Source organism: Paeniglutamicibacter sp. NPDC091659 (genome assembly GCF_044756805.1).
Classification (GTDB): Bacteria; Actinomycetota; Actinomycetes; order Actinomycetales; family Micrococcaceae; genus Paeniglutamicibacter.
The window spans coordinates 112,929-170,599 of the sequence record NZ_JBIVTO010000010.1 but is presented as its reverse complement, the minus strand read 5'-3'; the positions used below and the strand labels follow the sequence as shown (position 1 = coordinate 170,599).

Annotated in this window: 45 protein-coding genes and 2 tRNA genes (2 of these 47 cut by a window edge); 33 read left to right on the top strand and 14 right to left on the bottom strand. The window is 65.3% G+C overall.

The features are described 5' to 3' along the window. On the bottom strand, positions 1-806 hold the start of the coding sequence (locus ACIQLF_RS17415) for a glycoside hydrolase family 13 protein (protein WP_400301143.1). It extends 928 nt beyond the left edge of the window; 806 of the gene's 1,734 nt are visible here — the first part of the coding sequence; the start codon lies at positions 804-806; its stop codon lies beyond the left edge, outside the window. Positions 807-1,097: 291 nt separating this feature from the next. Here ACIQLF_RS17415 and ACIQLF_RS17410 point away from each other — a divergent pair, with 291 nt between their 5' ends. The 4 genes from ACIQLF_RS17410 to ACIQLF_RS17395 all read left to right on the top strand — a co-directional run bounded on the left by ACIQLF_RS17410 (position 1,098) and on the right by ACIQLF_RS17395 (position 7,025). After that, the gene (locus tag ACIQLF_RS17410; RefSeq protein WP_400301141.1) at positions 1,098-2,414 is read left to right on the top strand and encodes an extracellular solute-binding protein; all 1,317 of its coding nucleotides are present in this window, start codon (positions 1,098-1,100) and stop codon (positions 2,412-2,414) included. 122 nt (positions 2,415-2,536) lie between these two features. Then, positions 2,537-4,153 carry an ABC transporter permease subunit gene (locus ACIQLF_RS17405; RefSeq protein ID WP_400301138.1) on the top strand — a complete coding sequence of 539 codons (1,617 nt, stop codon included), beginning with the start codon at positions 2,537-2,539 and terminating at the stop codon, positions 4,151-4,153. Beyond that, positions 4,150-5,058, top strand: a complete 909-nt coding sequence (locus ACIQLF_RS17400; protein WP_400301135.1) for a sugar ABC transporter permease — start codon at positions 4,150-4,152, stop codon at positions 5,056-5,058. Before ACIQLF_RS17405 ends, ACIQLF_RS17400 begins: the two co-directional genes overlap by 4 nt. A 62-nt stretch (positions 5,059-5,120) precedes the next feature. Then, positions 5,121-7,025, top strand: a complete 1,905-nt coding sequence (locus tag ACIQLF_RS17395; RefSeq protein ID WP_400301133.1) for a glycoside hydrolase family 13 protein — start codon at positions 5,121-5,123, stop codon at positions 7,023-7,025. 25 nt (positions 7,026-7,050) lie between these two features. On the opposite strand, the gene ACIQLF_RS17390 is transcribed toward ACIQLF_RS17395, so the two are convergent. From ACIQLF_RS17390 to ACIQLF_RS17375, 4 genes are all read right to left on the bottom strand, one after another. Then, a complete protein-coding gene (locus ACIQLF_RS17390) occupies positions 7,051-8,385 on the bottom strand; it encodes a DUF4032 domain-containing protein (protein ID WP_400301131.1) in 1,335 nt (444 codons plus the stop codon). Positions 8,386-8,546: 161 nt separating this feature from the next. Beyond that, a complete protein-coding gene (locus ACIQLF_RS17385) occupies positions 8,547-9,674 on the bottom strand; it encodes an ABC transporter ATP-binding protein (RefSeq protein WP_387534038.1) in 1,128 nt (375 codons plus the stop codon). Positions 9,675-9,730: 56 nt separating this feature from the next. Continuing rightward, positions 9,731-10,513 carry a trehalose-phosphatase gene (otsB, locus tag ACIQLF_RS17380; RefSeq protein WP_400301127.1) on the bottom strand — a complete coding sequence of 261 codons (783 nt, stop codon included), beginning with the start codon at positions 10,511-10,513 and terminating at the stop codon, positions 9,731-9,733. Between the two features lie 83 nt (positions 10,514-10,596). Next, on the bottom strand, positions 10,597-12,072 hold the full coding sequence (locus tag ACIQLF_RS17375; RefSeq protein ID WP_400301124.1) for a trehalose-6-phosphate synthase: 1,476 nt from the start codon (positions 12,070-12,072) through the stop codon (positions 10,597-10,599). A 152-nt stretch (positions 12,073-12,224) separates the two neighbouring features. Here ACIQLF_RS17375 and ACIQLF_RS17370 point away from each other — a divergent pair, with 152 nt between their 5' ends. From ACIQLF_RS17370 to ACIQLF_RS17330, 9 genes are all read left to right on the top strand, one after another. Continuing rightward, entirely contained in the window at positions 12,225-13,094 is an 870-nt protein-coding gene (locus ACIQLF_RS17370; RefSeq protein ID WP_400301121.1) for a DsbA family protein, read from the top strand. 173 nt (positions 13,095-13,267) lie between these two features. Then, positions 13,268-13,344 (top strand) — tRNA-Thr (locus ACIQLF_RS17365). A gap of 551 nt (positions 13,345-13,895) precedes the next feature. Beyond that, complete coding sequence (locus ACIQLF_RS17360) at positions 13,896-15,047, top strand: substrate-binding domain-containing protein (RefSeq protein WP_400301189.1); 1,152 nt, start codon at positions 13,896-13,898, stop codon at positions 15,045-15,047. A gap of 288 nt (positions 15,048-15,335) precedes the next feature. Further along, entirely contained in the window at positions 15,336-16,649 is a 1,314-nt protein-coding gene (locus ACIQLF_RS17355; RefSeq protein WP_400301118.1) for an ABC transporter substrate-binding protein, read from the top strand. A 61-nt stretch (positions 16,650-16,710) separates the two neighbouring features. Beyond that, positions 16,711-17,643, top strand: coding sequence for a carbohydrate ABC transporter permease (locus ACIQLF_RS17350; RefSeq protein ID WP_400301116.1), 933 nt, complete (start codon positions 16,711-16,713; stop codon positions 17,641-17,643). Continuing rightward, entirely contained in the window at positions 17,640-18,563 is a 924-nt protein-coding gene (locus tag ACIQLF_RS17345; protein WP_400301113.1) for a carbohydrate ABC transporter permease, read from the top strand. Before ACIQLF_RS17350 ends, ACIQLF_RS17345 begins: the two co-directional genes overlap by 4 nt. Beyond that, positions 18,560-19,579, top strand: a complete 1,020-nt coding sequence (locus ACIQLF_RS17340; RefSeq protein WP_400301110.1) for a hydroxyacid dehydrogenase — start codon at positions 18,560-18,562, stop codon at positions 19,577-19,579. The genes ACIQLF_RS17345 and ACIQLF_RS17340 overlap by 4 nt, the downstream gene beginning before the upstream one ends. A gap of 150 nt (positions 19,580-19,729) precedes the next feature. Then, positions 19,730-21,757 (top strand): PQQ-binding-like beta-propeller repeat protein, encoded by a 2,028-nt coding sequence (locus tag ACIQLF_RS17335; RefSeq protein ID WP_400301108.1) that lies wholly within the window; start codon positions 19,730-19,732, stop codon positions 21,755-21,757. Positions 21,758-22,028: 271 nt separating this feature from the next. After that, positions 22,029-22,760 (top strand): sugar phosphate isomerase/epimerase family protein, encoded by a 732-nt coding sequence (locus tag ACIQLF_RS17330; RefSeq protein ID WP_400301105.1) that lies wholly within the window; start codon positions 22,029-22,031, stop codon positions 22,758-22,760. On the opposite strand, the gene ACIQLF_RS17325 is transcribed toward ACIQLF_RS17330, so the two are convergent. Then, positions 22,757-23,815 carry a LacI family DNA-binding transcriptional regulator gene (locus ACIQLF_RS17325; RefSeq protein WP_400301103.1) on the bottom strand — a complete coding sequence of 353 codons (1,059 nt, stop codon included), beginning with the start codon at positions 23,813-23,815 and terminating at the stop codon, positions 22,757-22,759. The two genes, ACIQLF_RS17330 and ACIQLF_RS17325, sit on opposite strands and share 4 nt — an antisense overlap. A gap of 164 nt (positions 23,816-23,979) precedes the next feature. On the opposite strand from ACIQLF_RS17325, the gene ACIQLF_RS17320 reads away from it, so the two are divergent. Genes ACIQLF_RS17320 through ACIQLF_RS17305 form a run of 4 tightly spaced genes read left to right on the top strand, consistent with a single transcriptional unit; the run spans position 23,980 to position 28,409 of the window. Beyond that, a complete protein-coding gene (locus tag ACIQLF_RS17320) occupies positions 23,980-25,149 on the top strand; it encodes a Gfo/Idh/MocA family protein (RefSeq protein WP_400301100.1) in 1,170 nt (389 codons plus the stop codon). After that, the gene (locus ACIQLF_RS17315; RefSeq protein WP_400301097.1) at positions 25,149-26,363 is read left to right on the top strand and encodes a dihydrodipicolinate synthase family protein; all 1,215 of its coding nucleotides are present in this window, start codon (positions 25,149-25,151) and stop codon (positions 26,361-26,363) included. Before ACIQLF_RS17320 ends, ACIQLF_RS17315 begins: the two co-directional genes overlap by 1 nt. Next, positions 26,360-27,223, top strand: coding sequence for a sugar phosphate isomerase/epimerase family protein (locus ACIQLF_RS17310; RefSeq protein WP_400301094.1), 864 nt, complete (start codon positions 26,360-26,362; stop codon positions 27,221-27,223). Before ACIQLF_RS17315 ends, ACIQLF_RS17310 begins: the two co-directional genes overlap by 4 nt. A 22-nt stretch (positions 27,224-27,245) precedes the next feature. Continuing rightward, positions 27,246-28,409 carry a glycerate kinase gene (locus tag ACIQLF_RS17305; protein ID WP_400301186.1) on the top strand — a complete coding sequence of 388 codons (1,164 nt, stop codon included), beginning with the start codon at positions 27,246-27,248 and terminating at the stop codon, positions 28,407-28,409. Here ACIQLF_RS17305 and ACIQLF_RS17300 read toward each other — a convergent pair. Then, positions 28,406-29,482: a LacI family DNA-binding transcriptional regulator gene (locus ACIQLF_RS17300; RefSeq protein ID WP_400301091.1), complete on the bottom strand. Its 1,077-nt coding sequence runs from the start codon at positions 29,480-29,482 to the stop codon at positions 28,406-28,408. The two genes, ACIQLF_RS17305 and ACIQLF_RS17300, sit on opposite strands and share 4 nt — an antisense overlap. 93 nt (positions 29,483-29,575) lie before the next feature. Here ACIQLF_RS17300 and ACIQLF_RS17295 point away from each other — a divergent pair, with 93 nt between their 5' ends. The 4 genes from ACIQLF_RS17295 to ACIQLF_RS17280 all read left to right on the top strand — a co-directional run bounded on the left by ACIQLF_RS17295 (position 29,576) and on the right by ACIQLF_RS17280 (position 34,712). After that, positions 29,576-30,493, top strand: coding sequence for a carbohydrate ABC transporter permease (locus ACIQLF_RS17295; RefSeq protein ID WP_400301089.1), 918 nt, complete (start codon positions 29,576-29,578; stop codon positions 30,491-30,493). Between the two features lie 3 nt (positions 30,494-30,496). Beyond that, positions 30,497-31,435 carry a carbohydrate ABC transporter permease gene (locus ACIQLF_RS17290; RefSeq protein ID WP_400301086.1) on the top strand — a complete coding sequence of 313 codons (939 nt, stop codon included), beginning with the start codon at positions 30,497-30,499 and terminating at the stop codon, positions 31,433-31,435. Between the two features lie 83 nt (positions 31,436-31,518). Next, a complete protein-coding gene (locus ACIQLF_RS17285) occupies positions 31,519-32,871 on the top strand; it encodes an ABC transporter substrate-binding protein (RefSeq protein ID WP_400301084.1) in 1,353 nt (450 codons plus the stop codon). 68 nt (positions 32,872-32,939) lie between these two features. Beyond that, positions 32,940-34,712, top strand: a complete 1,773-nt coding sequence (locus ACIQLF_RS17280) for a beta-galactosidase family protein (protein ID WP_400301081.1) — start codon at positions 32,940-32,942, stop codon at positions 34,710-34,712. A gap of 427 nt (positions 34,713-35,139) precedes the next feature. Here ACIQLF_RS17280 and ACIQLF_RS17275 read toward each other — a convergent pair whose 3' ends face one another. From ACIQLF_RS17275 to ACIQLF_RS17265, 3 genes are all read right to left on the bottom strand, one after another. Then, on the bottom strand, positions 35,140-37,086 hold the full coding sequence (locus ACIQLF_RS17275; protein WP_400301078.1) for a DUF262 domain-containing protein: 1,947 nt from the start codon (positions 37,084-37,086) through the stop codon (positions 35,140-35,142). Then, positions 37,086-38,405 carry a DUF262 domain-containing protein gene (locus tag ACIQLF_RS17270; protein WP_400301076.1) on the bottom strand — a complete coding sequence of 440 codons (1,320 nt, stop codon included), beginning with the start codon at positions 38,403-38,405 and terminating at the stop codon, positions 37,086-37,088. Before ACIQLF_RS17270 ends, ACIQLF_RS17275 begins: the two co-directional genes overlap by 1 nt. A gap of 487 nt (positions 38,406-38,892) precedes the next feature. Further along, positions 38,893-39,936 (bottom strand): LacI family DNA-binding transcriptional regulator, encoded by a 1,044-nt coding sequence (locus ACIQLF_RS17265; RefSeq protein ID WP_400301073.1) that lies wholly within the window; start codon positions 39,934-39,936, stop codon positions 38,893-38,895. Between the two features lie 188 nt (positions 39,937-40,124). Between ACIQLF_RS17265 and ACIQLF_RS17260 the strand changes: the two genes are divergently transcribed. The 8 genes from ACIQLF_RS17260 to ACIQLF_RS17225 all read left to right on the top strand — a co-directional run bounded on the left by ACIQLF_RS17260 (position 40,125) and on the right by ACIQLF_RS17225 (position 51,044). Beyond that, positions 40,125-41,123, top strand: coding sequence for a nucleoside hydrolase (locus ACIQLF_RS17260; protein ID WP_400301070.1), 999 nt, complete (start codon positions 40,125-40,127; stop codon positions 41,121-41,123). Continuing rightward, positions 41,120-42,541 (top strand): MFS transporter, encoded by a 1,422-nt coding sequence (locus ACIQLF_RS17255; RefSeq protein ID WP_400301067.1) that lies wholly within the window; start codon positions 41,120-41,122, stop codon positions 42,539-42,541. Before ACIQLF_RS17260 ends, ACIQLF_RS17255 begins: the two co-directional genes overlap by 4 nt. Next, on the top strand, positions 42,542-43,519 hold the full coding sequence (locus tag ACIQLF_RS17250; protein ID WP_400301064.1) for a ribokinase: 978 nt from the start codon (positions 42,542-42,544) through the stop codon (positions 43,517-43,519). A 749-nt stretch (positions 43,520-44,268) separates the two neighbouring features. Further along, positions 44,269-44,409, top strand: coding sequence for a hypothetical protein (locus ACIQLF_RS17245; RefSeq protein ID WP_400301062.1), 141 nt, complete (start codon positions 44,269-44,271; stop codon positions 44,407-44,409). A 400-nt stretch (positions 44,410-44,809) separates the two neighbouring features. Then, complete coding sequence (locus tag ACIQLF_RS17240) at positions 44,810-46,495, top strand: MFS transporter (protein ID WP_400301060.1); 1,686 nt, start codon at positions 44,810-44,812, stop codon at positions 46,493-46,495. Continuing rightward, positions 46,492-48,000 carry a leucyl aminopeptidase gene (locus tag ACIQLF_RS17235; RefSeq protein WP_400301057.1) on the top strand — a complete coding sequence of 503 codons (1,509 nt, stop codon included), beginning with the start codon at positions 46,492-46,494 and terminating at the stop codon, positions 47,998-48,000. The genes ACIQLF_RS17240 and ACIQLF_RS17235 overlap by 4 nt, the downstream gene beginning before the upstream one ends. Before the next feature lie 246 nt (positions 48,001-48,246). Continuing rightward, entirely contained in the window at positions 48,247-49,077 is an 831-nt protein-coding gene (locus ACIQLF_RS17230; protein ID WP_400301055.1) for a type II CAAX prenyl endopeptidase Rce1 family protein, read from the top strand. Between the two features lie 440 nt (positions 49,078-49,517). Then, entirely contained in the window at positions 49,518-51,044 is a 1,527-nt protein-coding gene (locus ACIQLF_RS17225) for an acetyl-CoA hydrolase/transferase family protein (RefSeq protein ID WP_400301052.1), read from the top strand. 22 nt (positions 51,045-51,066) lie between these two features. Here the strand turns inward: ACIQLF_RS17225 and ACIQLF_RS17220 are convergent, their stop codons facing one another. Both ACIQLF_RS17220 and ACIQLF_RS17215 read right to left on the bottom strand, forming a co-directional pair. After that, positions 51,067-51,873 (bottom strand): VOC family protein, encoded by an 807-nt coding sequence (locus ACIQLF_RS17220; protein WP_400301049.1) that lies wholly within the window; start codon positions 51,871-51,873, stop codon positions 51,067-51,069. Between the two features lie 135 nt (positions 51,874-52,008). Continuing rightward, positions 52,009-52,581 (bottom strand): GNAT family N-acetyltransferase, encoded by a 573-nt coding sequence (locus ACIQLF_RS17215; protein WP_400301047.1) that lies wholly within the window; start codon positions 52,579-52,581, stop codon positions 52,009-52,011. A 505-nt stretch (positions 52,582-53,086) separates the two neighbouring features. Here ACIQLF_RS17215 and ACIQLF_RS17210 point away from each other — a divergent pair. Further along, positions 53,087-53,163: transfer RNA gene (locus tag ACIQLF_RS17210), tRNA-Val, on the top strand. 69 nt (positions 53,164-53,232) lie between these two features. Here ACIQLF_RS17210 and ACIQLF_RS17205 read toward each other — a convergent pair. Then, positions 53,233-54,288: an LLM class flavin-dependent oxidoreductase gene (locus tag ACIQLF_RS17205; protein ID WP_400301045.1), complete on the bottom strand. Its 1,056-nt coding sequence runs from the start codon at positions 54,286-54,288 to the stop codon at positions 53,233-53,235. 198 nt (positions 54,289-54,486) lie between these two features. Between ACIQLF_RS17205 and ACIQLF_RS17200 the strand changes: the two genes are divergently transcribed. Next, a complete protein-coding gene (locus ACIQLF_RS17200) occupies positions 54,487-56,229 on the top strand; it encodes a threonine/serine exporter family protein (protein ID WP_400301042.1) in 1,743 nt (580 codons plus the stop codon). On the opposite strand, the gene ACIQLF_RS17195 is transcribed toward ACIQLF_RS17200, so the two are convergent. Then, positions 56,226-56,999, bottom strand: a complete 774-nt coding sequence (locus ACIQLF_RS17195; RefSeq protein ID WP_400301039.1) for a uracil-DNA glycosylase — start codon at positions 56,997-56,999, stop codon at positions 56,226-56,228. The two genes, ACIQLF_RS17200 and ACIQLF_RS17195, sit on opposite strands and share 4 nt — an antisense overlap. 129 nt (positions 57,000-57,128) lie before the next feature. Here ACIQLF_RS17195 and ACIQLF_RS17190 point away from each other — a divergent pair, with 129 nt between their 5' ends. Together ACIQLF_RS17190 and ACIQLF_RS17185 are read left to right on the top strand one after the other, a co-directional pair. Continuing rightward, a complete protein-coding gene (locus tag ACIQLF_RS17190; protein ID WP_400301036.1) occupies positions 57,129-57,425 on the top strand; it encodes a DUF3263 domain-containing protein in 297 nt (98 codons plus the stop codon). A 94-nt stretch (positions 57,426-57,519) separates the two neighbouring features. Continuing rightward, positions 57,520-57,671: the 5' end (the start) of a LytR C-terminal domain-containing protein gene (locus ACIQLF_RS17185; RefSeq protein WP_400301034.1), read on the top strand. 496 nt of this gene lie beyond the right edge of the window; only the first 152 of its 648 coding nucleotides appear in the window; it begins with the start codon at positions 57,520-57,522; the stop codon falls past the right edge of the window.

Sequence of the window (57,671 nt, the reverse complement as noted above, 5' to 3'; positions counted from 1 at the left end):
CCGAACATGGGTGCGTCGGAGAAGGGGAACCCGGGGGAGGGGGAGCCGTCGGGGTTCCCGTCCCAGTCCGGCAGCGCCGGATCCTTGACCAGGGCGTGGGCCACGTCCACCCGGAAGCCGCCCGCGCCGCGGTCCAGCCAGAACCGCAGGATGCGCTCGAATTCGTCGCCCACGGCGGGGTTGTCCCAGTTGAAGTCGGGCTGGCTGGAGTCAAAGAGGTGCAGGTAGTACTGGCCGGGGCTTCCGTCGGCCTCGGTGACGCGCGTCCAGGCAGAGCCGCCGAAGTGCGACTGCCAGTTGTTTGGCGGCAGTTCCCCGCGCTCCCCGCGTCCGTCGCGGAAGACGAACATCTCCCGTGCGGCCGACCCGGGACCCTCTGCAAGTGCCCGGGCAAAGAGCAGGTGCTCGTTGGAGCAGTGGTTGGGTACGATGTCCACGAGGATCTTGACGCCGAGGCGGTTTGCCTCGGCGACGAGGTCGTCGAAGTCGCCGAGCGTCCCGAAGAGCGGGTCCACCGCGCAGTAGTCGGAGACGTCGTAGCCGGCGTCGCGTTGCGGGGACGCGAAGAAGGGCGAAAGCCACAGAGCATCGACGCCCAGCGAGGCGATCTTCGGCAGTTCCCGGGTGATGCCCGGCAGGTCGCCGATGCCATTGCCTGTGGTGTCCCGGAACGAGCGCGGATAGACCTGGTAAATCACCGATCGGCGCCACCAGTCAGCATGCGTCGAGGCATGGTGGACGGGGGAATCGAGCCGAAGGTTTTGTGCGGGCAGAGCGCTCTCGGCAAGCTCAGGAGTCTGTGGCATGCGCTCTATCATAGCGACGAAAACAGGAAAAGTGGAAGCGTTTACTTTCTTGTATCGCGATCGAAGAGAAACCGCGCATGCTTCGTCTTGGCTTTGAATACTCCGGATTTACAGGGAATTTGAATGCCGCACCTGGCGGGCTGAAGGGCCCGCGCGACACGCGACGAAACCTAGTTTTAACGTGATGTAGACGACATGAGTGGAAACGTTTACACTAAATTCACGATACAAGCGCCGACGGCCACAACGACCCCACGGGGCGGGGCGCGCGAGATTTGAAAGAGGAAGAACATGACGGGAACCACCAAACCCGGTGCACACTTCACGCGCCGCACATTCACCCTTGGAGCAGTAGGCGCGATTTCCGCGCTGGCCCTGACCGCCTGTGGCAGCGGCGGGGCTCCGGCAGCTAGTTCAAGCGCCGCCGCAACGAGCGCGGCCAGCAGCGCACCCGCGACGACCACCAGCCTCACCATGTGGGTCGATGCCGAACGCGCCCCGGCGCTGAAGGACATTGCCGCGAAGTTCAAGGCGGAGAAGGGCATCGACGTCAAGCTGGTAGTCAAGGACTTCGCCGCGGTCCGCGACGACTTCATCACCCAGGCGCCCACCGGCAAGGGGCCTGACGTGTTGGTCGGCCCTCATGACTGGCTGGGCAAGCTGGTCCAAAACGGCGTGGTTGCCCCCGTCCAGCTGGGCGACAAGACCAAGGACTTCGCCGAAAGCTCCATCAAGGCAGTGACCTACGACGGCCAGACCTACGCAGTGCCGTACTCGATCGAAAACGTTGCGCTGATCCGCAACACCGAACTCGCACCCACCGCCAAGAAGACCCTCGACGAAGTGCTCGCCGAAGGCAAGAAGGCTGTCGGCGCGGGCAAGGCCAAGTTCCCGTTCCTGGTGGGCCTGGACCCCAAGCAGGCCGACCCGTACCACCTCTACCCGTTCCAGACCTCGATGGGCGCCCCGGTGTTCGCGCAGAACGCCGATGGCAGCTATGACGCAAGCAAGCTCACCATGGGCAACGAAGGCGGCCAGAAGTTCGCGCAGCTGCTTGCGGACCTGGGCGACAAGGGCGAGAAGGTCCTGAACTCGAACATCACCGGAGACATCGCCAAGGAGAAGTTCATTGCGGGTGAATCCCCGTACTTCGTGACGGGTCCGTGGAACGTGCCCGACATCGAAAAGAAGGGCATCAAGTTCTCCATCGACGCGCTTCCCACCGCTGGTGAGGATCCGGCGCAGCCGTTCATCGGGGTCAACGGCTTCTTCATCTCCGCCAAGTCCACCAATGCGCTTGCGGCCAACGAATTCGTGGTCAACTACCTGTCCCAGGAGGCGGCCCAGGACGCGCTGTTCAGTGTCGGCGGCCGCCCGCCTGCGTTGACGGCCTCCTTCGACAAGGCAGCCAGCGACCCGGTGGTCAAGGCCTTCGGCGAGATCGGCGCCAACGGCGTGCCGATGCCGGCGGTTCCGGCCATGGACGCGGTCTGGGCCGACTGGGGAGCAACCCAGCTGAACCTGATCAAGGGCAAGGAATCCGATCCGGCAGCGGCCTGGACGAAGATGACGGCAAACATCGAGAAGAAGATCGCCGGCGGCAAGTAGTCCCGCCGCGCAAATCCACTACCGTCGGGGGTGATGGCGTGAACCCGCCGTCACCCCCGACGTGCACCCCCCCATCCGTCGCGCACCGGCGGGAAAGCATCAAAGGAAAGTTGTCGGATCCCATGGTCGAAATCGATGAACAGGTGAACGCGGCAAAGCCGCGGCGCCAGGCGCCACCGCCGAGGAAAAGGTCCCACGGGCCCGATTCCCTGGGTGGGACGCTGGCCAAGATCATCCTGCTGGGCATCACCGACGCGGTGGCCGCCTTTGTGCTTTTCCAACTGGCGCTCAGCGGGGAATGGCTGGTCTTCGGGATCTCGCTGCTCACCACGCTGGCCATCAACTGGATCTACCTGCGCCGCGGCGGCCTGCCCGCCAAGTACCTGGCGCCGGGCGTGGTCTTCCTGATGGTATTCCAGGTCTTCGTGATGATCTTCTCCACCTACATCGCGTTCACCAACTACGGCGACGGGCACAACTCCACCAAGGCCGATGCGATCGCCTCGATCCAGCTTTCGGCCTCGGAGCGCGTCCCCGACTCGCCGCAGTTCCCCACCTCGGTGCTGGAAAAGGACGGCTCCTACTTCCTGCTGGTCACGACCCCCGAGGGAGAGGCCAAGCTCGGCGGCACCGACCTGCCGCTGGAAACAGTCACCCCCAGCACCAGTTCCCCGACCGGGGCCGCAACCGGGGTCGAGGGGTACACGACCCTGGACTTCGCAACGCTGCTCCAGCACCAGGCCGAGATCACCGCCCTGAGCGTCCCGATCAGCGCGAATCCCGAGGACGGGGCGCTGAAGACCGCCGACGGCTCGACCTCCTACGTCTACACCCCCAAGCTGAAGTACGATGCCGCGGCGGACACCTTCACCGACACCCAGACCGGCGTCGTGTACTCGGACAACGGACGCGGCTCCTTCGTGGCGCCGGACGGAACCAGCCTGAACACCGGGTGGAAGGTGAACGTGGGCCTGGAGAACTTCCAGCGCGCCTTCACCGACCCCAACCTGCAGGGCCCCCTGGTCCAGGTCGTCCTCTGGACCTTCGCCTTCGCGATCCTGTCGGTGGCCACCACCTTCGCCCTCGGGCTCTTCCTGGCGATCACCTTCAACAAGGCGGACCTCAAGGGGAAGAAGATCTACCGGATCCTGATGATCCTGCCCTACGCCTTCCCCGCGTTCCTCTCCGGCCTGGTGTGGTCCGGGTTGCTGAACCCCGAATTCGGCTTCATCAACAACGCGATCCTGGGCGGGGCCGACATCCCGTGGCTGACCGATCCGGTGCTGGCCAAGGTCTCGGTGCTCGTGGTGAACCTCTGGCTGGGCTACCCCTACATGTTCCTGGTCTGCACCGGAGCCCTGCAGTCGCTGCCCGAGGAAGTCGACGAGGCCGCGCGGATGGACGGGGCAAGCCCCTGGCGCATCTTCACGGCCATCAAGCTGCCGCTGCTGCTGGTCTCGCTGGCCCCGCTGCTGATCTCGTCGTTCGCCTTCAACTTCAACAACTTCAACGTCATCTACATGCTCACCGGTGGCGGGCCGCGCTTCGCGGACACCACCTTCGACATCGGCTCCACCGACATCCTGATCACCATGGTCTACAAGATCGCCTTCGGCACCGGCACGGGGCGCGACTACGGCCTGGCCAGCGCGCTGGCCATCCTGATCTTCATCATCGTGGCGGCCGTCTCGGCCCTGAGCTTCAAGAAGACCAAGGCCCTCGAGGAGATCAACTCATGAGCACGGCATCCACGCACGCGGAGGCGCAAGCCCCGGCAGAAAACAAGCAGACCCCCGGGCACTGGTTCAAGACCAAGGGCTGGCGCCACCTGGTGGCCGTCGTCGCCTCCGCCTTCTCGATCTTCCCGCTGCTCTACGTGCTCTCCGCGGCGCTGAACCCCGCCGGCACCATGGCCGGGGCCAGCACGCTGTTCACCGAGATCGGCTTCGGCAACTTCGAGGCGCTCTTCGCCAACCAGGAACGGCCCTTCGGGCGCTGGTTCGTCAACACCCTGGTGATCGGCACCGTGACCTCGGTGGCCACCGTCTTCCTGGGGGCGCTGGCCGCGTACGCCTTCTCCCGCATGCGCTTCACCGGCCGCCGGGCGGGGCTGCTGACGCTCCTGCTGCTGCAGATGTTCCCGCAGCTGCTCACCGTCGTGGCGATCTTCCTGCTGCTGAACTTCATCGGGGACATCATCCCGGCGCTCGGGCTCGGCTCGCAGCTGGGCCTGATCATGGTGTACCTCGGCGGGGCGCTGGGCGTGAACACCTACCTGATGTACGGGTTCTTCAACACCGTGCCGATCTCGCTGGACGAGTCCGCGCGCATCGACGGCGCCAGCCACGTGCAGGTGTTCTTCAAGATCATCCTGCCGCTGGTCACCCCGATCCTCGCGGTCGTCGGCCTGCTGGCCTTCATCGGCATCTCCTCCGAGTTCGTGATCGCCTCCGTGGTGCTCACCGACCCCGAGTCCCAGACCCTGGCCGTGGGCCTGTACTCCTACGTGGCCCAGCAGCGCAGCGAGAACTGGGGCGTCTTCGCCGCCGGCGCGGTGCTTGCAGCGGTCCCCGTCATGACGCTCTTCCTCTTCCTGCAGCGCTACATCACCTCCGGCCTGACCGCCGGCGGCGTCAAGGGCTAGGCCCGCACCCGAGCGTCCGCAAGTCACACCCCCCCAAAAAGCATCCCCAGGAGAACCGCACCATGTTGGCAGCAGACTCGGCGTTGATCCATGCCCCGCACCACGACGGATCCGGGCTTTACGTCCGGGGTCCCGGCATCCCGCAACTCGGGGACGAACTGCGGGTGCGGCTGCGCGTTCCGGCCGAACCCGGCCGCACCGCCAGGGTCTGGCTGCGCAGCCTGCGCGACGGCGAACCGCACATCGAGCCGGCCGCCAGGTCCGCGGACGACGGCGCCGCCGTCTGGTTCGAGGCGCCGCTGGTGATGGCCAACCCCGTGCAGCGCTACAGGTGGTACCTTGCGTACACCGACGAGGCGGGGTTGACCGACCACCGCTGGTTCAACGCCACCGGGCTGCACCGCCGGGATGTGCCGGACGTGAACGACTTCAGGATCCACGCCGGCCGCGGCACTCCGGACTGGGTCAAGGAATCGGTCATGTACCAGGTGTTCCCCGACAGGTTCGCCAACTCGGGCGCCGAGAAGCCCGCGGCCGGATGGATGGTCGCCTGCGGCTGGGACGCCCCGGTGGAGGGCAGCGGCGAAAACACCGGCCGCCAGTTCTACGGCGGGGACCTGCCCGGCATCGAGGCGCGACTGGGCCACCTCGCGGAGCTGGGCGCCAACGTCCTGTACCTGACCCCGATCTTCCCCGCGGAGTCCAACCACCGCTACGACGCCTCGAGCTTCGACACCGTCGATCCGCTGCTCGGCGGGGACGCGGCCCTCGTCTCGCTGGTGTCCGCGGCGCACGGCCTGGGCCTGCGCGTGGTGGGGGACCTGACCACCAACCACACGGGCGCCGGGCACGAGTGGTTCCTCAAGTCCCACAGGAACCCCGGCGCAAGCGAGGGGGAGTACTACTACTTCACCGATGACCACAGCCGGTACGAGTCCTGGCTGGGCGTGCCCTCGCTGCCGAAGCTGAACTGGAACTCGGCGGCGCTGCGCGACCGCTTCATCCTGGACGAGGACTCGGTGGCCGTGCGCTGGCTGAAGGAGCCCTACAACCTCGACGGCTGGCGCATCGACGTCGGAAACATGACGGGCCGGCTGGGCGCCGACGACCTGAACCACGAGGTGGCCCGCATGCTGCGGGCCCGCCTGGAAGAGGTGAAGCCCGGTGCCATGCTGCTGGCCGAATCGACCTCGGACGCCGCCCCCGACGTGCCCGGGGACGGCTGGCAGGGAGCGGTCAGCTACACCAACTTCACCAGGCCGCTGTGGCAGTTCCTGGCCAAGGACCCGGACCCCGAGGCGCCCGGGTGGTTCTTCGGGCTGCCGCAGGCCGGGCCCGCGCGCATCGACGCCGCGGACTTCGTGACGACCCACCGCGAGTTCTCCGCCGGATACAGCTGGGAGGTGCGGCTGGCCAACGCCAACGCCCTGGACACCCATGACACGGCGCGGGCGGCCAGCCACATGATCGAGGGCGGCCAGCAGATCGCCGCGTGCGCGCAGTTCAGCTTCCCCGGGATCCCGCTGGTGTTTGCCGGGGACGAGTTCGGCCTCAAGGGGTTCAACGGCGAGGACTCGCGCACCCCCATGCCGTGGGACGCCCCGGAAAAGTGGGGTGCCGACCTGCGCGGGCTCTACGCCGCGCTTGCAGCCTTGCGCACCGAGCACCGCGCGCTGGTCGACGGGTCGCTGCGCTTCATCCACGCCCACGGTGACCTGCTGGTCTATGTGCGCGAACACGCGAGCGGATCCGTGCTGTGTCTGGTCAGCCGCGGGCCGGTGGCGGCCATCGCGGTGCCGGGCCTGCTGGCGGGATCGGAAACCGGCATCGTCATCGGCGCCCCTCTGCTGCACGTGGGCGACGCCCCGGAAGCGGCAGCGGGCGACGACGGACAGTCACTGGTCATAGCCGCCCCGGGTGCGGGCGCCGCGCTCTACGCGCTGCCAGCCCCGATCGGATGGAACTAGCCGACGGGCGCAGGCGCCACGGGGGTCACTCGCCGCCCGCGGTTTCCGGATCGAGCATCAGCCGGGCCTCGTCGCGACGGTGGCGCAGCACCGCGTCGACGTAGGACGCCACCGCCTCCTCCATGGGCACGTTGGAGCCGCGCGCCTCGGAGATGTACCAGCGGTGCTCCAGCACCTCGTGCACGATCTGCGCAGGCTCCAGCTTCCCGTGGAACTCGCGCGGGATGGCGCCGGTGATCCGGTCGAAGACGTTGGCCACCCAGTGCGCCGCCACCAGTTCCTCGTCGAGGTCCGGGTGCTTCTTGGCCCGGTAGGCGTCCATGTCGTTGAGCAGGCGCCGGGCCTGTCCCTCCTCCACATCCAGCCCGGTGAGCCGCAACAGGCGGCGGGTGTGGTGCCCGGCGTCGACCACCTTGGGCTGGATGACCAGCTGGCCGCCGTCGGGGGAGGTCTTGAGGCTGATCTCCTCCACGTCGAAGCCCAGGTCGTTGAGCCTGCGGATGCGCTCGTCGACCCGCCAGCGCTCGGACAGGTCGAAGGATTCCTTCTCGTTCAGCTCGGCCCACAGCCCGCGGTAGGCGTGCAGGATCTGTTCGCTGGTGGCGACGGGGTCGACCTTCTCCTCGATGAGCCCCGCCTCCATGAGGTCCATGAGCTCCCCGGCGATGTTCACCCGCGCGATCTCCAGGTCGTACTCGCGCTGCCCGGAGGACAGCTCCGGGTACAGCTCGCCGGTTTCCGCGTCCACCAGGTACGCGGCGAAGGACCCGGCGTCGCGCCGGAACAGGGTGTTGGACAGGGACACGTCGCCCCAGTAGAAGCCGATCAGGTGCAGGCGCACCAGCAGCAGCGCCTGGGCGTCGATGAGCCGGGTGAGGGTGTCGCGGCGCAGCTTCTGGGAGAACAGCGCGCGGTAGGGCATCGAATACTTCAGGTGCCGGGTGACAAGCACCGGCTCGAGGTCGTTGCCGTCGGTGTCCTTGCGCCCGGTGATCACCGCGACGGGTTCCACGCAGGGGGCCGCCAGCCGGCGCAGCTTGCGCAGCATGTGGTACTCGTGCCGGGCCACGTGTTCGCCGGTTTCCTTGATGGCGATCACGGACCCGCCCATCATGGCGAAGCGCACCACGTGCCGCGAGATGCCGCGCGGCAGCGGGGCCAGGGTGTCGGCCGGCCAGTCCTCAAGCCGGATCTGCCACGGCAGGTCCAGCAACGCGGGGTCGGCCGTGGCGGAGGTGATGGACAGCGAGCCTGCCACGGCGGGGCCGGCCGCGGCCGCGGCCGCGGCGTCGCGCGGAAGCTTTCCGGGCTGGACGTAGTTGGTGGGTTCGTCGTGCCATTGGGCGGTGTGGCGAATCATGGGGTGGAAACCGTCCCTTGTCGAAAGGCTCAAGTGCGCTGGATCAAGCGCGGTGGCGATGGCAAAAGAATGCCGGATGTGCAAAAGCGGCCGCATCCATGTGTGGTGAATGCGGCCGCCGTTGGCACTTGGTCCGAGCTTACCGCCCGTGGTGACCGGGCCTAGACCTCGCTGGGAACCGGTGCCGCGTGGGCGCCCGGTGCCTTGACGTCCGCCAGGCGCTCGCCGGATGCGGTGTCGAAGAGGTGGACGTGTCCGACCTTCGGCAGCACGTGCACGGTTTCGCCCTTGAACGGGGGCTTGCGGCCGTCGACGCGGACAACCATCTGGTATTCGGTGCCGCCGACGGTGGTGTGTCCGTAGACGTAGGCGTCGGCGCCGAGTTCCTCGACGACATCGACGTTCACTGCCAGGCCCTCGCCCGCGGAGACCAGGTCGAGGTCCTCCGGGCGGACACCCAGGGTCACCGAGTTGCCGGTTGCGGCCTCGAGGGTCGCGGAGGACACCGGGTAGATGGTGCCGCCGAAGGCGACGCCGCCGTTGACTGCCGGCAGTTCCAGCAGGTTCATGGCGGGGGAGCCGATGAAGCCTGCAACGAAGACGTTCTGCGGGCGGTCGTACAGTTCGCGCGGGGTGCCGACCTGCTGCAGCAAGCCGTCCTTGAGGACAGCGACGCGGTCGCCCATGGTCAGTGCCTCGACCTGGTCGTGGGTCACGTACACGGTGGTGACGCCGAGTCGGCGGGTCAGCGATGCGATCTGCGTGCGGGTCTGCACGCGAAGCTTGGCGTCGAGGTTGGACAGCGGCTCATCCATGAGGAAGACCTGTGGGCTACGTACGATTGCGCGGCCCATGGCAACACGCTGGCGCTGGCCGCCGGAGAGCGCCTTCGGCTTGCGGTCAAGGTAGTCCTCGAGGTCCAGCAGCTTTGCGGCTTCCTGGACGCGGCGTGCGCGTTCTTCCTTGTCAACGCCGGCGATCTTCAGGGCGAAGCCCATGTTGTCGCCCACGGTCATGTGCGGGTACAGCGCGTAGTTCTGGAAAACCATGGCGATGTCGCGGTCCTTGGGGGGAACGTTGGTGACATCGCGGTCGCCGATGAGGATGCGGCCGGAGTTGACGTCTTCCAGGCCTGCGAGCATGCGCAGGGAGGTGGACTTGCCACAGCCGGAAGGGCCGACCAAAACGAGGAATTCCCCGTCGGCGATTTCCAGCGAGAGCTTGTCGACGCTGGGCTTGGTGGCTCCGGGGTAGACGCGTGAAGCCTGGTCAAAAGTTACAGATGCCATGGGGCATTAATCCTTTCACGGGCAGGTACGTGCCCGACGGTCCGTTGTGAATGGAATCACAAGCTTCTCATATCGAGCACCGCTTCCAAAAGGGTTGACAATTCTCCGGGCCCATTAAGACGGAATTGTGCTCTTGTATTACCTGAACCTATTTTGACCCCGATGTCCCCGGGACGCAGGACCGCGAAGGCGTCTTCGTCCGTGACATCGTCCCCGGCGAAGAGCACGGTGGAGGCGTCTGCCACCTCGCGCAACCAGTCCAACCCCTCGCCCTTGGTTCCCGACAGCACGGTGGCTTCGAGGACTGCCTTGCCGTCCAGGGTCCAGAGGTCCTTGACGTCCTCCAGCTTTTCGTGGGCCACACGCAGCGCCCTGGAAGCGACCTCGGGGGATGTCTGGCGCACGTGCAACACCACGGAGGCCGGCTTGTATTCGAGGCTGGTTTCGGGGTTTGCGGCGACGACCATCTCCAGCACCTTGGTGGCCTTGTCCAGGGCCGCCGATTGTTTCTCATTGAGGTCGATGTGCGTGGCGTCGATGCCAAAGCTCTCCGGGGCCCAGCGTTCGGTGCCGTGGCTGCCCACCAGCAGGGTTTCCGTCGGCGGGTTTGCCACGGCGCGAAGGGATGCCAGATCGCGCCCCGAGATCAAGGCCGTGACGGTGTTTTCCGTGGACGCGAGCCTGGACAACAACTCGGCGGAGGCCGGCAGCGGCCGGGCATCGTCGGGGTGATCGACAAGCGGCGCCAAGGTTCCGTCGAAGTCGAGCGCGACAAGGAGTATCTGGGTTTCGGCCAGGGTTTCGATGGCGTCGGCGAGTTCTGGCGACAGAGGTCCCATGGGTTTGTGCCTGGGTCCTTTCAAGGTTGGAGCGGAAAACGCCCGGCTGGATGGCCAGCGAGGCGGCGTTGCCCAGTCCGTTGCTAGACGAGGGTGTCGACCGGCAGGGGCTGGGACAACGCGGTCAGGAACGTGTCGGACCATCGGGCCACGTCGTGTTCCTTGAGGTGCCGGCGCATCCTGCGCATGCGCCTGGAGGAGTCGAGCGGATCCATGTGCACGGCGCGCAGGATTCCGGTCTTCATGCCGTCGATGTCGTGCGGATTCACCAGCACCGATTGCGTGAGCTGGTCCGCGGCGCCGGCGAATTCCGAGAGCACCAGCATGCCGCTGTTGTCGGTGTGGGCGGCCACGAATTCCTTGGCGACCAGGTTCATGCCGTCGCGCAGGGCGGTGACCAGCATGATGTCGGCGGCCAGGTAGAGGGCAATCATTTCCCGCAACGGGTACGAATGGTGCAGGTAGCGCACTGCCGTGTGGCCCATGGTGTCGTGCTCGCCGTTGAGCGAACCGACCATGAGCTCAACCTGGTCACGCAACTGGGCGTAGCGTTCGACGTTTTCACGGCTGGGGCTGGCCACCTGGACCAGGCAGGTCTCGCCAACCACCAGGTCGCCGTCGGCCAACAATTCGCCGTAAGCCTTCAGCCGGTGCCTGAGTCCCTTGGTGTAGTCGAGCCGGTCGACACCCAGAAGCACCGTCTTGGGGTTGCCCAGTTCCTTGCGGATTTGCTTGGCCCGGGCAATGATCTCCGGATCATGGGCAAGCTCGGCAACCTGTGCCGTGTCGATGGAGATCGGATGGGCCTCGGCACGGCAGATGTTCCTGGTCGAGGCGCTGCCGTCCAGTTGAGCAGGCGGAATCGCCCACGAGCCCTTGACGGTGCGGTCCGTGTAGCGGCGCATGCTGCGCAGGAAATTGCTGGCGTCCGCCGTGCGCTGGAAGCCCACCAGGTCGGCCCCGGCCAGGCCCTCAAGGATCTGCCGCCGCCAGGGAAGCTGGGAAAAAATCTCGGGGGAAGGGAACGGGATGTGGTTGAAGAAACCGATGCGCAGGTCGGGGCGGAGCTCGCGCAGCAACTTGGGCACCAACTGCAATTGGTAGTCCTGCACCCACACGGTGGCGCCCTTGTTGGCGACGTTGGCGGTGGCCTCGGCGAATCGCTTGTTGACCTTCTTGTAGTTGTCCCACCACGTGCGGTGGAACTCCGGGGGGACAATGACGTCGTGGTACAGCGGCCAGAGCGTTGAGTTGGAGAATCCCTCGTAGTACAGCTCGAGGTCCTCCTCATCCAGGGGCACCGGAATCAGGTGGATGTTCTCGTTCTCGAAGGGTGCGAGTTCTTCGCCCGTGGCCCCGTGCCAACCGACCCAGGCGCCATCGGATTCCTGCATGACCGGTGCGATGGCGGTGACCAATCCACCCGGCGAACGACGCCACAGCAGTTCTCCGTCTTCTCCCTCAACCCGGTCCACCGGCAACCGGTTGGCAACCACAATAAAGTCGTAGCCCCGATGTTCGGGGGCAGGTGAGGGCTCGTGATCTTGATCGGCCATCATAGTGATCCTCCAGTTCGCGAACGCCTAATTGTCCTTGAGCCTAGGTTAGCTTCGACACGGACGCGACACTATGACGCCGAGGAACGCCGCGTCAGTGCCCTAAACTGGTGAAGTTGGGGGAGTACCAAACCTACGTAAGGGACGATTGACCTATGGCATCCGAAAGCCAGCGGCCGAACAAGGCCGACCGCACCGCGAGCGCGCGCGAGCAGGCGCAGAAAATGCGTGTTGCCCAGGAAGCCGCGGACAAACGCAAATCACTGTTCATCAAGCTCGGCGTTCTCGTTGCAGTCCTGGCGGTGGTCGCCCTTGTCGCCGCCATCATCCTGCAGAACAACTCGGGCAAGGTCGCCGACGCGGGCAACGCACCCAAGGGCGGCAATGCCGCCGGCGGCATCACGCTGACCTCGGACAAGACGCTGGCCGACACGTCCGGCATCACGGTTGATGCCACCAAGGCAGGCACTCCTCCGCAGGGCTCGACTCCGCCACCGGCGGCTCCACGCGACGCCAAGGCATCGGCCAAGGGCGAGCCGGTCAACCTGCTCATTTACGTGGACGTCAACTGCGTGCACTGCGCAGATTTCGAGACCCAGTACGCCGACCAGATCGCCAACTGGCTTGCCGCCGGCGACGTCAACGTGGAATACCGCAACGTTGCCTTCCTCGACCGTGGTTCACCGACAAATTACTCCTCGCGCGGTGCCAATGCACTGGCCTGCGTTGCGGACGCCGCACCGGCTTCCTACCTGCCGTTCTCCAAGGCATTGTTCGCCCACTACCCGCAGGGCGAGATGAACAACAAGGCCCTGGCCCAGTTGGCCAAGGACAACGGCGCGGATGTCGCCAGCTGCATCGACAAGGGGACCTTCCGCCCGTTCGTGAAGTTCACCGACACGGCGGCCCGCGTGGATGCCATTGCAGGCACCCCGAGCATCTTCGTTCAGGGCAAGGTTTGGGACCAGACCGCGAACCCGGACTTCGTTTCCTTCGTGAACGAACAGATCGCTGCCAACAAGTAAACAAAAGGCACCGCATCTTCACGATGGCCGGGTTCCGGACCGCTTCTGGCGGTCGGGAACCCGGCCATACGTTTCCCTGCGGTTCGAGCCGGGCCTCGTCGGTTTTATGCTGCGGGTAATTGTCGGCTACGCTTGATTCTGCACTCGCGTTGCAAACATGCGATGAGTTGCACGCCTCCTTAGCTCAGTTGGCCAGAGCACCTGTCTTGTAAACAGGGGGTCACCGGTTCGAATCCGGTAGGAGGCTCCACCGAAATCCCCGTGGTTTCGCGGCAGAAATGCCCGAAAATCACGGGGATTTTTCGTTTCCTGGCAGCGGTACAAACTTCCGTGTATTTCCGGAAGTTTCCGATCCTAACCAAGGACCGCCACCCCCAGCCCCCGTCTAAGCATCGAATGAGCCCCACCCGATCTGTAAGGAAAGGACATAGGTCTTTTTCGTGCGCCTCGGTAAGTGAACGCAGTCGCCACCCGCATCGAGCCGGTCCAAGAAGGAAAAACACCATCCCGTTCATACACACTGGCCGGAAGGCAAGTCCGGGAACCGCTCCAGGCATGCAGACGATGCCGAATTGGGCATTGAACATCTGCCTCACTCTTCGTGCTCGGGCGCAAGTTGGCGGCTCGGGGCGGCAACGTGCCGACGCACAATCGATCGAACCCGCAATTGCGTCGAAAATGCCTCTCGACTTGAGCTTTCGAGTAACAGTTGCGTTTAAAAGTCTTGACTGAACACATTGACTCCGAATTGGTTCATACTGAACGTAATGCACAATACTAAACAAATTGGAGGGCGTGTCGATGATGATTGAGGAACGACAGAATCGGATCCTTCGCGAACTGGCCCTTCGGGGATCGCTGAATGCCGCGGATTTCGCGCGCAGTTTGGGGATTTCTGGCATGACGGTCCGACGCGATCTCGCCCTCCTGGAAGAGCAGGGGGCGCTGCAGCGCGTTCACGGCGGGGCGATTGCCGTTGCGGAACGTTTCGGGGATTCCGGAGGCCGTGCCCAGCGAAACACCGGCAGGAGCGGCGGCAACCCGGGGTCCGTTTCCCCGGGCGGAAAGACCAACCCGCATGTCCCGGGGCAGCGACCGCTTGCCACCATCGGAATGGTCGTTCCTACGTCGAAGTACTACTTCCCAGGAGTCATCAGGGGGGCAGAAGCCGCGGCGTCAGAGCTCGGCGTCAGGCTGGTGCTCGGCGTCTCAAACTACTCGCCGGCCGAAGAACAGCGGCAAATACAACGTCTGCTCAAGAGCGGCGTCGATGGGTTATTGGTGACTCCCAGCGCAGAACGCCTGGCCGGAACGCCCACGCTGGATCTCCTGGCCTCGGCGGAAGTTCCGGTTGTCGTCGTTGAGCGGTCGATTGGCGATGTCCTGGACGCCGGCAGGCTCGAATCCGTCCAGAGCGACCACGTCCGCGGCGCAGAGATTGCTGTGACACACCTATTGTCGCTGGGCCATCGAAAAATCGCTTTGTGCACCCGCAAGGACAGCCCCACGGCGTCGCATATCGAGGAGGGCTATCGCCTGTCGACGCAAAATGCGGGGCTTGCGCCCGATGCCGACCTGACGGGCGTCACGTACGACACCAGCGACCCCGAAAAGCTCCGTGAGCAGATGAGCTGCATTGTCGACCGGTTCGTAGATGCCGGAGCCACCGCGGCCATCATCCACAACGACGAGGACGCGCTCACGTTTGCGGACCTGTGTGAAGCGCGAGCGCTCCGCATTCCAGAGGATTTCGCGGTGGTGGCATACGACGATGAAGTTGCGTCCTTGGGAGCAGTGCCGCTGAGTGCGGTGGCGCCGCCAAAGTTCGACGTCGGCTACCACGCCCTGCAAATGTGCTTGAACCGTCTGGGGCCCAAGCGCCGGTGGGAACTTGCCGTGCAGCGGGTCAGCCTGTCGCCGACGCTGGTCGTCAGGGAATCGACGGCCAAGTAGCCTGCTGGGCAGGGATGCCCCGGCGCTCGTGCGCTTCCCCCTGAACGGATTAGGTTGGGCCTGGCATCAGGGCCGGGCCCCCTACGAGGTGCCCGCATGGATGCTGACCGAATGAATGCCGAATGGGCTTGGCGCGCCGTGTGACCCACGAGCCGAGGGTAGCACTCGACTTGGAATGTTCACCTTTGTTCACTTTGTTTACTTCGTTCAGAACTGCGTGTTTTATGGATCTATCGCATCCGACGGTGATTACCGTCACCACCGCATCATGGATTTCAAGGGAGAACAATGAAGCGTCGCAAACTGCTCATCGGGGTAGCCGGTCTGGCCAGCAGCGTCATGTTGCTTGCCGCCTGTGGATCGGCTTCCGGTCCGTCCGCTGCCCCCGTTTCAACCGGCGATCCCGCGGGATCCATTACCTTCTGGTCGTCGCTGGCCGGCATGGATCAGGTCGCCGCCGCATTCAACAAGAGCCAAGACAAGATCACCGTCAATTTCGAAACCATTCCCCAAGGCGCCAGCGGTGGATACGCCAAGCTGTCCACCGCAATCACGGCCGGCAACGGCCCCGATGTCGCGACCATCGAGTATCCGCAGCTGCCGCTGTTCGTCAGCAACGGCCAGGTCCAGCCGTTGAACGGTCTGATCGACGAGGCCGAAACCGTTGACAAGTTGGCCACCGAAATTCGCGGCCAGATCGAATTCGGCGACAAGATCTACGGACTGCCCTACGATGCGGCCCCCATGGTCATGTACTACCGCCAGGACATGCTCAAAAAGGCCGGCGTCGAGGTTCCCAAGACCTGGGCGGAATTCGAGGAGGCCGGCAAGAAACTCAAGAAGGTCGCCCCCGATTCCTACCTGGCAAGCTTCAACCCGAACGAAGTTGCAGCGACCGCGGGCCTGGCTTGGCAGGCAGGCGGCAGCTGGTTCGATGTCGCAGACGACAGCTGGAAGATCGGCATCAACGATGCCGCCACCAAGAAGGTGGCAGACTTCTGGCAGAAGATGATCGACGCCGACCTCGTCAAGGTCTCGCAGGCCTACAGCGATGAATGGAGCCTCGACCTTTCCAACGGAACGGTGGCCAGCGTCGTTGGCGCCAACTGGAGCGCCACCGGCATCCAGAAGCGCACCGAGGCCAGCGGCCAAAAGGGCAAGTGGATTGCCGCGCAGCTGCCCAACTGGGATGCACCGGCCGGTGCCTTCTACGGCGGATCCAGCTTCAACATCACCAAGAGCAGCCAGAACCCTGCCGCCGCGGCCGAGTTCATCAAGTACCTGACCACCAACCCGGAAGCCATCAAGGCCCGCGGCAACACCGGATCTGCATTCCTGGCATTCCCCGGCCTGACCCCGGTGGCGCAAGAGGCCTTTGACGCCAGCTACTTCGGCAACGACATTTACGGGGTCTTCGAGTCCGCCTACAAGACGGTCTTGCCGGACTGGCAATGGGGCCCGAACTGGGATGTCACCAACACCGCAATGAAGGACGCCTACGGGAAGCTCAGCACCGGGGGAACCCTCGGCGAGGCAGTCGACACCGCGCAAACCGCGACGGTTGACGGGCTGAAGCAAAGCGGCCTGTCCATCGCAGAGTAGCACCACCCCCTTTCCGGGTTGCCGCCGCACGGCGGCAACCCGGCCCAGTTAGGAGATCCCCATGGCCCCCGAGGCCCCCACATCCGTTCGGCGCACGACGCGCTCCACGGTCACAGGCACAGGCGGCAGGACCGCTTCGCTGTTCCTGGTCCCGTTCTTCACCCTGTTCGCGGTCGCCATCATCGCGCCGGTCGTCTATTCGATAGTGCTCAGCTTCTACACCCAGCAGAAGTCGGGCCTGGGCTTCGGCGAGGCCAAGACGGTCTTTGTCGGGTTGGAAAACTATGCACAGGTTTTCGCCTCGGAGTCGTTCGTCGGCGGCATCCTCCGTCTGGGCCTCTACTGCCTGATCTACATCCCGCTCATGGTGGGCGGGGCCATCGTCTTCGCCCTCCTGCTTGACGCGACGGTGGCAAAGGCCCGCAAGCTCTTCCAGCTGCTGGTGTTCCTGCCGCACGCGGTACCCGGCGTCATCGCGGCCCTGATCTGGGCCTACCTCTACACCCCGGGCATCAGCCCGCTGGTCCAGGCGCTGGAAAGCGGCGGCATCCAGATCAACTTCCTGGATGCCAACATGGTGCTTCCCGCGATCGTGAACATCGGGGTCTGGGAGTGGACCGGCTACAACGTCATCATCATCTTCACCGCCCTGCAGGCGGTTCCACGCGAGATCCTGGAGGCCGCCCGGGTGGACGGCGCCGGGGACATCCGCATTGCCATGGGCATCAAGATGCCCATGATCCTGCCGGCACTGAGCGTGATCATGCTCTTCACGATCATCGGCACCCTGCAGCTGTTCACCGAACCGACCATCCTGGCCAAGGCCACGCCGTCCATCACCAGCAGCTGGGTCCCCAACATGTGGGCCTATGACGCCGCCTTCATCAGGCACGACCTGAACCAGGCCGCGGCCGCTTCGATCATCATTGCCGGGTTGGCAGCGTTGCTGTCGCTACTCGTCACCCGCTTGAGCTCCAGGATGAACAAATCATGAGCACAAATACTATGACCAAACCTGCCCCCGCACCCGCAAAACCTGCGCCCAAGGCGGCCAAGCCACCAAAGGCGCAAGCCCACCGCAACGGATTCATCAGCACCTTCACCGTCAACGGCCTGCTGATCCTGGGCTCCGCCTACATGGTCGTCCCCGTGCTGTGGCTGCTCTTCGCCTCCACCAAGAACACCACCGACCTATACGGAACCGGCGCATACTCCTTCGGCGATTTCTCGCTCTTCGAAAACATCGGCAACGTCCTTGCCCAGGACAACGGGGTGTTCCTGCGCTGGATGGGCAATTCGGTCCTCTATGCCGGCGTCGGGGCCGTGCTGGGCGGGCTCATCTCCGTCATGGCCGGCTACGCGTTCGACAAGTTCGAGTTCCGCGGCAAGAACTCCTTGTTCGGCCTCGTGCTGGTGGGAGTGCTGATCCCCAACACCGCCACGGTGCTGCCCATGTACCTGCTGGCCTCGCTGGTGGGAGTGACAAACACCGTCTGGGCCGTGCTCATCCCCGTGATGTGCAATCCCTTCGGCGTCTACCTGGCCCGCGTCTACTCGGCGTCGTACGTCCCGGCGGAAACGCTCGAGGCCGCCCGCATGGACGGCGCCGGACCCATCCGCTCGTTCTTCTCGCTGGCGCTGCCCATGATGATGCCCGGTTTCGTCACCATCGCCCTGTTCCAGTTCGTCGGGGTGTGGAACAACTTCATGCTTCCGCTGGTCATGCTCCAGGACCAGAAGCTGCTGCCGGTCAGCGTGGGCATCTCGATCTGGCAGGGCTTCGCGGTTCCGCAGCCCGACTTCGTGCCCATGGTGATCACCGGATCGCTGCTCTCGCTGGTTCCGCTGCTGCTGGCCTTCATCTTCCTGCAGCGCTTCTGGAAGTCCGGCATGAACGCGGGGAGCATCAAGTGAGCGCCCCGTCATCCCGACTCAACGTCGCCCTCGCGATGCCCCAGGACGTGGCCCGAAGGGTGTTCCCGGACCGGCTCCTGGAAAGGCTCAAACCCGAACTGAACCTGCTGAGCGCCGAGCCGCTCCAGGAATTCGACTCGCCGCGCTCCCGCTCGCTGCTGGCCCGCACCGACATCCTCATCACCGGGTGGGGCTGCCCGAAGCTGGACGAAACCGTGCTCGATGCCGCACCGAACCTGCGGTACATCCTGCATGCGGCCGGCAGCGCCAAGCACCACGTCGGCCAGGCCTGCTGGGACCGGGGCCTGCAGGTGAGCACCGCCGCCGACGCGAATGCCGTTCCAGTCGCCGAGTACACGGTGGCCATGATCCTGCTGGCGAACAAGAACGTCCTGCAGCTGGCGCGGATCGTGCACACCTTGCACTCGGCCGTGGAACCCGAGGACCACTTCCCGCAGCTGGGGAACTTCCGCAAGCGGGTCGGCATCATCGGTGCCTCGAAGATCGGCCGGCACGTGATCAGGCTGCTGCGCTCCTACGACCTGGAGGTCGTGGTCGCGGACCCGTACCTGGAGCCCTCGGCGGCGGCCGAACTCGGTGTCCAACTGGTGAGCCTCGACGAACTGGTGGCCAGCAGCGACGTCGTGTCACTGCACGCGCCCTCGCTTCCATCCACCCTGCATATGATCGATGCCCGGCAAATCGCCCGCTTCCGCACCGGGGCCACCTTCATCAACACCGCCCGCGGCGAACTGGTTGACCAGGACGCGCTGCTGCACCGTATCGAGCAGGGCGACCTGTATGCGGTGCTGGACGTGACCACGCCATGGTCGCTGCCGCCGGACTCGGGTTTCTACGTGAACCCGAACGTGCTGCTGACCCCGCACGTGGCGGGTTCCCTGGGCAGCGAACTCGAGCGCATGGCCGCCAGCACCGTTGAGGAAGCCCTCCGGCTCTCCCGCGGGGAACCGCTGCAGTTCCGGCTGCGCGCCGCGGACCTGGCCTTCACCGCCTAAGGAAGAGCCCGAACCGGCCGGCCGCGGCGCGCGAAGCTGCACCGTGGACCCGCCAACCAGCCTGCAAACCGAACGACCCGTCACCGATAGACCGACCAAATAAACAACCACAAATAGCCCAGCCACCGCATGCGCAGCAAAGGACGATCCATGACGAACCCACATCTCAGCAGACGAACCCTCCTGCAGGCCGGCGGCACCGTCGGACTGGCCGCGGCCCTGGGCCTCGCAGGGGCCGGGGCGGCACACGCATCCTGGCTGCCCGCTGGCCGCCCGGGGGACCCAGGCCCCGAGATCCTGGACCTGGGTCCCGCCGTGGTCCAGTTCGGGTTGATGAGCTCCATCCTGGTCGGGGACGTGGTCTACATCGGATCGCGCAACGTCGAGCCCGTGCGGGTCGTCGCCTACCACGTGCCCACCGGCAAGGTCGTGGGCCAGACCGAGCTGGCCACGGGGCACAGCATCCAGACGCTGGCAGCGGATGCCGCCGGCCGCTACCTTTACGCGGGTGTCCTGCAGAAGTCGACGGGCCCGCAGGCGAACCTCTACCGCTGGGACCTGGCCTCGCTGTCCGTGCCGGCGACGCCGATCGGCCGCATCGGCGACCGCGACGTCCGCGACCTCAGCGTCGCACCCGACGGACGGCTCTACGCGGTGGGCGGCGGCAGCCCAACGGCCCCGGCCCTGTGGGAGTACAACCCCGCCAGCGGCCTGATCGCAAACCTCGGCATCCCGGACGCCGGGGCCACCCTGGCGCGGGCCGTCGCCGCCACGGACGAGACCGTCTTCTTCGGGGCCGGCAGCACCCTGGGTGGCGGCGGCAGCGCCGGGCGCGCCTGCCTGCACGCCTACGACAGGGCGAGCCGTACCTTCAAGCCGGTCACGCCCGCCGAGATGCTGGCGGATCCCAGCATCCGGGACCTGGCCATCCTCGGGGGCAAGCTCCTGGTCAGCTCCGCGGCCTCGACCCAGCAGTCGAAGGTCGCCCTGATGGACCCGAAGGATCCTGCTTCCTACGCGCTGGCAACGTCGATCGGCAAGACGGCCAAGAACTTCGCCGCTATCGGCTCCGACGTGTACTTCGCCAACGAATCCGGCCTGTGCAGGTACTCCGTCGCATCGAACTCGATCTCGCAGGTGGAGGCCGGCGGACCGGCGCTGGGCGAAATCTGGGGAGTCGACGCCCGGGACGGCAAGGTCCTGGTGACCTCCGCCTACGGCTTCATCGCCGAGATCGACCCCGTCACGGGGGACTCGGCGGTCCGCGACCTCGGCGAGGCGGGCGCGGCCTCCACCGCGCAGACAGCCATGGGGCTGGCCGCCGGCGGCGGATACATCTACGTCGGCGGCAACGGCGTGATCGCCCGCCACTCCACGGCAACCGGGGAAGTGCTCAACCTGCAGGCGCAGGGCGAGGCCAAGGACGCCGTCGTCGTGGACGGGGTTTTGTACACGGGCCAGTACAGCTCGCAGGGAATCTGGACCTACGACCCGGCCGGCGGCAAGCCGATCCACCAGGCCGCGGACTTCCCGGGGGCCCAGAACCGTCCGCTGGACGTGTGCTGGGACGCGGAGAACAAGCTGGTGCTGGTCGCGGCACAGTCGGACACCGAGGGCGGCGGGTCGTTCTGGACCTACGACCCGGGCACCGGGGCCAAGCAGTGCTTCGTCAACCCGATCGACGACGTGCAGCTGCTGCGCGCGGTGGCCACCCGCGAGGGCGTCGCCTACCTGGGCGGCGGGCTTTCCTCGCTGGAGGGCGCGGGCACGGTGGTTGCCTTCGACCCGGTGGCGGGCAAGGAATTGTGGCGGATCGAACCGGGGATGGGTTCCGGGCTCGCGGCCCTGGCCGTGCAGGGCAAGTACCTTTACGGGCTCACGCGCAAGGGCAGGCTCTTCGTGATCGACGTGCCCAAGCGCCGCATCGTGCACCGCTCCGACATCAGCGCGGTGTCCAGGGGCTTCGGCGCGCTGGTGGCCAACCGCGGGGTCGTCTACGGCGTCTCCGACACCACGGTGTTCCGCTTCGACCCCAAGACGTTCGCTGTCACCACGGTGCTGGCCGACACCCGTGGCGGCTGGTACAGCGGATCCCACATCACCAACGACGAATCCGGCTACCTCTACACCATGCGCGGCCGCAACCTGGTGCGCATCGACGACCACCCGCGGCGCTAGCGCCCCGGGGCTGGAAAACGGCGTCCGGCGGCGGCACCTGGGTGGGTGCCGTCGCCGGGCGCCGCTCGTGCCGCCGGAGCGTGGTGCCGGATTGACCGGTCCGTTGAGCCGCCCGTTGGAACCAAGAACCAAGAACCCAGAGCCCTGAACCGGGATCCGCCGGATCCCCTTCCCGAATGCGAGCGTCCCGATGATTTCCGTTCCGTACACCCTGCCCGGCCGCCCGGCGGCCCCCCGGCCACCAGCCTTGTTGGGTGCGGGGCTCTGTTCGGTGACGCTGCGTAAGCTGGGCATCGAACAGGTGGTTGCCGCCGCGGCCGCGGCCGGGCTGTCCGGCATCGAGTGGGGGAGCGACGTCCACGTGGTCGATGCCGCATCCGCCGACCTGGCGCGCGAGGCCTGCGCCGCGGCCGGCTTGCGGGTTTTCTCGCTCGGGTCCTACTACCGGGCCGGCGGCTTCGGCGACTTTGACGTGGTGGCTGCGCTGGCAGCCCGCTTGGGGGCGCCACGCATACGCATTTGGGCCGGGGAGACCGAGCCCGCGGACGCCGACGAGGACACCTGGGAGGCGGTCGTTGGGGACACCCGGCGCATCGCGGGGATCGCCGCGGCGCAGGGGCTCGAGCTGGCCTTTGAGTTCCACGGCGGTTCGCTCACCAGCACCGTGGATTCGACCCTCGAGCTGCTGGCCCGCGTGGACCGCCCGAACGTCGGCACCTACTGGCAGCCTGCCCAGGGCCTCGGCGACCGGGAGGCCCTGGAATCGCTGCGCCGGGTGATCGGGCACGTCAGGGGAGTCCATTGCTTCTCCTGGTGGCCGGCAACCGAGCGACTTGCGCTGGAAGAACGGGCGCAACTGTGGCGCGACGTGGCCGCCGTCCTGCTGGAACACGGGCGCGGGATGGACCTGATGCTTGAGTTCGTCGCGGGAGACAGCGCTGATCAAGTGACCTCGGATGCCGCCTTCCTGCGCACGCTCACAGAGGGGCCGGCTCCGGCCTAATTGCCGCCCGTCCGGGAACCGGTCGAGGTGCTGTGGCGCAGCACCACGGTGCCCTCGACGGCGGAGGGGCCAGCGTCGACGTTGATGGCACCCAGGGTGGCAATCCTGCCGAGCTCCTCCAGCGGCAGGACCACGGTGGACAGCGCCGGCTGGAAGTCGCGCAGCCATTCGATGTCGTCGAACCCGGCCAGTGCGGCGTCCCGCGGAACCTCGAGCCCGTGTTCGCGCAGCGCGGCGGCCACGCCGATGGCCATCACGTCGTTGCAGGCGAAGATGCAGGGCCGCGGCGCCCCCTCTTCGGCGAGCTTCCGGGCGATCTCGTTGCCGGCGTCGAAGCCGCCGTTCCTGTTGAAACCGGTGCGCAGCACGTCCGCCGCCGGCCGTCCCGCATCGGCCAGTCCCCGCTGGAAACCGCGGATCCGTTCGTCCGAGGTGGCCAGGCCCTCCGGACCGCCCACGATCACGAACGGGCCCGCGTGGTCCCGGGCCAAGGCGAGTGCCAGCTCGTGCGCGAGGGCCTCGTGGGGAATCCCGACGGTGTGGACGGAGCCGGTTTCGGCGACCCCCGCGACCGGCTGGCCCAGCGTGCCGACGCGGCCCCCGTTGCGGCAATAGCGGTCGAGTTCGACCGCCAGTTCGGCATTGGCGTCCGCGTCCTCGGGGCGCGTGGAACGCGAGCCGGCCAGGATGATCGATTCCGCCCTCCGCCCGGCAAACGCCATGACAGCCTCTTTTTCGGACGCCGGGGTGCCGTCGGTGGTGGCCAGCAGCACCATGCGGTGTTCCTGCCGGGCTGCGGCCTGGACGCCCCGGGCGATGGCGGAGAAGTAGGGGTCGGCGATGTCGTGCACGATCAGCCCGATGAGGCCCGTGCTGGATTTGGCCAGGGCCTGGGCCTGGGCGTTTGCCACGTAGCCCAGGGACGCGGCGGCGTCGCGGACGCGCTCTGCGATGCCTTCGGCGGGCTTCCTCGCGGAGCCGTTGAGGACCCGGGAAGCGGTTGCCTGTGAGACTCCGGCCAACTTGGCCACTTCGGCCAACGTGCTTGCTGCCACGGGTTTTCCTTTCGAGGGGATTGCTGAAAACCACATTACGCGAGTCCGGGACGGATTTGGGAAAGCGCTTGCCCAAATGTCGCGGACGGTGCACACTGGACACGTCGGGAATGCGCTTTCCCGAATTCCAATCCGCACCGCACCACGATTTCCGGAGGACCCGCATGGGCATCGAAACCAAGACGATCCGCATCGCCATGAACGGCATCACCGGCCGCATGGGCTACCGCCAGCACCTGCTGCGCTCCATCCTTCCCATCCGCGACGCCGGGGGCTTCACCCTGGAGGACGGCACCAGGATCCAGGTCGAACCGATCCTGGTGGGCCGCAACGAGGCCAAGGTCCGCGAGCTGGCCGAAAAGCACAACGTCGCCGAGTGGTACACGGACCTGGATGCGGTGATCAACGACCCGAGCGTCGACGTCGTCTTCGACGCCTCGATGACCAGCCTGCGTGCCGCCACGCTGAAGAAGGCGATGCTGGCCGGCAAGCATGTGTTCACCGAGAAGCCCACCGCCGAAACCCTCGAGGAAGCCATCGAGCTGGCCCGCATCGGGAAGACCGCGGGAGTCACCGCCGGCGTGGTGCACGACAAGCTCTACCTGCCGGGCCTGGTCAAGCTGCGCCGCCTGGTGGACGATGGCTTCTTCGGCCGGGTCCTGTCCATCCGCGGCGAATTCGGCTACTGGGTCTTCGAGGGCGAGAACCAGGCGGCCCAGCGCCCGTCCTGGAACTACCGCAAGGAGGACGGCGGCGGGATGACCACCGACATGTTCTGCCACTGGAACTACGTGCTCGAGGGCATCATCGGCAAGGTCAAGAGCGTCAACGCCAAGACCGCCACGCACATCCCGGCCCGCTGGGACGAATCCGGCACCGAGTACAAGGCCACTGCCGACGACGCCTCCTACGGCATCTTCGAGCTCGAGACCCCGGCCGGGGACCAGGTCGTCGGCCAGGTCAACTCCTCCTGGGCCGTGCGCGTCTACCGCGACGAGCTGGTGGAGTTCCAGGTCGACGGCACCCACGGCTCGGCCGTCGCCGGCCTGAACAAGTGCGTCGCCCAGCAGCGCGCCCACACCCCCAAGCCCGTCTGGAACCCGGACCTGCCGGTCACCGAGTCGTTCCGCGACCAGTGGCAGGAAGTTCCGGCCAACGCGGAGCTGGACAACGGCTTCAAGCTGCAGTGGGAGGAATTCCTGCGCGACGTCGTCGCCGGACGCGAACACCGCTTCGGCCTGCTCTCCGCCGCCCGCGGCGTCCAGCTCGCCGAGCTGGGACTGCAGTCCAACGACGAACGCCGCACCATCGACATCCCGGAGATCGCGCTCTGATGGCCACCCTGATCCTGCCCGCCGCCGACGGCGGCACCCACGAGTACACCCTGCAGCCGGCCACCGCCTGGGCCAAGCCCGTCGCGCCGCTGACCGCGCGCCGCGCCTACGCCGCGGCCCACGTCATCCCGGAGACCACCGCGGAGAACGTCCCCGGGGCCCCGGCCCGCCTCGACTGGGAAGCCACCCTGGCCTACCGGCACGAACTGTGGTCCCACGGCCTGGGCGTCGCCGACGCCATGGACACCGCCCAGCGCGGCATGGGACTGGACTGGGCCGCGACCCAACAGCTGATCAAGCACACCGGCGTGGAGGCGGCCGCGGTCATCGCCTCGAACAATCCCGCCACCGCCGGCAAGAGCGTCGGGGACCTGGTGTCCTGCGGCGCCGGCACCGACCAGCTGGATATCGTCTCGCTGCCGTCGGGCAGGGCCGGGCTTGACGCGGTGCTTGAGGCCTACCGGGAACAGATCGCCGTGGTGACCGAGTCCGGGCCCAAGGTCATCCTGATGGCCTCCCGCGCGCTGGCGAAGGTCGCCGAATCCGCCGAGGACTACCTGCACGTCTACTCCACGGTGCTCACCGAGGTGGACCAGCCGGTGATCCTGCACTGGCTCGGCACCATGTTCGACCCGGCGCTCGCCGGCTACTGGGGATCCGACGACGTGGCCACGGCCACCGAAACCTTCCTCGACCTGGTCCGCGAGCACGCGGACAAGGTGGACGGCGTCAAGGTCTCGCTGCTGGACGCCACCCACGAGACCGCACTCCGGGCCGCCCTGCCGGAGGGCGTGCGACTGTACACCGGGGACGACTTCAACTACCCGGAACTCATCGACGGCGACGGAACCCGCCACTCCGATGCCCTGCTGGGCATCTTTGCGGCCATCTACCCTGCCGCCTCCGCGGCGCTGCAGAGCTACGACGCGGGCGACCCGACCGGGGCGCGCGCCATCCTGGACTCCACCCGCGAGCTGGGCAAGCACATCTTCAGCGCCCCCACGTTCTACTACAAGACGGGCATCGCGTTCATGTCCTGGCTCAACGGGCAGCAGGCGGGCTTCCAGATGGTCGGCGGCCTGCACTCGGGCCGCTCCGTGCTGCACCTGTCCCGCACCCTCGAACTGGCCGACCAAGCCGGGCTGCTCAGGGACCCGGAACTTGCAGCCTTCCGCATGGCCGGATTCCTGCGGACCAACGGGGTGGGCGCATGAGCGGCCACCAAGGGGATTGCCAAGCTGATTACTCCAGGCTCTCGCTGAACAGCGCGACCGCCAAGAAGCTGACCCTGCCGCAGGTCATCGACGCCTGCGTGGCCGCCGGGATCCCGGCCATCGGCCCGTGGCGCGACCGCGTGGCGGAGGTCGGCGTGGAAAACGCCGCCAGGCTCATCAAGGAGGCGGGCCTGCGCGTGTCCTCGCTGTGCCGCGGCGGCTTCCTGACCGCGCCCGACGAGGCAGGGCAGGCCGCCGCGCTGGCGGACAACCGCGCCGCCATCCTGGAGGCCGTGGCCCTGGAAACCACCGAGCTCTTCCTGGTGGTCGGCGGGCTGGCCCCGGGGGAGAAGGACGTCATCGCCGCCCGCAACCGGGTCGCCGAACGGCTCGCGGACCTGGTGCCGTTCGCCGTCGAACACGGCATCCGCCTGGTGCTCGAACCCCTGCACCCGATGTACGCGGCGGACCGCGCGCTGATCTCCACCCTGGGCCAGGCGCTTGACCTCGCGGCCCCCTACGACGCCTCGGCCGTCGGCGTCGCGGTGGACACCTTCCACGTCTGGTGGGACCCGGACTTGAAGTCCCAGATTGAGCGCGCCGGCCGGGAGGACCGGATCGCCTCCTACCAGGTGTGCGACTTCAACCTGCCGATCGCCGCCGACGCCCTGCTCTCGCGCGGCATGATGGGCGACGGGGTCATCGACTTCGCGACCATCGGCGGCTGGGTGCGCGACGCCGGCTACACCGGCGACATCGAGGTGGAGATCTTCAACCAGGAGATCTGGGACGCCGACGCGGACACCGTCCTGGCCACCCTGAAGGAACGCTATGCCGAGCTGGTGCTTCCGCATGCCTGAGGCCGGCGTGGGCGGGGCCCCGCTGCGCGTCCTGGTGGCGCCGGACAAGTTCAAGGGATCGCTGACCGCCACCGAGGCGGCCGCAGCCATGGCCGAGGGCGTGCTGCGCGTGTACCCGGAGGCCGTGGTGACACAATTTCCGATCGCCGACGGCGGCGAGGGGACCCTGGAGACGGCGGTGAACGCCGGCTACGAGCTGCGCTCGGCCACGGTCACGGGCCCGCTGGGCCAGGAAATCATCGCACACTGGGCGCTGCTGGTCGCCGCCGACGGGTCGGTGCGCGCCGTCATCGAGACGGCCCAGGCCTCCGGCCTTGCCGCCTCGGCCCGGACCCCGGAGGGCGCGCTGTGCGCGCACAGCTACGGGTGCGGGGAACTGGTCCTCCGGGCGCTCGACGCCGGCGCCACCGAGATCGTCATCGGCCTGGGCGGATCCGCCATGACCGATGGAGGCAGCGGCGCCCTGCTGGCCCTGGGCCTTGGCCTTTTCGACGCCCACGGCGATCCGGTCGGGCTTGGCGGCGGGCAGCTTGCCGACGTCGTGTCGGTGGATGCCTCCGGGCTCGATCCCCGTCTGGAGAAGGTGCGGATCCGCCTGGCCGTCGACGTCGGCAACCCGCTCTCGGGGCCCGACGGGAGCGCCGCCGTCTTCGCCCCGCAGAAGGGCGCCGACGCTTCGGCGGTGGCCGTGCTCGAGGCGGGCCTGCGCCATTGGTCGGGGGTGCTGCGCCGGGCGACGGGCCGGGACGTCAACGTTCCCGGCGCCGGGGCCGCCGGGGGCTTCCCCGCGGCGTTCCTGGCCTTCACCCCGGCGGTCCTGGAGCCGGGCTTCCGGCGGGTGGCGGAGCTCAGCGGGCTGGCCGCGCAGCTGGATGCGGTCGACCTGGTGATCACCGGCGAGGGCTCGCTGGACGCCCAGTCGTTCGAGGGGAAGGCGCCCATCGCGCTGGCCGAGGTGGCCCGGGTACGGAACCTGCCCGTCCTGGTGGTCGCCGGCCGCGTTGCGGCCACGCCGGAGGAGCTGGAACGCTACGGCATCACCGGCGCGGCCCAGCTGCTGGACTTCGCGCGGGGGCCCTCCGGCACTCCGGATCCCGCGGATGCCATGGCCAACGCGGCGCTCTACCTCCGCAGCGCCACGGCCCAGGTGCTTGCCGGTGCGCTGAAACCGACCGTCCGCGTTTAGGCGCCGGCGCCCCGTGGCGGCGCGGTGCTTTTGCGGACCATCAGGCGCGTGGGCACGCTGACATCGTGCGCCGGGGTGTCGCCCGCGATCTGCTGGAGCAGGTTCTCGATGCTCAGGCGCCCCACCGCGTGGAAGTCCTGGCGGATCGTGGTCAGCGGCGGCCAGAAGGAGGCCGCCTCCTCGAGGTCGTCGAACCCCACGATGCTGACGTCCCCGGGGATGGCCCGGCCCAGCTCGTGCATGGCCCGCATGGCGCCGAGCGCCATTTGGTCGTTCGCGGCGAAGATGGCGTTCACCACGGGGTCCTTGCCCAGCTCGAGCCCGATCCGGTAGCCCGATTCCGCCGACCAGTCGCCGTGGAGCACCTCGGGCGCTTGGATCCCGGCTTCCTCGAGTGTCCGCTTCCACGACTCCTCCCGGTGCAACGCGGAAAAGGACGAGGCGGGGCCGCCGATGTGCCAGACCTGGCGGTGGCCGAGCCCCAGCAGGTGCTCGGTGGCCAGCCGGGCGCCCTGGTGCTGGTCGGTGTCCACCACCGAATAGCCCGACCCGGCGTTCGAGTCGATCACGACCGCGGGCAGGTCCTCGGGAAGGGTGATATCCGCATGGTCGAGCAGGTGGGCCTCGAAAATGATGACCACGCCGTCCACCTGCTGCTCGCGCAACTGGTGGTAGGCGCCGGAGACCTTGCCCGTGGTGGGGTCCGTCAACGGGATGAGCGTGACGGAGTAGCCGGCGCGGGACGCTGCCGTGGCGATCGCGTCGAGGGTTCGCATGTTGCCGAAGGTCGAAAGCGTGAACATGATGACGCCGATGGACTTGAAGCGGCCGCTCTTCAGGGCCCGGGCGGCCCTGTTCGGCCGGTAGCCAAGTTTCTGCATGGCATCCAGGACCCGCTTCTTCGTCGTTTCCTCGACATTGCTGAGCCCGTTTGCAACGCGCGACACCGTCTGGGAGGACACGCCGGCCTCCCTGGCGACGTCCGCCATTGAGGGGCCGCGCGTGGTGCGGGCGTGGTGCGAAGCTGCGTTTCCATCCCCGAGGTCGGGGAGGCTGGAATCTGAAAGTGTCATTTTTCCCTTTTCCTCTTGCATGTTTACCTAAACATGCTACTTTTGTTTCCACAATGTTTGCGTAAACATAACAGGATGAGACTAAGGATACTTATGACAACGACGTCGAGCGCGACGGTTGCCACCCGGTCCCTTCGGCCACGGCGACGCAGCGGCAGATGGACGGGGTGGGCGTTTGTCGGCCCCTTCATGCTGGTCTTTGCACTGGTATTCCTTGCCCCGGTCGTTTACGCCGTCTACCTGAGCCTGTTCCAGAACCAGATGGTGGGCGGCAACAAGTTCGTCGGCGGAGCCAACTACATCCAGGCGTTGACCGACCCGCAGTTCTGGGACGCGGTGCGCCGGGTGGGGTTGTTCCTGGTCGTGCAGGTTCCCATCATGCTGTGCGTGGCGCTGGCCGCGGCGCTGGCCATCGACAGTTCCCGCCTGCGGTTCTCGTCGTTCTTCCGCATCTCGATCTTCCTGCCGTACGCGGTCCCCGCGGTCGTGGCGACCCTGATGTGGGGGTTCATCTACGGCCCGCGCTTCGGCCTGGTGGGAAACCTCAACGAGTTTCTGGGCTGGTCGATCCCGGATCCGCTGTCCAGCAGCTGGATCCTTGTCGCGATCGGCAACATCACGACGTGGGAATTCACCGGGTACAACATGCTGATCTTCTACGCGGCGCTCAAGACCATTCCCTCGGACTTGTACGAGGCGGCAAGCCTGGATGGGGCCGGCGCGCTGAGCGTCATCCGGAACATCAAGATCCCATCCATCCGCGGGGCCATCGGCATCGCCACCATCTTCTCGGTCATCGGCAGCTTCCAGCTCTTCAACGAGCCGAACATCCTCAAGGCGCTGGCCCCGAACTCCATCAGCTCCTACTTCACCCCCAACATGTACGCCTACAACCTGTCCTTCGCCGGCCAGCAGTTCAACTACGCGGCGGCGATAGCCATGATCATGGGCCTGTTGACGATGATCGTGGCCTACATCGTCCAGCTCTCAGGTTCTCGAAAGGATGCCTAGCCCATGTCGCTGCAACTGAGTCCTCCCGAGACCCTGACCGCCCCGCCCGCGAAAAGCCGCACGGCCCCGCGGTTCAGCTCCGGCCCGCGCCGCGGCGTGACGCACAAGCGCAAGTCGATCCTCCTGACCATCGTCATGGGACTGATGGCCGTCTACGCCCTGCTCCCGCTCTTCTGGCTGTTCGTGAACTCCACCAAGACCCAACCGGCGCTTTTCAGCTCCTTCGGCCTGTGGTTCTCCGGGGACTTCGCGCTGTGGGACAACATCAGCCAAACCCTGACGTACAACGACGGGGAATTCCTGCGCTGGCTGGCCAACACCGTGCTCTACGTGGTGGTGGGCGCGGGCGGAGCCACCTTCCTGGCAACCCTGGCCGGCTACGGACTGGCGAAGTTCGATTTCCCCGGGAAGCGCGCGGTTTTCGCCGTGGTCCTGGGCGCGGTCGCCATTCCCGGCACCGCCCTGGCCGTGCCGACCTTCCTGATGTTCAGCGAGCTCGGCCTGACCAACACGCCGTGGTCTGTCATCATCCCGTCCCTGATCAGCCCGTTCGGCCTCTACCTCGTCTGGATCTACGCGCTCGAATCGGTGCCCACCGAAGTGCTCGAAGCGGCCCGCATGGACGGCGCAGGGGAGTTCCGGACCTTCTTCACCATCTCCCTGCGGATGCTTGCACCCGGTTTCGTCACCGTCCTGTTGTTCACCGTCGTGGCGACCTGGAACAACTACTTCCTCCCACTGATCATGCTGAGTGAATCCACCTGGTACCCGCTGACGGTGGGGCTCAACAACTGGAACGCGCAGGCCACCACCGCCGGCGGAGACGCCATCTACAACCTTGTCATCACCGGATCCCTGCTCACCATCGTGCCCATCGTCGTCGCATTCCTCTTCCTGCAGCGCTACTGGCAGTCCGGCTTGGCGGCCGGGAGCGTCAAGTAACCACGGCCCCGCAAGGGGACCCTGAACCACCTCCAACCAGTTCCACTCGTCTCATAAGCAATGAAGTGAAAGGCATCAAACCCATGAAAATCAGTCATCGTTTACGCCGCGCGGCAATTGTCGTCACGGCGGGCCTTCTGGTCAGCACCCTTGCAGCCTGCGGTGGTTCCACAGCCAAGGGCAACGCCGGCACCGAAGGGGTAAGCGCCGAAGAAATCGCAACCGCCCTGCAGACCGAGACGACCCTCACCGTCTGGGGGTGGGCCCCGCAGCTCGAGCCGATCGTGGGAGCCTTCGAGGCGAAGTATCCCAAGGTCAAGGTCAACCTGGAAAACGTGGGCACCGGCAACGACCACTACACAAAGATCCAGAACGCGGTCAAGGCCGGAAGCGGCGCCCCGGACGTGGCCCAGATCGAGTACGCGGCACTGCCTCAGTTCGCGCTCTCCGATGCGCTGGTTGACCTCAAGGGATACGGTGCGGGGGAGCTGCAGGCAAACTACACCCCGTCGACGTGGGGTTCGGTGAACCTCAACGGCGGCATCTACGCACTCCCGCAGGACTCGGGGCCCATGGCCATGTTCTACCGGGCGGACGTCTTTGAAAAACACGGCATCGAGGTGCCAGCCACCTGGGACGAGTACATCGAGGCGGGTAAGAAGCTTCACGCCGCCGATCCCAAGGCCTACATCACCAACGACATCGGCGATGCGGGCTTCACCACCAGCATGATCTGGCAGGCCGGAGGCCAGCCCTACAAGGTCGACGGTCCCACGACCGTGCAGATCAACCTCCAGGACGAGGGCTCCAAGACCTGGACGCAAAACTGGAACCAGCTGGTCCAGGGCAAGCTGGTCGCACCCGTCGCCTCATGGAGCGACGAATGGTACAAAGGCCTTTCCGACGGGAGCATTGCCACCCTCATCACCGGAGCCTGGATGCCCGCCAACCTGGAGTCGGGTGCCGCCGAGGGCAACGGCAAATGGCGCGTGGCCGCCATGCCGACCTATGAAAAGGGCAAGTCGGCATCCGCGGAAAACGGCGGCGGCGGCGACGCCGTGCTCAAGCAGAGCAAGAACAAGGCTGCGGCCTACGGCTTCCTCCAGTTCAGCAACGGCCCCGAGGGTTCCAAGATCCACGCAGCAAACGGGGGGTTCCCCTCCACCACCGCGGACCTGCAGGACCCGGCATTCCTCGGAGCCGAGAGCAAGTACTTCGGCGGCCAGAAGATCAACGAGGTCCTCGTCCAGGCCTCGAAAGACGTCGTCCCGGGATGGTCCTACCTGCCGTTCCAGACCTACGCCAACAGCATCTTCAGCGACACCGTCGGCCAGGCCTACGGCTCCAACAGCGACCTGAACGCCGGGCTGGTCGCCTGGCAGGACGCGAGCGTCAAGTACGGAAACCAGCAGGGATTCACCGTTTCCGCCAAGTAGGACACCTCGACGGGCCGCAGGCCGCGGCCTGCGGCCCGTCATCCATGTGAGAAAAGGATCTCTTTGCCATGCCCACTTTGACCATCGGCGAGCACGACTTTCTGCTCGACGGCCGCCCCCACCGCATCCTCTCCGGAGCACTCCACTACTTCCGGGTCCATCCCGATCTGTGGGCGGACCGGATCCGCAAGGCACGGCAAATGGGACTGAACACCATCGAAACCTACGTCGCCTGGAACGCCCATGCCCCGGTCCAAGGCACCTTCAACACCGAGGGCAACCTTGACCTGGGCCGCTTCCTTGACCTGGTCGCCGCCGAGGGCATGCACGCGATCGTGCGCCCCGGCCCTTACATCTGCGCAGAATGGGACAACGGCGGGCTGCCCGCATGGCTCTTCGGCATTGGCGCGGACACGATCCGTTCCGACGACCCCGTCTACATGGCCGCGGTGGCGGAATACTTCGAACAACTTGCGCCCATCCTGGTCCCGCGCCAGGCACACCTTGGGGGACCGATCGTCTTGGTCCAGATCGAAAACGAGTACGGCGCCTACGGGGCCGACGCTTCCTACCTTGAGAAGCTCGTCAAGATCAACCGGGAAATCGGGCTCACGGTGCCATTCACCACCGTCGACCAGCCTCAGGGAGACATGCTCGCCAACGGCAGCCTGCCCGGGCTGCACAAGACCGGGTCGTTCGGATCCCGGTCCGCCGAGCGCCTCGACACGCTTCGCCTCCACCAGCCCACCGGACCGCTCATGTGCTCGGAATTTTGGGTGGGATGGTTCGACCACTGGGGCGCCCACCACCACACCGCGAGCGTGGAGCAATCCGCGGGGGAACTCGAGACCATGCTTGCCCACGGCGCGTCGGTGAACATCTACATGTTCCATGGCGGCACCAACTTCGGCTTCGGAAACGGGGCCAACGACAAGGGCGTCTACCAGCCCATCGTGACCAGCTACGACTATGACGCGCCCCTGGACGAGGCCGGCAACCCGACGCCGAAGTACTGGGCCTTCCGCGAGGTGCTTGCGTGGTACGCGGACCTGGCCGGGCACGACGTCCCCGCCCCGGCTGCCCCGGCGCCCGAACTGAAAGTGCCACTGACCGGCACCCTTCCGCTGTGGGACGTCGTCGACGCTTCGGGCCGCTGGACCTCCTCCGGGAACGGGCCGCTGCCCACCGACGACATCGGCCACTACTCGGGGTTCAGCGTCTACCGGACCCGGATCGAGGTCGCCGGCCCCGCCGTCCTGTCCCTCGGCGAGGTCCGGGACAGGGCGCAGGTGTTCCTCAACAGGCGGGGAATCGGAACGCTTTCGCGCGACAACCACGACCGCACGCTGGTGTTGCCAGACGGCGCCAGCGGGACACTGGAGATCCTCGTCGAGGACCAGGGGCGCGTGGACTACGGACCCAGGCTCGGCGAACCCAAGGGACTGATCGGAGAGGCCGGGGTCAACGGGGAGCCGATCCGCGATTGGGATCTGCTCCCGCTGGATCTCAAGGACATGGGCCCCGTCGCCGAACGTTTCTCAAGGTCCGCGCCGAGCCCCATCACCCTGTTGGCGGGGCCGTCCTTCGCGCACGCGAACTTTGACCTTCCCGAGGTCGCCGACCTGTTTCTGGACACCAGCGGTTGGGGCAAGGGCGTGGTCTGGGTCAACGGCTTCTGCCTCGGCCGGTACTGGTCACGCGGGCCGCAACGCACGCTCTACATCCCGGGACCCCTGCTGCGTTCCCGTTCCAACGAGGTCATCGTGCTTGAACTCCAGGCGGCCGCCACCCCGGTGGTTTCATTCGTTTCCGCCCCGGACCTCGGCCACACCGATTTCTGATCCCGCGGCAAGGCGGTGCGAGCACCAACGCGCGGGAAATTGACGGTACTTGAACCCGTGCGGCTGGCGGTGCCTGCACTGCCATTGCCCTTGGGTTGCCTCATATGCGGTTATTGAACCGCATATGAGGACCAAGTGCCGAGTTCCTACGCAGCTTCGCGATTGGGGCGGTGGGTCGAATCCTGTCGGAGGTTCCGCCGACATCCCGTGGTTCCTGGACAGAATCACCAGGAACCATGGGAAGTATTGCTTCACGGGAACGGTGCACCTCCGTGTAATTCCAGGTAGTTGATCGCCATGGAACTGCCCCTCAACGGCATACTCTTTGCGGTTGAAGCTACCCACTGTGTTGCTTTCTCGGTGTGCTTTTCCGGATTTCCTCACTACAAATTGGCTCCAGAGCTCAATGGTTCGTGCGTGGCACAGGTTATCGACACCCTGCAGAGTCGCGCTCCATGAGATCAGATCGAAGGAGATCCACCATTTCGTGATGATGCGATTCGATCTCTGCGTCACCCCATTGGCCAAGAACGCGGGTTCGCTCTGCCATGAGGCTCAGCTTCGGACTCTGTGCCTCGATGGTCTTCTTGAAGTTGCCTGCTTTCGCGAGGGGAAGGCTGTTGCTGAACTTCGAGTTCGCGCCGACGCTCACAAGCGCCAGGTTGCCCAATGCATGCAAGTTCTTGGAACTGACCGATTCGCCCGATTGTTGTTCGTCAGGGTGTTGCGGATAAAAATGTTCGATTGAAGTGCGGAAAGAGAACAAGTAATCACGAGCATTGCCTCCAACGCGTCTCTCGGATAGCAGTAAATAGTCGAGGTAAGTGAAAACAATTCGGGGAACGTTGAACCCGGTCGGCTCCTCTGCAACCAGGAATGCGGCATGTATGTGTTTACGCACGTGAGCCCTGAGTAACTCAATTAGATCGGGTTCGTTCACAGTGCCTGGGTCAGGTGAATGGAGCACATGATGCAGGACGAGAGTGATCCAGTGCATCGTTCGAGGAGAGGTGTAAGTGACGCGGAGCATTGACTGGAGCAACAGAAGCTCCCTCGTAAGGCGGTCAATTGTGTCGTCGTCACCAGCCTCGACCGAGAACGTATTTCGGTAGCCGATGGTTGTCGAGGATTTGGCTCTGTTTTTCACGACCTTTCGGAGCGACCATTCACCTTCGTCAGAATAGGCGGCGAGGAACTCACGCTTGAGGATGAACGAATCGAAGGCGACGCGTGTTCGCAGGAGCAGAGCTACGAAGTCGCGCACGCGATCAGGGCGATCCCCGGAGAACTGCTCGCTGAAAAGCTCGATCAAGCGTTTGTCGTCAAGGCCGCCTTCTTCCGTGACCTGATCTTGACTGCTGAACAATTTCAAAGCGTGAAGGAGCAACGACGTAAACGGAATTGTTGAGCTAAACCGCTCCGACTCCGAGAGATCAGCTGGCTCAGAACCACGCAAATTGGCGTAGTGGATCAGTGCTTCATCAAGGCTGAACGACGACGTCATACCGTGCCCCTGTGCATCGGAGCCTGGCTCGGTGGCTGCATGTTCAGCGAAAGCACTGCGCAGGTCGTCAAAGCTGCTCACTCGAAGCCAAGACCACTCAGTATCGAACAGCCGGTCGCGCAATTTTGAGTTGCCGCGTGCGAGTGGTCCCTGAACGTAGGTATCCATTTCGGCGCATGCTTCCCAGACTCGGGCAAAGCAGTTGCGGTCTATTTCCGAGGAAAGGCAACTCATCAATCTGGCTTTGACGATGTCGACAGGCTGAAGTTGCTGGCCACGCGTGTTCATGATCTCGAAGTACCGATTGAAGTCGGTGCTCTCTGGCAACGAAGCTCGGACAAGGTGTACACGGTGAAGTAGAAACTCGGTGAAACGAGGACGGTCGTCACTTGCGACGCGCTGATCCATGTATTGCTGGATGATGTTGTATCCCTGCTGGATCCCCGTGTCCTCCATGCTCCCCGAAATGGTGGCTGCCGGCCCCCCGTCGATACGTCTGAGTGCTTCGCTTGAGCGCGGGCGAGATTCATACCGGAGACGCGAAATGTGGTTACGAAAGTGACGTTCGGAGCTAGGGCCAACGTGTGAGAGAAACGAGAGCAGCAGGTACAACGTGGTTAGCCGTTGTTGTCCGTCGATTACCTCGTACTCAACGAGTTCTTTAGTGCGTGTGGTTACTACGAGGTTGCCGAGAAAGTAGCTGTCGGCATTCTGTGCCACAGCATCACATACGTCGCTGATGAGCTGTTCGATCTGCTCGGCTCGCCACGCATAGCTACGTTGATAAACGGGCACGCTGTATGCTGATCCGCTCTCGTCAAACAATTGAGCGACGGTGCAGAGCTCAGGTGTAAGTGCTTCGTAAGGCATCAGATGGTGATCCCGTTCAATAGTGCGAAGAGTTCTAATTCATGAGTCTCACTATGCTGGTTGCCTGTCGCACCAAAGCGTTGGACGACGCGCCAGTCAAGGGAGTTGTGGAAGACGGGGAACGGCGAAGCTACGTCGCCCTTCCCATACCCAGCGTTATTGATTGATTCCCGGACAACTCGAAGGCGGCTGACTCGTATATCAAATGCCCAAGCGAAGAGGCGCTGGTCCGCGACCTCGAGGTCATCCTCGGAAAACCTATTAATGTAATACAACATTGCCGCAAGATGCAGTTCAGTGACCTTGCGATATCGGCTCTTTTCGAGCACGTTTCCAAACGTAAGCGGATCGTTCTCACTCTTATATAAGGATTGGATCGGGAACGGTCTGTTTTTCAGCCGCTGCAACTCGTGAACCATGAAGGCCACCATCTCAAAGAACGGACGGCCAGAAGCGATCGGAACATCAAGTTGGAATCGACTGTGTTTGGCATCGCGCTCGTCCTTGTCGCTGAGAGTGTGCTGCCAACTGTTCAGAATAGGAATGACACTCTGAGCCGCGAGATGGTACTTGGCGGCAGGTGGGAGCGAAGCGGACCCGCTGAGGCCTTTAAACATGCTGATGTTATGGCTCGTGAATTCAGGTGCGCTCTCTCCGAGTGACCACTTGCGGATGCGATACAAATACGAGGAGAAGAGTTCGTTCAATGCCTTATCACCGGCAAATTCCCATTCTTCAACAATGGCCGATTTTGATGCGTCACTCTCTCCACGCATTTCGCGCAGATGATGCGCTTTCAGGAGGTCATGCGGAGCAAGCGGTTTGCCCCGGTAATTCTGCGAATCGAAGACCCTGAAAGCCTCGTCGACGTCATTTGTAACCACGCGAACTACCTGACAACTGTCACGAATAAACGAAGCAAGTGCCTGACGTTTCTCGGGGGTCAGTGGTTTCACAGCTTCTCGCAGATGCCGCCAAACCTCTGAGATCGGCGTCGAATTTCCGTCGAAAGACTCAATCAATTGTTGTTCTTCAAGGATACGGAGGAGCATCCGTAACGTTAGTAGGCGTTGCTGACCGTCAACGATGTTGAATTGTCGTTCCTCTTTATGCAGGATCACTGCTCCGAGGACATACGGAGGGGTCTTGTGTTCGGCGGTGAGTTGGCTACTCTGTTGCGCATCTTGGATATCAAAAAGGAGTTGCCGCGCGATGTCAGGAGTCCACGCATACGGACGCTGATAGTTCGGGACGCGGAGTGGCTCGTCCAGTAAATCGCCAATCGAAACGGCGGCCACATCTTGCTTACTGATTGCCACGTACAAACCTTCTTCATTGAATCGTTCGGGGAATCATGCCGCTGTTTTGTGAGCAGCGTCGGGTAAATTAGCCGAAGTTTTCATCATAATAGGTCTGCTCGTATTCCACTGGAACTGGTGATCCAGGGAGAACTCATGCGTTCGATGTTGCATCACTCGGACCAGTGAAAAGCGATGTCTAAAACATCGGCTTCGGGCCTCACAGGAGAGGTATGGAAAATGCATATACGTGGCCAACGTTTCATTCTCGAAATGGCATACAGCGTTCTCCGTCGTCGCGCGTTTGAAGACTTCTGCAGGAGTAGCTAGGCGACAATCCGCATGTGGTTTCTAGCATGAAAATGACATTCACCCAATCAGCCAGCAACCGGGCGCACCAGCGTAGAAAAACCACGAGTCCGCTGGCGAAAATATCCGAAGCAATCCATATACGGACGACGCCTTCTCCGTACGCGGCGCCCCGCCCCGAACAACAAAAACGTCCGGGCTACGCCAGAACCGTCGACCCGCGGACCATGAGCGAGCTGTCCAGTGTCAGCAGTGGCGTTTCGAGGTCTTCGCCGTTGATGAGCTTGAGCAATTGCTCGGCGGCGCGCCGGCCCAGCAGCTCCGCGGGCAGATTCACGCTGGTCAGTCCCGGGTTGCTGTTGGCGGAGTACGGCAGGTCGTCGAAGCCGGTGACAGCAAGCTCGCCGGGGATCGAGATCCCTGCCACGCGGGCCTCCTGCAGCACGCCGTAGGCGTGGGTGTCGGTGGCGCAGACCACCGCGGTGATTCCGGCCCGCTTCCATTCCGGCCAGGCCTTCGCGAAGGCGTCCGCTGCCAGGCCCACGTCGATCGTCGTGGCAGTCTGGGCGCCGTCGGGCACGATCATCCCCAGCGAGGCGGCCGCCTCGAGGAAGGCGATCCTGCGAAGCTCGAATGTCGTTGTCCCGGTGATGCCGTCCAGGTAGGCAACCTTGGTGTGGCCCGCCGCGGCGAGGTGGGCGGCCAGGTCGCGGGCGCCCTGGGCGACGTCGAGGTTCACGGCCGGGACATCTTCCCCGAAGCCGGGGGCATCGAGCAAAACCAGGGGGCCGGTGGCCGAAAGCTCTTCAAGGAACGACGGATCCGGGGCGTCGACCAGCAGGCCCGCGGGGCGGAGCCCCAGCAGTCGCCGGGTATCCGCCGCACTGGGCAGCTGGCCCGCGTCGGTGACCGAAAGCAGCAGCTGGTAATTCGATCCGAGCGCGCTGCGCACCCCCGCGATGACCTTGGCGAAGAACGGGTTGGAGATATCGGGTGCCACCATGATGATGGTGGTGCTGACGCCGCGGGAGAGCGAGCTGCCGATTTCGTCGATGACGTACCCGAGCTTGCGGATCGAATCCAGCACCTTGGCCTCGTTGGCCGCGGAGACCCGGCCCAGGGTCTTGCCGTTGGCCACCAGTGACACCGTGGCGGTGGAAACCCCCGCATGTTCGGCCACCATTGCGGCAGTGACACGCCGTCTCATGGGCGCAGTGGTGCGCGGCAAATCCGTGGAATCCATGGCCTTAATCCTAGTCGAGACGGTGCTTCTTTGTGTCGTAACGCGTTAAGCGTTTGACCTGATGATATGCGCGGGGCACGTTAAGCGTTTGACGCAAGTGCGGAAAAGGTGCCAGACTTCCATTGAAACCCCCGTTCCTGTTTCGTGTCCCAGGGCACAGCAGTTCCCCCAAAGATGTGGAGAAAACCATGGGCGAACCCTCAGTGGAAGCCGCGCCGCGCAAGATCATCCTTGACTGCGATCCCGGCCATGACGATGCAGTTGCCATCCTTCTGGCACACGGCAGTCCGGCCATCGAGCTGCTTGCCGTGACCACGGTCGTCGGCAACCAGACCCTGGAAAAGGTCACCAAGAACGCCCTCGCTGTGGGCACCATCGCGGGCATCACCGGCGTCCCGTTCGCCGCCGGTTGTGCACGGCCCCTGGTGCGCACCATTGAGAACGCCCCGGACATCCACGGCGAATCCGGCATGGACGGACCGGCGCAGCCCGAGTCCACCATCGAGTTGGACCCGCGCCACGCGGTGGACCTGATCATCGAGACCGTCATGGCCCACGAGCCGGGAACCGTCACCCTGGTGCCGACCGGCGGCCTGACCAACATTGCGCTGGCGGCCCGCAAGGAGCCCCGCATCGTTGAGCGCGTGAAGGAAGTCGTCCTCATGGGCGGCGGCTACCACGTGGGCAACTGGAGCGCCGTCGCCGAATTCAACATCATTATCGACCCCGAGGCCGCACACATCGTCTTCAACGAGAAGTGGCCGGTTGTCATGGTCGGGCTCGACCTGACCCACCAGGCGCTGGCGACCGACGAGGTCGTCGCGCAGATCGAGGCAGTGGGCACCGGCCCGGCCAAGTTCGTGCGCGAACTCATGGACTTCTTCAAGGCGACCTACAAGGACGCCCAGGGCTTCGACTTCCCGCCGGTGCACGATCCGTGCGCCGTCGCCTACGTGATCGACCCGAGCATCGTCTCCACCCGCAAGGTACCCGTCGACATCGAGTTGCAGGGCACACTGACCCTGGGCATGACGGTCGCGGACTTCCGCGCCCCGGCCCCGGCCGACTGCCACACCTCGGTGGCCGTGGACCTTGACCACAAGCGCTTCTGGGACCTGGTCACCGACGCACTCGTGCGCATCGGTGAGGTCGAGGTCAAGGCCGAAGTTGAGGTCGCGGTCGCATGAGCACCATGATCGACAAGGGCACCATGACCCGCGGCGGCACCGCCGCCCTCACCGCGGCCCTGCTGACGGCCTGCGTGGCCTTCCAGCTCAACGCCTCCATGCTCAGCCCCGCGCTGGTCACCATGGGCGAGGAACTGAACACCAACCAGGCCGCGATCGGCCTGTCGCAGACCTGGTTCTTCACCACCGCAGCACTCTTCTCCCTGTTCCTGCCGCGTCTTTCCGACGTCGTGGGCCGCAAGCGCATCCTGGTCATCATGATGCTCATGACCGCCGTCGGCTCCGTTGTCGCGGCGCTGGCCCCGAACATCGGCTGGCTGTTCGCCGGACGCATCATCCAGGGCATCTCCGGACCCACGGTCCCGTTGTGCCTGCTGATGCTGCGCAGCGCGGTTCCGAACCCGAAGCGCTACGGCGCGCTGATGGGCCTCATCCTGGCCGTCAACGGCGGCGTCGCCGGCGTTGACTCCTTCCTGGGTGGCTACCTCGCCGAGAACCACGGATTCCGTTCGATCTTCTGGTTCATGGTGGTCCTGGCCGTTCTTGCGGCCCTGGCCGTCGCACTGCTGACCCCCGAGTCCAAGCCGCAGGCCGGCACCTCGATGGACTGGCGCGGCGTCTTCTTCATTGTCGTCGCCGTCGGCGCACTGCTGACCGCGCTCAACGAAGCCTCCAAGCTTGTCAGCGGCATGTCCTCCCAAACATTGCTGCTGTCCTTGGTCCTGCTTGCAGTTGCCGCCGCGGCGTTCTACGGGTTCTGGACCACCGAGAAGCGCGTGGCCGAGCCGATGGTGCAGATCGAGCACCTGCGCCAGCGCGCCACCTGGGCGCCGCTGCTGACCACCACGCTGACCATGACCGGCATCTTCGCGGTCATCAACGGAATTGTCCCGGCCTACGTTCAGGCCGCGGCACCCGGATTCGGCGTCGGCCCGACGCAGACCGCACTGCTGATCCTCACCCCGTACGCGTTGCTGGGCTGGGTCTTCGGCCCGATCAGCGGCCGTCTGGCGCCGGTGTTCGGCTACAACAAGGTGCTCCGCGTCGGCATGCTCGGCAGCATTGCCGCCCTGCTGATCATCGTGTTCTTCGGCCTGGATTCCCTGCCGATGATGATCGCCGGAACGGCACTGCTGGGCATCATGTACGCCGGCACGGCCAACATCATGCTCAACGGCCTTGGCGTGGTCCTCTCGCCCAAGGGCAACCCCGGCTTCCTGCCGGGCATGAATGCGGGCGCCTTCAACCTCGGCGCCGGCCTGAGCTTCCTTGTGCTGCCTGCGGTGCTTGTGGGAACCTCTAACCTGGGCGAACGCACCTCCTACTTCACGGTGGTCATGGTCGGCCTTGTTATTACGGTCGCGGCGTTTGCCGCATCGCTCTTGATCCCGAAACCAGTTGACGCAGAGGTGCAGTAATTGAACCAGCAAACCCCCAGCAATGAAACAGGCCGGATCGTGGTGGTCGGCTCGCTCAATGCGGACCTGACCATCTACACCGAGCGGCTCCCGCAACCGGGGGAGACCCTGCATGGCGAGGGCTTCACCGTGAACCCGGGTGGAAAGAGCGCCAACCAGGCGGTCGCCGCGGGCCTTCTCGGCGGTGCTGTTTCGCTGGTGGGTGCCGTTGGCCAGGATTCCAACGGCGACATGCTGCTGGCTTCCTGCTCGGCGGCCGGCGTGGATGTCACGCAGGTGAACCGGGTTGCAGGTGTCGAGACCGGCGTCGCCGTGGTGACGGTCGACGCGCACGGCGAGAACAGCATCGTCATCTCCGCGGGAGCCAACGGAACGCTGCGCCCCTCCGACGTGGCCGCCGCACAGGCCGCCTTCGACGGACCCTCGGTGGTCTGCCTGTGCCTCGAGGTAGGGCTGGACACTGTCCAGGCTGCAGCGCAGGCCGGGCACGATGCCGGCGCAACCGTGCTGCTGAACCTTTCCCCGTACGCCCCGGTTGCGGCGGAGCTTGCGTCCCTTGCGGACGTGTTGCTGGTCAACGCGCACGAGGCCTCGCAGTTCCTGGGCGGGGAAGAAATTCCCGCGCCGGATGCGCCGACCTCCGACTGGGAGCCGGTGCTCGAGCACTTCGCGGCACGCGGGCTTGACCGCGCGGTCGTGACACTCGGGGCCAACGGCTCTGTCGTCCTTGACGGCATGGCCGGCTCCGAGGGCAGGGTTGTCCGCATCGCACCCACGAAGGTCGATGCGATCGACACGACCGGCGCCGGAGATGCCTTCACCGGCGCCCTGGCGGCACGCCTTGCCGCGGGCGACTCGCTGTACACCGCGGCAGCCTTCGCCTCGGTGAGCGCCGCGTTGGCTGCAACAAAGAAGGGCACGCAGGCCGCGTACCCCGATGAAGCCGGCGTGAACGCAGTGCTCGGCAACAGGCAGTAGTTTTCCCGGGGCCGCGGCCCCGAACCAAACGGTCGTCGCAACATCCGCATTCGCGGTGTTGCGACGGCCGTTTTCGTTTTCCCGGACACTGCCCGCTTGCCACATGCTGCCCGGCCCGCCGACGGGGTCGAAAATCTCCAATTCCGGGCCGCCTGACACCCGGCTACGACGAACTCTTCTTGATGTTGATTCGGTATTGCGATCGTCATCCGGATGCAAGGAAACTTCCGAGTCAGGCCGGAAATTGGGTTCCCCAGGATTGGAGCGAATCTGCATCGAGTTGCGAAATAGTACAAATCTGCGATAATTGAAGATCGACGAGTTGGTTTCTAGAAGAAAACAAGTGCCTTGGATTGTGTCCAAGTGCCACCAGATACCTAGTACAAACCGCTTGGCGTGATCAGCTGGCCCGGGATGCCTTTACTTGTGTCGATATCGACGGCGAGAAATCCTATGGCTACGTTGCCAGCTGAACGGAACTGCGCGGCATCAAGCCGGACCGAGGGGTCTGCGAAGATGCCTGGTGCAAGGTTCCGGATGTTCGAGGCGGCATTTTCGCCGTTTGCGGAGCTGTCATGGCTCCGGACGCGGCTCGCTTTAAACACCAGGCGAACCGCCCTCACGGGCTGGTTCGCACCGCAACACACGGGGACAGGTGTCCAAGAAATTTTATGGACACGCCCGATCGGCAGGTCTACGGGAACCCGACCCCGCAGGCTTCGCCGCATATTTGAGAGGACGATTCACAAATGACTCCAGGCCACGAAACATTGGTTATTACCGCCTTTTCGATGATCGCGATGCTCAGCGTCGTGACGTTCGCAATGGTTGCCCGCTACCGCAAGGCGCACTCGCTGGGCGAAGACGCCGGCCGGTCCGAGCAGGCATAACAAGTAGTAGTTTTACGGCAAGGCGTATGGGGCGGTCCGAAAGGGCCGCCCCTCGTTGTGTCTTCGGGGATATGGTCCATGCCGATGTTCGGTGCCAAAGGGTGTCGGCCGACCTGCGCCGGATCGCACTCGTTGCCTGGCGGGCCCGCCCTCCACCGGAATCACCGGTTGTCGCAGAGCCTCCTTCGGGGCAGGGAATAAGGCGGCGCACCGGAAAGCCCAAGAAGATTGTGAAAAACCGTGGCGCTCTGGAGGTGGCATCCGTTAGGGGATATGCTCCGATCACCACGAAAGCCTGCGACTACTGGGTATTCACTGCGAAGCGGGTCGTCGCGGACTGCTGGGGGTTCTGTGCAACAACTTTGTGACTCGAGCTTTCCCTTGAGAAGGAAATAGACCAATGTCAGCTAATCCCACGTCTTCACAGCAGCACAGCATCGCGGAGAAAGCCTCTTGGCTGCCGCTGATCGTTGTGGTGCTTACCCAGATCCAAGCCTCGTTCGCGGTGAACGCGCTGACCGTCTCCATGGCGGGCATCACCACCGACCTTGACACCCCGGCAACCTCCGTCGGTACGGCGATCACCGCCGGCACCTTCTCCATGGCCGCCTTCATCCTGCTGGGCGCAAAGATCGGAGCCCGCTTCGGAACCCGAAAGGTCTTCCAGATCGCGGTGGCGATCCACGCCGCGGCCATGGCCTGCGTGGCGCTGAGCCTTAGCCCTGCGATGCTCTTTATCGCACAGGCTTCTTCCGGTGCCGTGATTGCACTGATCGCACCGGCACTGACCGTCTTCATCGCCACCAACTACAAGGACGCCCAACAGGCCAAGGCCATCGGCTTGCTGGCCGCGGCGATCCCGGCGGCCGGCGTGCTGGCGTTGCTGCTCGCAGGCTGGTTTGCCACCACCATCGGCTGGCGCTACTCGTTCGGCCTCATGGTCGTCCTCGGCGCGATCAACTTGCTGCTGAGCTTCAAGCTCAAGACGATCCCGGCTCAGCCCGCACTGAAGATCGACTGGACCGGCGCCATCATCGCCGCCGTTTCCATCATCTTCCTCAGCTTCGGGTTCAGCGGACTGTCCGGCTGGGGTGTCTGGTTCGCCACCGAGCAAGCGCCGTTCAACATCATGGGTCTCTCGCCGGCCCCGCTGCTCATCCTGCTTGGCCTGATCGGCGGCCAGGTCTTCTTCTCCTGGATCCGCAAGCGCCAGGACGCCAAATTGCCGCGCATCTTCGATCTGCGGGTGCTGGCATCCAGCTCGGAACTGGCCATCACCGCCTGCATGTCCATCATGCTTTTCGTGGGAACGGCCGCAAACTTCCTGATCCCGCTGTACATGCAGATGGTGCAGGGGCGAAGCGGCATTGAAACCTCGTTCTCGCTGATTCCCTACACGTTGAGCATCTTCCTGGCCAGCACGTTCGTGGCGTTCCTCTACGACAAGTTCCCACCGAGCCTCATCGCGCGGACGGGGTTCGTGGTTGTCGCCGGGGCCCTGTGCCTGATCGCCTTCACCATCCGCAACGACTGGGGCCAGCTCTTCGTGGTCTTTGGCCTGGTCCTGCTGGGCCTGGGGCAGGGCGCCATCGTCGCGCTGGTCTTCAACACGCTGCTCAGCTCCGTGCCGAAGCCGCTGGCTGGCGACGTGGGCGCCTGGCGCGGCTTGGTGCACAACCTCTCGGGCTCCGTGGGCATCGCGGTTGCCAGCGCCTTCGCCGTGGGGATGCTCGCCTCGCTGATAGCCTCCGGAGCCGCAGCGCACCCGGAAGTGTCCGACCAATTGATCTCCAAGGTCAACATCAGCAACGCTGACTTCATGACCAACGCGCAGCTCGAGGCGGCCATCGGGGAACGCGCCGGCAGCCCCGAGGAGCTGGCCGCGGCCGTGGAGGTCAACGCCGACGCCCGACTCCGTTCCCTGCAGCTCTCGCTGCTGGGGCTCGCCGGGTTGGCCCTGCTGGCCATCGTCCCGGCCGGGCGCATGCCCAAGCGGCTGCAGGGCGAACTGCCCGAACAGATGGAACCAGACGACCCCGACGCGCTTGACCTCGACAGCCCGGTGGCACCAAAGGAGAACCAGTGAACTTCGACGCGTACAAACTGATCCCCGGCGACTTCTCGCCGGTGCCATCGCTGCACGCCGGCGACCCGGTCATCGACTGGGTGGACGCGTTTGCCGGGGTCGAGGCCGTGGCCGTGCTGGTGGGCAGCGACGGCGACGTCCCCGCCGAGCTGGGCCTGGACCGGGAGGCGCTCGCCCGGGCCGGGTTCACCGGTGCGGCCGGCGGCACGCTGCTTGTCCCGACCGGGGACGGGCCCCTGTTGGTTGCCGTGGGCGCGGGAGCGCTCGCCGAGCTTGACCAGCACGCACTGCGCGATGCCGCGGCCAACGCAACCCGTGCGACCAAGGGGAAGTCCCGGTTCGGGCTGCGCATCCCGGACACGGAACTGGACGCCGAAACCCTGGGCCGCGTCGTCGCCGAGGGCGTCCTGCTGGCCCGCTACGCCTTCACCCCGCTGAAAAACGGCGGGGCCTTCACGCCGCTGGAACTCGTGCAGGTGTGCGCGGAGGGAACGGACCCGGTCCAGGCCGCGGACGGCACCGGGATCGGGCGGATCAATGCCCGAGCCACAAACATCGCCCGAGACCTGTGCAACGCCCCGCCCAGCCACCTGACCGCCGTCGCCCTGGCGGAGGTGGCCAGGGAACTCGGGGAGCGCTTCGGGTTCGAGGTGCAGGAATTCGACCGCGAGGAACTCATCGCGATGCGCTGCGGCGGCCTCCTCGGGGTCAACGCGGGCAGCGCGCAGGAGCCGCGCATGATCAAGCTCCACTACGCGCCCCCGGCCAAGGCCACGGGCCACCTGGGGCTGGTCGGCAAGGGCATCATGTACGACTCGGGCGGGGTGAGCCTGAAGCCCAGCGACCCGATGCACCTGCTCATGAAGATGGACATGGGTGGGGCCGCCTCGGTGCTTGCCACGTTCACCGCGCTGCGCGACCTCGGCGCCGGCGCGGAGGTCACCGGCTTCCTGATGTGCACCGACAACATGCCCGACGGCTCCGCCTACAAGCTCGGGGACGTGCTGACCACCCGCAGCGGGCTGACCATCGAGGTCAAGAACACCGACGCCGAGGGCCGCCTGGTCATGTGCGACGGGTTGACCCTGGCCCTCGAGGACGAGGTGGACGTGGTGGTGGACATCGCCACGCTCACCGGTGCGGCGCTGATGGCCCTGGGCCAGCTCACCGCGGCCCTGCTGGGCAACAACCAGGCCCTCGTCGATGCCGTGCGCACCAGCGCCGCGAGCACCGACGAGCAGGTGTGGCAGTTGCCGCTGGAGCGCAAGTACCGCAAGCAGCTGGACTCGGACATCGCCGACATCTCCAACCTCGGCGGGAAGTACGCGGGGGCTACCACTGCCGCCCTGTTCCTGGAGGCGTTCGTGGGCGATACCCCGTGGGCACACCTGGACATCGCCGGCACCATGCAGTCGGACACCGACGACGTATGGCGCTCCAAGGGCGCGACGGGCTTCGGCACCAGGACGCTGATCGACCTGGCGCAGAACTTCTCGCGCCGCTGAGCCCGGGGGAGCGGCGCTTCCCCGGGACACGTGCCGGCCGGTGCGCCGTACCCGCAGGACGCGGGTACGGCGCACCTTCCATGGAACGGCCGGAGGACGAACTTCGATGCACGAAAACACGCACGGGTCCATGTCTGCAGGCAGTACCTGATGGAACTCCGCGGCGCTGGATAGGATTGACGTGGATGTGTAGCCAGACCGGGTCTGGCTTGAAGCGATGTGTTTTGCCCGACCGAAGGAATGATCATGTCCAACCACGCAGCGTCAACAGCATGGAAGCAGTTCTGGGAGCGGGGCGGCTGGTGGAAGGGCGTCGTTCTTGCGGCCGCCTATTACGGGCTGTACCAGCTCGGCGGGTTGGGAATCAGCGCGATCGCTGCCCCGATGCTGACCGATCCCAATAGCCCCGAATTCATTGTCTTTGCCTACGTGCTGCCGATCGCGTTCGGCGGGCTGCTGCTGGTGCTGTTCGCGCTCTCGCTGGGGTGGCTGAAGGAGCTCTTCGCCCGCCAGCCCATCCGCGGCGGCAAATGGATGTGGATAGCCGTCGTCCTCGTCCTGGGCTTCAACATCCTGCGGTTCGCCACCATCGACTACAGCGCCGCGGGTTTCGCCAAGGTCGCTGTCTGGCTGCTCGCAGGACTGCTCATCGGCTTCGCCGAGGAGACCCTGACGCGCGGCTTCGTGGTCAACCTGATGCGCAAGGCGGGGCACCCCGAGATCGCCGTGGCGGTCGTGTCGGCCGCCGTGTTCTCGGCGCTGCACGCAGGAAACCTGCTTAGCGGACAGGCCGTCTTCACCACGCTCGTGCAGCTCCTGTACACCTTCGGCTTCGGGATCTGCATGTACCTGGCACTGCGCGCAACTGGCAACCTGATCTGGCCGGTTCTCCTGCACGCCAGCACCGATCCCAGCATCTTCCTGCAAACGGCTCACCCCGCAGGAGGGGCCCTGACCGCGATCGCCAGCCTGGGAAACATGCCGGTCATCGCCTTCGGGCTCATCGCCATCATTTTCATCCGCGGACGCGTCGCCCAAAGCGACGGGCTCAAGATCGAGAACCCCGTTCTCGGCTAGTTCCCCGGCGGGAGTTGCACCGCGTGGCGAACGAGGACCTTGTATTAGGACCCGTCAGGAATCCAACAGGTAGCCCAGACCGCCCGAAAAATAGAACGCGAAGCCCAGGGCGACGAGCACGCTGATGCACAGCACGGTGATCCGGAGTTTCTTGGCTTCATCCATGCGCCCATGCTAGCTTCAATCCGGATTCCAGCAGGTCAACCGCGCTGCCCGAACGGCACCCGGGGCTTCGTCCGGGCTCGCGGCACCGGAATCCTGTGCCTCGAACCGCGGATGGGAACGCGAGCCAGTCACCGCAAATTCGGGCCTCCTCACCGAGCAACCCCGCCCGGGGCCGGTCCCGCGGCCGATTCTGGTCCGAATGTGACGCGACCACCGGATAAAGTGGCGCCGATGACACCTTGCAACATGTGTCAAACATCCTAGGAAGGGCAGCCGTGCACGATCGGATCCATCACTCCAAGTTCCTTGACCTCCTGATGTCGGCCGAGCAGGCCGCCGCCCTGGTGAAGCCGGGGATGACGGTGGCCATGAGCGGCTTCACCGGCGCCGGCTACCCCAAGGCCGTCCCCGGGGCGCTCGCCGGGCTCATGGAGGCCGAGCACGCCGCGGGCCGCGACTTCAAGATCAACGTGCTCACCGGCGCCTCCACGGCCCCGGAGCTGGACGGCGTGCTGGCCCGCGCCGGCGGCATGGAGCTGCGCCTGCCCTACATGTCGGATCCGGACCTGCGCCGCCGCATCAACGCCGGCGAGATGGAGTACATGGACATCCACCTGTCCCACGTCGCCCAGCACGCCTGGTTCGGCTTCTACGGCAAGATCGACCTGGCGATCATCGAGGTCGTGGGCGTGACCGAGGACGGCAGGCTGATCCCGTCCTCCTCCGTGGGCAACAACAAGACCTGGCTGGACATGGCCGACAAGGTCATCATCGAGGTCAACTCGGAGCAGTCCACAGCCATGGAGGGCATGCACGACATCTACTACGGCACCGCGCTGCCCCCGCACCGCAAGCCGATCGAGCTGACCACGGCCGACCAGCGCATCGGCGAGCCCTACCTGCGCGTGGACCCGGCCAAGATCGTCGGCGTCGTGGAAACCAGCGCACCGGACCGGCTGAGCCCGTTCGCCCCGGTCGACGAGACCTCCACGCAGATCGCGGACCACCTGCTCGACTTCCTGGACCACGAGATCCGCGCCGGGCGCCTCACCGACAAGCTGCTGCCGCTGCAGTCCGGCGTCGGCAACATCGCCAACGCCGTGCTGGCCGGCCTGGCCCGCGGCTGCTACAAGGGCCTGCAGGCCTACACCGAGGTCATCCAGGACGGCATGCTGTCCCTGCTCAAGGACGGCACGCTCGACTTCGCCTCTGCCACCTCCTTCTCGCTGTCTTCCGACGGCATCGACGAGTTCAACGCGCACGTCGACTTCTACCGCGAGCGCATCCTGCTGCGCACCCAGGAAATCTCCAACCACCCGGAGCTCGTGCGCCGGCTGGGCTGCATCGCACTGAACGGCATGATCGAGGCCGACATCTACGGCAACGTGAACTCCACCAACGTGGTCGGCTCGCACGTCATGAACGGCATCGGCGGCTCGGGCGACTTCGCCCGCAACGGCTACCTCTCGGTCTTCATGTCCCCGTCGACGGCCAAGGGCGGGAAGATCTCCGGCATTGTCCCGATGGCCAGCCACGTGGACCACACCGAGCACGACACCATGATCCTGATTACCGAGCAGGGACTGGCCGACCTGCGCGGTCTTTCCCCGAAGATGCGCGCCCAGGTGGTCATCGACAAGTGCGCCCACCCGGAGTACCGCCCGATGCTGCAGGACTACTTCGACCGTGCGCGAGTGGGCAGCTACGGCAAGCACACCCCGCACCTGCTGACCGAATCGCTCGGCTGGCACCAGCGCTACATCGACAGCGGCGACATGCGCCCGGGGTCCGCTTCGGCCTAGCCGACGGATCCGGGCAACGGAGCTAGGGCCGCGCGCCCACGCCCGTCACCGAGAACACTGCGCCTTGCGGGTCCGCGAGGACCAGGGTCATGCCCGGAGGGGTCTTGAACGCCGGAGTGAGGGCGCGCCCGCCGAGCCCGGCGGCGTGGTTCGCCGTGGCTTCGGCGTCGGCGACCCAGAAGTTCGGGGTCCACCGCGCCGGGCCGTCACCGGCGACCATGACGGCCACCACCTCGCGAGAGACCGGCTGCTCCGGCTCGCCGCCCACGTAGCCCGGGAGCCGGAAAAGCATGGCAGCCCCGGCCCCCGCGCCAAAGCTCTGGGTGGTCCAGCCGTAGACCGCCGCATAGAACGCCGCCGCGGAGATGGGGTCGGGGGTGGAAAGCTGGCTCATCGCCCAGGCCCCCGGCTCGTTGACCAGCCGGGCCCCGACGCGGTCGCCGGCCTCCCACAGCCCGTGGACGGCCCCGGAGGGATCCGCAACCACGGCCGCGCGGCCGGCCGGTGCGGCGTCGAAGGGGCCGGCGAGCACGGTGCCGCCCGCCCGCACGACGGCCTCGGCCGAGGCATCGGCATTGTCGACGGCGATCGAGGTCAGCCACGCAACGGGGACCTCCGGGGCGGGCTGCGAGGCGATGCCCGCCACATCGAGCCCCCGCATGCGGGCGACGTAGTAGCGTCCCTCTGAGCCTTCTCCGCCGAGCGGCCCGGGACCGGACGGCTGCCAGTCGAACAGGGAATCGTAGAAGGCCAGTGCGGCGTCCACGTCGGATTGATACGTTTCCACCCAGCACGGCACGCCGGCGGGATAGGAATTTCGTTGGCTCATGACGGCACCTCGGGTCGCGACGGTCGTAGTCGACAACCCTACGCCCGGCCCAAACCGCCGGGCAACGGGTGGAAGGGCCGGCTCCCTGTCGGGATCCGGCCCTTCCAAGGTTCCTGCCTCCAGACAGGTAGGGGCTTAGGCGGAAACGGCGTTGCCCTGGTCCGGGCCAAGGACCAGCGGCTGTGCGGTCGGCAGCACGACGTTCGGCTGCGCGGGAACCAACGGATCCATGCCCATGCGGGTGCGGTACCAGGAGGATTCGGTGGCAACCCAGATGGTCATCGGCAGGCCGGTGAACCACCCGGTGTACTCCTGCTCCGGGGTCCACTTTGCCGAGCGCTCGTAGTAGCTCCAGGAAGCCTCGTTGCGGTTGTCGATGACCGTAATGGGGGTTCCGCCCATGGAGAGGGCATAGGTGAGTCGGGAATCGGCCATGTGCTGGCGGATTCCCAGACGGCGGTAGGCGGGGTGGACGAACATTCCGCCGAGCTCCAGCGGGCGTTCGACCTGGGTGGGTGCCGTCACCGAGGTGTGCACGATTCCCACGCCCACGCGGGTGCCTTCGTGCAGGGCGGTGACGACGAATTCGGCATGGTCCATGCGCTCGTGCCAGCGGGCATCGGGCGTGTGGCAGAGTGCGGACAGGGCATCGCGCTCGGCGCCCATGGGCGGAGCGTAAGACAGGGAGTACTCAATGGTTGGAAGCACTGGGAGCGGTCCTCTAAGTGAAAAAGAGCGAACGAAAGAAGGGGTTCCCGGGATTACGCCGGGCCGGTTCTTTGGCCGGTAGGGGACCGATGCCGGCGGCTCCCGGCAGCTTCCTTGTAGGGCCCAGTTTTTGGGCGTCGTGGAAACGACAAAAGAAATTATTACCCGAGCGTAGGCCTCTTGTAAACACGGCTCGAAAGAGCCAAGCCGGTGGACAAATTCCAACGGCCTCGCACGACGTTTTGAAACCCCGAAAATCCCCGAATTCACGGGGTTTTTGGAGCCTGTGAAGATGTCGGGGTGCGGGCGGTGTTTTACGGAAAATTCATGCGCCGGTTTCCGGCGGTTTCCGGGCCCGCCGGGCCGGTTTTTGGGTGAGGCGGTTCAAGGTCGAAGTGCTTGGCCCGCGCGTTGAAGTCCGGGGTCGGATCGGCCCCGTCGATTTGGTGTGCACCTCACACCTCGGCTAACCTTGTGAGGTACGCCCCCGCGGGGCGGATCAATCGGTTCTTTAGCTCAGTTGGTTAGAGCGCTCGCCTCACACGCGAGAGGTCAGCAGTTCGAGTCTGCTAAGAACCACCAACACGGAAAACCCCCGGCTTTTGCCGGGGGTTTTCCGTTTGCCCATGGGGTGCTCGCGCCCCGACGGACCTAGTCGTCGAGCATGTCCAGGACCAGCGGCTTGACCTTGGTGCCCAGCAATTCGATGCTGCGCATCATGGTTTCGTGCGGCAGCGTCCCGTTCGAGTACTTGATGTCGACGCGTGAGAGGCCCAGCCCCTTGGCGAAGGCCGCGATCTTCTTGGCCACCGTTTCCGGGCCGCCGGCCAGGAGGGAGCCCTCCGGGGCCGCGGAAGCCTCGAAACGAATGCGGCTCGCCGGCGGCCACCCGCGCTCGGCACCCAAACGGTCCATGGTGCGCTTGTAGTGCGGCCACAGCAGATCCAGGGCCTCTTCGTCGGTGTCGGCGACCAGACCGTGGAAGTGCGCGCCGATCTTCTGCTCCGGGTGGCCGAATTCCTCGAGCGACCGCTTGTAGAGGCGGGTCAGCGGTTCAAAGGCCATGGGGGCGCCGCCGATGATGGCCAGGAAGAGCGGCAACCCGTGGCGTCCCGCCCGGACAACGGACTCGGGGCTTCCGCCCACGCCCACCCACGTGTCCAGCTTGCCGGATTCGATGGGAGGGTAAACGCTCTGGTTGCGCAATGCGGACCGGGTTTGTCCCTGCCAAGTCACGGGCTCGGACTTGCGGAGCTTGGCAAAGAGGGCGAGCTTCTCTTCAAAGAGGATCTCGTAGTCGGAGAGTTCATAGCCGAAAAGCGGGAACGACTCGATGAAGGAGCCGCGACCCAGAATAACCTCGGCGCGCCCGTTGGAGAGCGCGTCCACCGTGGCGAAACGCTCGTAGACGCGAACGGGATCGTCGGAGCTCAGGACAGTGACCGCGGAGCCCATACGGATGTTCTTGGTCACGCCGGCGATGGCGCCAAGGACGACCTCGGGTGCCGACACCGAGTAGTCGTCGCGATGGTGCTCCCCGACCCCGAAGAAGTCCAGCCCCGCGGCTTCCGCGGCCTTGGCTTCCTCGACAACGTTTCGAATGACCTCCGCCGGGTGCAACAGACGGCCTTCGGAATCCTCGGTGATGTCTCCGAATGTCTCAACGCCGATTTCAAGTTGCCGGCGCGGGGTGTGGTTTTCGCTCATGGTGCAGTGCTCGCCTTCCAAAGATTTGAATACATTTGCATCTATTTTTGCTCAACGCGGGTGGCGCGGGCGATATTCCCGGGACCCTCCCCGAAGGCCGGTGCGCGGGGCAAAATGTGAGCCAGGAAACCCGTTCGATAAATACCCAAGATACGGCTGTAAGGTGGGGGTGAAAAGGCGCAACCGACAGGAGTGAGCGTGTCTTCAGGCAAGGATCCGGACGGCGCTAAAACAGTGCCCTCCGGTGAAGACCCAAATCCACACGTCGCAAGCATCAGGCGGGTACATACGCGGGAAATGAAACTGGTGGACCCGACTGATTCAAACGTGCCCGAGGCGCCGAAACAGTCGCCTGCCCCCGGAAACCCTGCAGTGCCCGGCAGGCGCACGGCGGACCACGGGAAGCACTCGACGCCCCCGCGCCCGACGCCGAAGGCGCCCGAGCAGCCGGCAAAATTGCCTCCAGCGGTGCAAGACAAACTGAACGCCCAAACGGGTCAGGTCGGTGTGACCCCCAGCGGGGCCCCGGCCCTGCCGCCGAGGGCCAACCCCACAGCCAGACGCATGATTTCCCGCTGGCTTGCCTCGGATACGCCGCCGACCCAGGCGTTCAGCATCGTGGACAGGCTCAGGGGCACTCCCTATGCCAATCCGAAGGTCAACTCGGCGCAGGACGCCTCGGCACGCAAGACCCTGGAATTTGCGCTGGACCTGGCCGAAACGATGTTCCGCTACGGGGCCGGCGCCCTGGAGGTCGAGACAAGCGTCATCGCGGTGACTGCTGCCCTGGGCCTGCGGCACATCGACGTGGACATCACGAACCAGTCGATCAACCTGAACTTCTCCCCGCCCGAGGGCGAGGCGTACTCCATGCTGCGCGTCGTGCGCTCGTGGACCAACAACTTTGCCGGACTTACATACGTGCACCAACTGGTCTCCGACATTGTCGCCGGCGGTGTCACCCGGCAGCAGTCGGTGGACAGGCTTCGGGAAATCTCCCGGCAGCCCAAGCCCTTCCCGCGTTGGATGGTGTCCGGTGCTGCTGGCGGATTTGCCGCGGCGTTCGTTGTCTTCATTGGCGGATCCTTGGTGGGCGCCGCGATTGCATTCATCTCCTCGCTTTTGGTTGGACAGATCGCGAAGTACGCCTCACGTTGGCGCATCCCCGATTTCTTTTCCATTGCCGCATCCACCTTCGTTGTCACGGCCATCGCAGTGCTGTTCCATGCCCTGAATGCACCGATTGACCCGGCACTGGTGGTTTCCGGCGGAATCCTCCTGCTGTTGCCCTCGGCCAGGTTCGTTTCGGCGCTTCAGGATGCCATCAACGGGTTCCCCGTGACCGCGGCGGGCAGGTTCTTCTCCGCGGGGCTCAGCTACGCCGCAATCCTGACGGGCATCATGACTGCCCTGGTGATTGGCCAATTGGCCGGGGCGCCGGAGCTCGACGTGCGGACCATCGACAAGATCGCGTATCCGGGGTGGCTGCTGGTCGTCCTGGTCGCGGCGGCCGTCGTGCTGGGTGCCGTGACCGAACAGACCAGCCGAACCCTTCTGCTGCCCACCGGGGCCATAGCGCTGCTTGGCTACCTGTTGTTGCTGGGCATCCAAGCCCTGGGCGTGGGGGACCGGACGGCTCCGGCCGTGGCCGCCACATTCATCGGTTTGGCGGGCCGTATCATTGCCCACCGGATGCGTGCGCCCCAGCTGGTGCTTGCGGCCCCCGCCATCGTGTTCCTGCTGCCGGGCCTGATGATCTTCCGGTCCATGTACGGACTGGTGTTTGACGTAGAGGACATGACGGGGGCCCTGATCGACATGTTCACGGCATTCACCATCATGATGGCCATCGCCGGCGGCGTGGTCTTCGGGGACACCCTCGCGCGGCCGTTCACCGGCAGTGCCGTCAGCGGGGAACGCAGCGGCATCCGCCGACGCTAGCGCGTGCGGCTTACCGGGGGCAGCGACCAGTCAATGGGCGTTGCCCCTTGTGCTTCCAGCAGCTGGTTGGTTCGGCTGAAGGGGCGCGACCCAAAGAACCCGCGACGTGCCGAGAGTGGCGAGGGGTGTGCCGAGGCAATGATCGGGGTATCGCCCAACCGGTCGCCCAACGCCTGGGCGTCCTTGCCCCAGAGGATTGCAACCAGCGGGCCACCGCGGGCGGCAAGGGCGTCGATCGCCGCGTCGGTGACGGCTTCCCACCCGATGCCGCGGTGGGAGCCTGCTGCGCCGGCGCAGACCGAGAGCACGCGGTTCAGCAACACCACTCCCTGGGCGGCCCACGCCGAAAGGTCGCCGTGGGTCGGCGTGATTATTCCCATGTCGGTGTGCAGCTCGGCATAGATGTTCTTGAGGCTTCGGGGAAGCGGGTTTACCGTTGCCCGGGTCGAAAAGCTCAGGCCCACCGAATGCCCCGGCGTGGGGTAGGGATCCTGCCCCATGACCAGCACGCGGGCCGCTGAGAGGGGCTGCTGGAAGGCGCGCAAGATGTTCCCAGGTGCCGGAAGCACGTGCTCCCCGTTGCTTCGGCGCTTCTCCAGGGTCCTGGCGATGGCGACGAGGTTGCCTTCCACAGGGGCCAGCGCTTCGGCCCAGTCGGGGGCCACCAGGCCAGCAGCAACCGCATCGCCAAGGCCCTTGTCGAAGGGGAACCTGGTGGTGTCGGGTTGTTCGTCGGGTAGCTCAAAGAGCGTTGGTTCTCCGGTGTCCATAGCAGCCATTGTGGCCGAAACGGCCCCCCTTGTAGCAAATGACGGGCACCGGATCCGCGTTAGAATAATTACATTGAACTAATTTGTTGAGGTTCACCATGCGGGGAACTGGATTGTTGAGGGTGTGCGATGTCAACCGAGGCACTTGGGCTTGAGTTCGAGCTTGATGAATCCAGTGAATTGGACGAGCGTTCCCAGCGGATCCTTACGCTGGAGCGGCAGTGGTGGAAGTACGCCGGTGCCAAGGAGCAGGCAATTGCCCAGCTCTTTTCCATCTCCGCAACCAACTACTACCAGCTGCTGAACACCCTGATCGACACGGACGCCGCGTTGGCTTATGACCCTATGCTGGTCAAACGATTGCGTAGACTACGAACGACGAGGCACCGCGCACGTTCGGCCAAAAAGGTTGAATCAGAGGCTTGAGTGCAACGCAGGTTGAAGGTTTTGTTCTTCAACCGCGCCTGCACCCTTGTATCCGCGTGTGCCCCCAAAGCTAGACACATCACCGAGGACGGGCATGACCAACTATCCGCGCGATGAATTTGATCGCGTCCCAGAGTTCAGCAACCGCAGTGGCTCACACCGCGCCGATGGCTGGGCGGCTTCCGCATCTGCCGGTGGCGCGCGCCCGGGCCTCCGTTGGCTGATGGTCTTCGGTGCCGTTGCCCT

Bases quoted from the DNA above. Each gene is read 5' to 3' on its own strand.
- ACIQLF_RS17410 (WP_400301141.1), top strand. From the start codon at position 1,098: ATGACGGGAACCACCAAACCCGGTGCACACTTCACGCGCCGCACATTC.
- ACIQLF_RS17405 (WP_400301138.1), top strand. From the start codon at position 2,537: ATGGTCGAAATCGATGAACAGGTGAACGCGGCAAAGCCGCGGCGCCAG.
- ACIQLF_RS17400 (WP_400301135.1), top strand. From the start codon at position 4,150: ATGAGCACGGCATCCACGCACGCGGAGGCGCAAGCCCCGGCAGAAAAC.
- ACIQLF_RS17395 (WP_400301133.1), top strand. From the start codon at position 5,121: ATGTTGGCAGCAGACTCGGCGTTGATCCATGCCCCGCACCACGACGGA.
- ACIQLF_RS17390 (WP_400301131.1), bottom strand. From the start codon at position 8,385: ATGATTCGCCACACCGCCCAATGGCACGACGAACCCACCAACTACGTC.
- ACIQLF_RS17385 (WP_387534038.1), bottom strand. From the start codon at position 9,674: ATGGCATCTGTAACTTTTGACCAGGCTTCACGCGTCTACCCCGGAGCC.
- otsB (WP_400301127.1), bottom strand. From the start codon at position 10,513: ATGGGACCTCTGTCGCCAGAACTCGCCGACGCCATCGAAACCCTGGCC.
- ACIQLF_RS17375 (WP_400301124.1), bottom strand. From the start codon at position 12,072: ATGATGGCCGATCAAGATCACGAGCCCTCACCTGCCCCCGAACATCGG.
- ACIQLF_RS17370 (WP_400301121.1), top strand. From the start codon at position 12,225: ATGGCATCCGAAAGCCAGCGGCCGAACAAGGCCGACCGCACCGCGAGC.
- ACIQLF_RS17360 (WP_400301189.1), top strand. From the start codon at position 13,896: ATGATGATTGAGGAACGACAGAATCGGATCCTTCGCGAACTGGCCCTT.
- ACIQLF_RS17355 (WP_400301118.1), top strand. From the start codon at position 15,336: ATGAAGCGTCGCAAACTGCTCATCGGGGTAGCCGGTCTGGCCAGCAGC.
- ACIQLF_RS17350 (WP_400301116.1), top strand. From the start codon at position 16,711: ATGGCCCCCGAGGCCCCCACATCCGTTCGGCGCACGACGCGCTCCACG.
- ACIQLF_RS17345 (WP_400301113.1), top strand. From the start codon at position 17,640: ATGAGCACAAATACTATGACCAAACCTGCCCCCGCACCCGCAAAACCT.
- ACIQLF_RS17335 (WP_400301108.1), top strand. From the start codon at position 19,730: ATGACGAACCCACATCTCAGCAGACGAACCCTCCTGCAGGCCGGCGGC.
- ACIQLF_RS17320 (WP_400301100.1), top strand. From the start codon at position 23,980: ATGGGCATCGAAACCAAGACGATCCGCATCGCCATGAACGGCATCACC.
- ACIQLF_RS17315 (WP_400301097.1), top strand. From the start codon at position 25,149: ATGGCCACCCTGATCCTGCCCGCCGCCGACGGCGGCACCCACGAGTAC.
- ACIQLF_RS17310 (WP_400301094.1), top strand. From the start codon at position 26,360: ATGAGCGGCCACCAAGGGGATTGCCAAGCTGATTACTCCAGGCTCTCG.
- ACIQLF_RS17300 (WP_400301091.1), bottom strand. From the start codon at position 29,482: ATGACACTTTCAGATTCCAGCCTCCCCGACCTCGGGGATGGAAACGCA.
- ACIQLF_RS17295 (WP_400301089.1), top strand. From the start codon at position 29,576: ATGACAACGACGTCGAGCGCGACGGTTGCCACCCGGTCCCTTCGGCCA.
- ACIQLF_RS17290 (WP_400301086.1), top strand. From the start codon at position 30,497: ATGTCGCTGCAACTGAGTCCTCCCGAGACCCTGACCGCCCCGCCCGCG.
- ACIQLF_RS17285 (WP_400301084.1), top strand. From the start codon at position 31,519: ATGAAAATCAGTCATCGTTTACGCCGCGCGGCAATTGTCGTCACGGCG.
- ACIQLF_RS17280 (WP_400301081.1), top strand. From the start codon at position 32,940: ATGCCCACTTTGACCATCGGCGAGCACGACTTTCTGCTCGACGGCCGC.
- ACIQLF_RS17275 (WP_400301078.1), bottom strand. From the start codon at position 37,086: ATGCCTTACGAAGCACTTACACCTGAGCTCTGCACCGTCGCTCAATTG.
- ACIQLF_RS17265 (WP_400301073.1), bottom strand. From the start codon at position 39,936: ATGGATTCCACGGATTTGCCGCGCACCACTGCGCCCATGAGACGGCGT.
- ACIQLF_RS17260 (WP_400301070.1), top strand. From the start codon at position 40,125: ATGGGCGAACCCTCAGTGGAAGCCGCGCCGCGCAAGATCATCCTTGAC.
- ACIQLF_RS17255 (WP_400301067.1), top strand. From the start codon at position 41,120: ATGAGCACCATGATCGACAAGGGCACCATGACCCGCGGCGGCACCGCC.
- ACIQLF_RS17245 (WP_400301062.1), top strand. From the start codon at position 44,269: ATGACTCCAGGCCACGAAACATTGGTTATTACCGCCTTTTCGATGATC.
- ACIQLF_RS17240 (WP_400301060.1), top strand. From the start codon at position 44,810: ATGTCAGCTAATCCCACGTCTTCACAGCAGCACAGCATCGCGGAGAAA.
- ACIQLF_RS17230 (WP_400301055.1), top strand. From the start codon at position 48,247: ATGTCCAACCACGCAGCGTCAACAGCATGGAAGCAGTTCTGGGAGCGG.
- ACIQLF_RS17220 (WP_400301049.1), bottom strand. From the start codon at position 51,873: ATGAGCCAACGAAATTCCTATCCCGCCGGCGTGCCGTGCTGGGTGGAA.
- ACIQLF_RS17205 (WP_400301045.1), bottom strand. From the start codon at position 54,288: ATGAGCGAAAACCACACCCCGCGCCGGCAACTTGAAATCGGCGTTGAG.
- ACIQLF_RS17195 (WP_400301039.1), bottom strand. From the start codon at position 56,999: ATGGACACCGGAGAACCAACGCTCTTTGAGCTACCCGACGAACAACCC.
- ACIQLF_RS17190 (WP_400301036.1), top strand. From the start codon at position 57,129: ATGTCAACCGAGGCACTTGGGCTTGAGTTCGAGCTTGATGAATCCAGT.